General features: G+C 58.6%; 40 protein-coding genes. 21 read left to right on the top strand and 19 right to left on the bottom strand.

The features are described from left to right. Positions 1-62: 62 nt before the first annotated feature. From A7D21_RS27830 to rplM, 7 genes are all read right to left on the bottom strand, one after another. On the bottom strand, positions 63-482 hold the full coding sequence (locus A7D21_RS27830; protein WP_053254392.1) for a ClpXP protease specificity-enhancing factor: 420 nt from the start codon (positions 480-482) through the stop codon (positions 63-65). A gap of 17 nt (positions 483-499) precedes the next feature. Continuing rightward, positions 500-1,117 (bottom strand): glutathione S-transferase N-terminal domain-containing protein, encoded by a 618-nt coding sequence (locus A7D21_RS27825; protein ID WP_017138266.1) that lies wholly within the window; start codon positions 1,115-1,117, stop codon positions 500-502. A gap of 149 nt (positions 1,118-1,266) precedes the next feature. Next, a complete protein-coding gene (locus A7D21_RS27820) occupies positions 1,267-2,046 on the bottom strand; it encodes a cytochrome c1 (RefSeq protein ID WP_069553196.1) in 780 nt (259 codons plus the stop codon). Beyond that, on the bottom strand, positions 2,046-3,257 hold the full coding sequence (locus A7D21_RS27815) for a cytochrome bc complex cytochrome b subunit (protein ID WP_053254390.1): 1,212 nt from the start codon (positions 3,255-3,257) through the stop codon (positions 2,046-2,048). Before A7D21_RS27815 ends, A7D21_RS27820 begins: the two co-directional genes overlap by 1 nt. Then, positions 3,257-3,853 carry a ubiquinol-cytochrome c reductase iron-sulfur subunit gene (gene petA / locus A7D21_RS27810; protein WP_053254389.1) on the bottom strand — a complete coding sequence of 199 codons (597 nt, stop codon included), beginning with the start codon at positions 3,851-3,853 and terminating at the stop codon, positions 3,257-3,259. Before petA ends, A7D21_RS27815 begins: the two co-directional genes overlap by 1 nt. Before the next feature lie 265 nt (positions 3,854-4,118). Then, positions 4,119-4,511: a 30S ribosomal protein S9 gene (gene rpsI / locus A7D21_RS27805; RefSeq protein ID WP_003171743.1), complete on the bottom strand. Its 393-nt coding sequence runs from the start codon at positions 4,509-4,511 to the stop codon at positions 4,119-4,121. Between the two features lie 14 nt (positions 4,512-4,525). After that, the gene (gene rplM, locus A7D21_RS27800) at positions 4,526-4,954 is read right to left on the bottom strand and encodes a 50S ribosomal protein L13 (RefSeq protein WP_003171742.1); all 429 of its coding nucleotides are present in this window, start codon (positions 4,952-4,954) and stop codon (positions 4,526-4,528) included. Positions 4,955-5,202: 248 nt separating this feature from the next. Between rplM and A7D21_RS27795 the strand changes: the two genes are divergently transcribed. Beyond that, on the top strand, positions 5,203-6,243 hold the full coding sequence (locus A7D21_RS27795; protein ID WP_053254388.1) for an NADP(H)-dependent aldo-keto reductase: 1,041 nt from the start codon (positions 5,203-5,205) through the stop codon (positions 6,241-6,243). A 127-nt stretch (positions 6,244-6,370) separates the two neighbouring features. Here the strand turns inward: A7D21_RS27795 and A7D21_RS27790 are convergent, their stop codons facing one another. After that, positions 6,371-7,507, bottom strand: a complete 1,137-nt coding sequence (locus tag A7D21_RS27790) for an acyl-CoA dehydrogenase family protein (RefSeq protein WP_053254387.1) — start codon at positions 7,505-7,507, stop codon at positions 6,371-6,373. A 220-nt stretch (positions 7,508-7,727) separates the two neighbouring features. On the opposite strand from A7D21_RS27790, the gene A7D21_RS27785 reads away from it, so the two are divergent. Together A7D21_RS27785 and A7D21_RS27780 are read left to right on the top strand one after the other, a co-directional pair. After that, positions 7,728-8,648: a GlxA family transcriptional regulator gene (locus tag A7D21_RS27785; RefSeq protein WP_169875909.1), complete on the top strand. Its 921-nt coding sequence runs from the start codon at positions 7,728-7,730 to the stop codon at positions 8,646-8,648. A 272-nt stretch (positions 8,649-8,920) separates the two neighbouring features. Further along, the gene (locus A7D21_RS27780) at positions 8,921-9,178 is read left to right on the top strand and encodes a hypothetical protein (protein ID WP_069553195.1); all 258 of its coding nucleotides are present in this window, start codon (positions 8,921-8,923) and stop codon (positions 9,176-9,178) included. 61 nt (positions 9,179-9,239) lie between these two features. Here A7D21_RS27780 and zapE read toward each other — a convergent pair whose 3' ends face one another. From zapE to A7D21_RS27765, 3 genes are all read right to left on the bottom strand, one after another. Further along, positions 9,240-10,334 carry a cell division protein ZapE gene (zapE, locus tag A7D21_RS27775; protein WP_053254384.1) on the bottom strand — a complete coding sequence of 365 codons (1,095 nt, stop codon included), beginning with the start codon at positions 10,332-10,334 and terminating at the stop codon, positions 9,240-9,242. Positions 10,335-10,413: 79 nt separating this feature from the next. Then, the gene (locus A7D21_RS27770; RefSeq protein ID WP_069553194.1) at positions 10,414-11,769 is read right to left on the bottom strand and encodes a tryptophan--tRNA ligase; all 1,356 of its coding nucleotides are present in this window, start codon (positions 11,767-11,769) and stop codon (positions 10,414-10,416) included. A gap of 24 nt (positions 11,770-11,793) precedes the next feature. Continuing rightward, positions 11,794-12,423 (bottom strand): alpha/beta hydrolase, encoded by a 630-nt coding sequence (locus tag A7D21_RS27765; RefSeq protein ID WP_053254382.1) that lies wholly within the window; start codon positions 12,421-12,423, stop codon positions 11,794-11,796. 147 nt (positions 12,424-12,570) lie between these two features. Here A7D21_RS27765 and A7D21_RS27760 point away from each other — a divergent pair, with 147 nt between their 5' ends. After that, complete coding sequence (locus A7D21_RS27760) at positions 12,571-13,008, top strand: YhcB family protein (protein ID WP_003171734.1); 438 nt, start codon at positions 12,571-12,573, stop codon at positions 13,006-13,008. A 196-nt stretch (positions 13,009-13,204) separates the two neighbouring features. Here A7D21_RS27760 and A7D21_RS27755 read toward each other — a convergent pair whose 3' ends face one another. The 3 genes from A7D21_RS27755 to A7D21_RS27745 form a co-directional block, all read right to left on the bottom strand. Next, positions 13,205-14,929: an ABC transporter ATP-binding protein/permease gene (locus A7D21_RS27755; protein WP_069553193.1), complete on the bottom strand. Its 1,725-nt coding sequence runs from the start codon at positions 14,927-14,929 to the stop codon at positions 13,205-13,207. A gap of 99 nt (positions 14,930-15,028) precedes the next feature. Then, entirely contained in the window at positions 15,029-15,589 is a 561-nt protein-coding gene (locus A7D21_RS27750; RefSeq protein ID WP_004372278.1) for a response regulator transcription factor, read from the bottom strand. Further along, positions 15,582-16,844, bottom strand: coding sequence for an ATP-binding protein (locus tag A7D21_RS27745; protein ID WP_053254380.1), 1,263 nt, complete (start codon positions 16,842-16,844; stop codon positions 15,582-15,584). The genes A7D21_RS27750 and A7D21_RS27745 overlap by 8 nt, the downstream gene beginning before the upstream one ends. 204 nt (positions 16,845-17,048) lie before the next feature. Here A7D21_RS27745 and A7D21_RS27740 point away from each other — a divergent pair, with 204 nt between their 5' ends. From A7D21_RS27740 to A7D21_RS27690, 11 genes are all read left to right on the top strand, one after another. After that, the gene (locus A7D21_RS27740; protein ID WP_069553192.1) at positions 17,049-17,762 is read left to right on the top strand and encodes an SIMPL domain-containing protein; all 714 of its coding nucleotides are present in this window, start codon (positions 17,049-17,051) and stop codon (positions 17,760-17,762) included. 441 nt (positions 17,763-18,203) lie between these two features. After that, entirely contained in the window at positions 18,204-20,933 is a 2,730-nt protein-coding gene (locus A7D21_RS27735; RefSeq protein ID WP_069553191.1) for a hypothetical protein, read from the top strand. 101 nt (positions 20,934-21,034) lie between these two features. Further along, complete coding sequence (locus tag A7D21_RS27730) at positions 21,035-22,636, top strand: ABC transporter substrate-binding protein (RefSeq protein WP_069553190.1); 1,602 nt, start codon at positions 21,035-21,037, stop codon at positions 22,634-22,636. 258 nt (positions 22,637-22,894) lie between these two features. Next, the gene (locus A7D21_RS27725) at positions 22,895-24,523 is read left to right on the top strand and encodes an ABC transporter substrate-binding protein (RefSeq protein WP_053254376.1); all 1,629 of its coding nucleotides are present in this window, start codon (positions 22,895-22,897) and stop codon (positions 24,521-24,523) included. A gap of 364 nt (positions 24,524-24,887) precedes the next feature. Continuing rightward, a complete protein-coding gene (locus A7D21_RS27720) occupies positions 24,888-26,432 on the top strand; it encodes an ABC transporter substrate-binding protein (RefSeq protein WP_371859236.1) in 1,545 nt (514 codons plus the stop codon). A gap of 170 nt (positions 26,433-26,602) precedes the next feature. Beyond that, complete coding sequence (locus A7D21_RS27715; protein WP_053254374.1) at positions 26,603-27,997, top strand: OprD family porin; 1,395 nt, start codon at positions 26,603-26,605, stop codon at positions 27,995-27,997. Between the two features lie 80 nt (positions 27,998-28,077). Beyond that, positions 28,078-29,676 carry an ABC transporter substrate-binding protein gene (locus A7D21_RS27710; RefSeq protein ID WP_053254373.1) on the top strand — a complete coding sequence of 533 codons (1,599 nt, stop codon included), beginning with the start codon at positions 28,078-28,080 and terminating at the stop codon, positions 29,674-29,676. A 76-nt stretch (positions 29,677-29,752) separates the two neighbouring features. Beyond that, positions 29,753-30,763, top strand: coding sequence for an ABC transporter permease subunit (locus tag A7D21_RS27705; RefSeq protein WP_010565541.1), 1,011 nt, complete (start codon positions 29,753-29,755; stop codon positions 30,761-30,763). 10 nt (positions 30,764-30,773) lie between these two features. Beyond that, positions 30,774-31,685, top strand: coding sequence for an ABC transporter permease subunit (locus A7D21_RS27700; RefSeq protein WP_053254372.1), 912 nt, complete (start codon positions 30,774-30,776; stop codon positions 31,683-31,685). Between the two features lie 10 nt (positions 31,686-31,695). Further along, entirely contained in the window at positions 31,696-32,664 is a 969-nt protein-coding gene (locus A7D21_RS27695; protein WP_017138287.1) for an ABC transporter ATP-binding protein, read from the top strand. Further along, on the top strand, positions 32,664-33,635 hold the full coding sequence (locus A7D21_RS27690; protein ID WP_053254370.1) for a peptide ABC transporter ATP-binding protein: 972 nt from the start codon (positions 32,664-32,666) through the stop codon (positions 33,633-33,635). The genes A7D21_RS27695 and A7D21_RS27690 overlap by 1 nt, the downstream gene beginning before the upstream one ends. A 110-nt stretch (positions 33,636-33,745) precedes the next feature. On the opposite strand, the gene A7D21_RS27685 is transcribed toward A7D21_RS27690, so the two are convergent. From A7D21_RS27685 to A7D21_RS27675, 3 genes are all read right to left on the bottom strand, one after another. After that, entirely contained in the window at positions 33,746-34,003 is a 258-nt protein-coding gene (locus tag A7D21_RS27685) for a hypothetical protein (RefSeq protein ID WP_069553188.1), read from the bottom strand. A gap of 97 nt (positions 34,004-34,100) precedes the next feature. Further along, positions 34,101-34,346, bottom strand: a complete 246-nt coding sequence (locus A7D21_RS27680; RefSeq protein ID WP_053254368.1) for a hypothetical protein — start codon at positions 34,344-34,346, stop codon at positions 34,101-34,103. A gap of 171 nt (positions 34,347-34,517) precedes the next feature. Next, positions 34,518-36,101 carry a peptide chain release factor 3 gene (locus tag A7D21_RS27675; protein ID WP_017138290.1) on the bottom strand — a complete coding sequence of 528 codons (1,584 nt, stop codon included), beginning with the start codon at positions 36,099-36,101 and terminating at the stop codon, positions 34,518-34,520. 332 nt (positions 36,102-36,433) lie between these two features. Here A7D21_RS27675 and A7D21_RS27670 point away from each other — a divergent pair, with 332 nt between their 5' ends. From A7D21_RS27670 to A7D21_RS27650, 5 genes are all read left to right on the top strand, one after another. Further along, positions 36,434-37,150 carry an ABC transporter permease gene (locus A7D21_RS27670; protein ID WP_027604862.1) on the top strand — a complete coding sequence of 239 codons (717 nt, stop codon included), beginning with the start codon at positions 36,434-36,436 and terminating at the stop codon, positions 37,148-37,150. 20 nt (positions 37,151-37,170) lie between these two features. Then, positions 37,171-38,067, top strand: coding sequence for a glycine betaine ABC transporter substrate-binding protein (locus A7D21_RS27665; protein WP_069553187.1), 897 nt, complete (start codon positions 37,171-37,173; stop codon positions 38,065-38,067). 11 nt (positions 38,068-38,078) lie between these two features. Next, positions 38,079-38,732 carry an ABC transporter permease gene (locus A7D21_RS27660; RefSeq protein ID WP_027604864.1) on the top strand — a complete coding sequence of 218 codons (654 nt, stop codon included), beginning with the start codon at positions 38,079-38,081 and terminating at the stop codon, positions 38,730-38,732. Then, positions 38,729-39,886, top strand: coding sequence for a betaine/proline/choline family ABC transporter ATP-binding protein (locus A7D21_RS27655; protein ID WP_017138294.1), 1,158 nt, complete (start codon positions 38,729-38,731; stop codon positions 39,884-39,886). Before A7D21_RS27660 ends, A7D21_RS27655 begins: the two co-directional genes overlap by 4 nt. Positions 39,887-40,357: 471 nt before the next feature. Then, positions 40,358-41,521, top strand: coding sequence for a type III PLP-dependent enzyme (locus A7D21_RS27650; protein WP_053254366.1), 1,164 nt, complete (start codon positions 40,358-40,360; stop codon positions 41,519-41,521). 49 nt (positions 41,522-41,570) lie between these two features. On the opposite strand, the gene A7D21_RS27645 is transcribed toward A7D21_RS27650, so the two are convergent. Further along, positions 41,571-42,320: a tetratricopeptide repeat protein gene (locus A7D21_RS27645; protein ID WP_069553186.1), complete on the bottom strand. Its 750-nt coding sequence runs from the start codon at positions 42,318-42,320 to the stop codon at positions 41,571-41,573. A 1-nt stretch (position 42,321) separates the two neighbouring features. Continuing rightward, the gene (locus A7D21_RS27640) at positions 42,322-43,002 is read right to left on the bottom strand and encodes a Fe2+-dependent dioxygenase (RefSeq protein WP_053254364.1); all 681 of its coding nucleotides are present in this window, start codon (positions 43,000-43,002) and stop codon (positions 42,322-42,324) included. Between the two features lie 204 nt (positions 43,003-43,206). Here A7D21_RS27640 and A7D21_RS27635 point away from each other — a divergent pair. Beyond that, positions 43,207-43,808, top strand: a 602-nt coding sequence (locus A7D21_RS27635) for a TonB-dependent receptor plug domain-containing protein (protein WP_171902648.1), incomplete at its 3' end; no start/stop codon positions are given.

Raw genomic sequence — 43,808 nt, 5'->3', positions numbered from 1 at the left:
CCAAAAAAATGCCCCGGCACAGGCCGAGGCATTTTTAAGGCTCACCCGAAAGTGAACGCCGCTTACTTCACCACTTTCAAGCTCGGCCGGCCGCTTGGACGCGGAGGCTCGGAGTCCGGCGGTGGCAGATCGTCACCGTCGTCACCTTCGATCGCTTCATCGTCCTCGAAAGGCGACTCCAGATCGAACACCATGCCTTGGCCATTCTCACGGGCATAGATCCCGAGGATTGCGCCAATCGGCACGAACAGCGTATGCGGCACGCCGCCAAAACGCCCTTCGAAGCTTACCGCTTCGTTGTCCATGTGCAGGTGGCGCACAGCACTGGGTGATACGTTCAGCACGATCTGCCCATCACTGGCAAAACCCTGCGGCACGTCAACCTTGGGAAATTCAGAGTTGACCAGCATGTGCGGGGTGCAATCGTTGTCCACGATCCACTCATAGAGCGCGCGGACCAAATAGGGTCGACTGGAGTTCATCAGCGGCTCCTTAAGCCTTAGCGCATGTCGCGTTCGACACCAGACAGACTTGCCTGGAAAGCCTCACGCGCAAACTGGCGCTCCATGTAATCAAGCAACGGCTTGGCCGGCCGTGGCAGTTCAATGCCCAGGATCGGCAAGCGCCAGAGTATGGGTAATAGGCAGCAATCCACCAAGCTTTGTTCCTCGCTGAGGAAAAAAGGTTTGTCGGCGAACAGCGGCGAAACACCCGTCAGGCTCTCGCGCAATTCCTTACGCGCCTGCACCCGAACGGCTTCTTTACTGCGTGTATCCAGAATCACATCCACCAGCCCACACCAGTCACGCTGGATCCGATGGATCAGCAGGCGACTGTTGGCACGCGCCACCGGATACACCGGCAACAAAGGTGGATGCGGGTAACGCTCATCCAGGTATTCCATCACCACGGTTGACTCCCACAACGCCAGGTCACGATCGACCAGGGTGGGCAAGCTGCCGTAAGGGTTCACTTCGATCAGTTTCGGCGGATGACGTCCTGCCTCCACACTGATGATCTCGGCGCTGACACCCTTCTCTGCGAGCACGATGCGTACTCGGTGGGAATAGTGGTCGGCGGGGTCGGAGTAACAGGCCAACCGATTGGTCACGCCCATGGCGGTCCTCCTCGCTTGTTGAAATTATCGAAAGCTCAAAAACGAGCGCGCCCAGAGAGCATCTCTGCAGTGCCTGGTTGAACCAGAGCGCTACGTATTCAGAGATGCCGCTGGGCGCGCAAGATTAACAGCAATTGCTTACGGTTGGATCAATGCACATCCTTCCAGTATTCGCGTTTGAGCAGATAGGCGAATACGAAGAAGAAGGCCAGGTACAGCAACACATAAGTACCAATGCGCTGATGTTGCAGTTTGACCGGGTTGGCCGAGTAGGCCAGGAAGGTCACCAGATTCTTGACCTTCTCGTCGAACTGCTCTTCGTTCAGCGTACCGGTCTTGGGCACGATGGTCAGTTGGTCGCACGCTTCATGTGTCAGAGGCGTGCCAGTCAACGGATCATATTGCTTCTTGCCGTCTTCAACGACCTGAACCTGCTTGCATCCTACCACTTGGCGACCCTGCAGGCCGACCAGAACGTTGGGCATGCCGACGTTCGGGAAGACTTTGTTGTTCACGCCATAAGGACGCGCCGGGTCTTCGTAGAAGGATTTCAGGTAACCGTAGAGCCAATCGGTGCCGCGCACGCGCGCCACCAGGGTCAGGTCAGGCGGTGCTGCACCGAACCAGACCTTGGCGTCGGCTGGCTGCATACCGATGCTCATGTGGTCGCCGATTTTCGCGCCGGTGAACACCGAGTGGCTGAGCATCACGTCATGCGGGATCCCCAGGTCATCGGCGACACGCTCGTAACGCTGGAACTTGGCGCTGTGGCAGCCCATGCAGTAGTTGGTGAAGGTACGCAGCCCATCCTGCATGGCGGCCTTGTCGGACACGTCGATGTCGACTTTTTCCAGCTCCGGGCCGTGCTCGGCCGCGAAGGACAGTAGCGGCAGCGCCGCAAGCATCAAAGCAACAAATAACTTTTTCATCAGCCAGTCACCCTTTCCGGAACCGGTTTGGTCTTCTCGAGCCGGGTGTAGAACGGCATCAGAATGAAGTAGGCGAAGTACAGGAAGGTGCAAACCTGTGACAGCAACGTGCGCTCAGGCGTCGGCGCCAATACGCCCAATACACCCAGGATCACGAACGCAATGCAGAACACCCACAGCCAGATCTTGCTCAGCCAGCCCTTGTAGCGCATGGACTTGACCGGGCTTCGGTCGAGCCACGGCAAGACGAATAGCATGGCGATCGATGCCCCCATTGCCATCACGCCCATGAGCTTGTCGGGAATCGCACGCAAGATCGCGTAGAACGGCGTGAAGTACCAGACCGGCGCAATGTGCTCAGGTGTCTTGAAGGCGTTGGCTTGTTCAAAGTTCGGCTTCTCCAGGAAATAACCACCCATTTCCGGGAAAAAGAACACGATCGAGCAGAAGATGAACAGGAAGACGACGACGCCGACAATGTCTTTCACGGTGTAGTACGGGTGGAACGGAATGCCGTCCAACGGGATGCCGTTTTCGTCTTTATGCTTCTTGATGTCCACGCCGTCCGGGTTGTTCGAACCCACTTCGTGCAGCGCCAGGATGTGCAACACAACCAGGCCCAGAATCACAATCGGCAGGGCCACGACGTGCAAGGCAAAGAAGCGGTTCAGGGTGATGCCGGAGATCAGGTAGTCACCCCGGATCCACTGGGTCAGGTCATTGCCGATCACCGGAATCGCACCAAACAGCGAGATGATCACCTGGGCGCCCCAGTACGACATCTGCCCCCACGGCAGCAGGTAGCCCATGAAAGCCTCGGCCATCAGCGCCAGGTAGATCAACATGCCGAACACCCACACCAGCTCGCGAGGCTTCTGGTAAGAGCCGTACAGCAGGCCACGGAACATGTGCATGTAGACGACGATGAAGAACGCCGAAGCGCCGGTGGAGTGCAGCAGGCGCAGGATCGAGCCGTACTCGACATCACGCATGATGTACTCGACGGAGGCGAACGCCTCTTCCGCCGACGGGGTGTAGCTCATCGTCAGCCAGACGCCAGTGACGATCTGGTTAACCAGCACCAACAGCGCCAGCGAGCCGAAGAAGTAGAAGAAGTTGAAGTTTTTTGGTGCGTAATATTTGCTGAGATGGTCTTCCCACATTTTAGTCGCGGGGAAGCGCGCATCCACCCAATCCATGAACTTGCTCATCAGGCTTTCTCCCCCTCGTCGACGCCAATGACAATGACACTGTCAGTCTCGTAGTGATGTGGCGGAACTGGCAGGTTCAGTGGTGCGGGTTGTGACTTGTAGACGCGGCCGGCCAGGTCGTAGTGGGAACCGTGGCAAGGGCAGAAGTAGCCACCCACCCAGTCTTTGCCCAGGTCGGCAGGGGCAACTTCAGGGCGGAAGGTAGGCGAGCAACCCAGGTGGGTGCAGATACCGATCAGCAGCAGAATCTCTGGCTTGATCGAACGGATTTCCTTATCAACGTAGGCGGGTTGCTCGGAATTCTTGGAGTCGGGGTCAGACAGCTGACCTTCGATTTTCTTCAGATTCCCCAGGATTTCCTCAGTACGACGAACGATGAAGACCGGCTGACCGCGCCACTCAGCAATCATCTGCTGGCCTGGGTCGATCTTGCTGACATTCACCTTCACCGGTGCACCTGCGGCTTTCGCCTTGGCACTGGGAAACCATGACCCCACGAACGGGACCGCAGCCCCCACCGCTCCTGCAGCACCCACCACGGATGTGGCTGCTACCAAGAAGCGACGCCGGCCTGCATTCACGCCGTCATTGCTCATTCAGTCCTCTCCCATCAGCTTTTTGGCCTGTTAAATCAGGCGTCTACTAAGTGTTGAATCTTTACTTATAAAAATTTTGCCGAATGGTAATGAAAAGCCCCACGTATGACAAGGGAATTGCCCGAGGCTCCCTCTCCAGGCCTTGTAGTATAGGGGGTCTACGGATGTGGCAAGTTGTCACGGCGAAAAATGTGCATAAATCGCAGGCAATAAAAAACGCCCAGCTCCGTGAGGAGTTGGGCGTTCTTGTGGAACGTAAAGCGAATTAACGCTTCGAGTACTGCGGACGCTTACGCGCTTTACGCAGACCGACTTTCTTACGTTCAACTTCACGAGCATCGCGAGTTACGAAGCCAGCTTTGCGCAGAGCGCCACGCAGGGTTTCGTCGTACTGCATCAGAGCGCGAGTGATACCGTGGCGGATTGCGCCAGCTTGACCACTTACACCGCCACCGATAACTGTGACGTAGATGTCGAACTTTTCAACGGTCTCGGTCAATTCCAGCGGCTGACGAACTACCATGCGGGCAGTTTCGCGACCGAAGAAGTTGTCCAGAGTGCGGTTGTTGATCGAGATGTTACCAGTGCCCGGACGCAGGAAAACGCGTGCGGTTGCGGTTTTGCGACGGCCAGTGCCGTAATTTTGAGTCGCCGACATAATGAACTATTCCGTTAAAACTTCAGTTCTTGGGGCTGCTGAGCAGCATGAGGGTGTACAGCGCCCGCATAGACTTTCAGCTTGCGAAACATATCGCGACCCAGTGGGCCCTTCGGCAGCATGCCTTTGACCGCGATTTCGATCGGGGCTTCAGGCTTCTTGGAAATCAGGCCTTCAAAGTTGGAAGACTTGATACCGCCTGGGAAACCGGAGTGACGGTAGTACATTTTGTCTTGCGCTTTGTTGCCGGTAACACGTACCTGCTCAGCGTTGATGATTACGATGTAGTCACCGGTATCAACGTGAGGGGTGTATTCAGGCTTGTGCTTGCCACGCAGACGGCTGGCGACTTCAGTGGCCAGACGACCCAGGGTCTGACCAGCGGCGTCGACGACAAACCAGTCGCGCTGAACTGTTTCCGGTTTTGCAGTAAAAGTTGTCATTCTTTAATAGCCTCAGGGGCCGCCCTGTAAATTAGACGGCGGATCTTACTGAATAGTGCGTACTTTGACAAGTCAAAGGCAGCCGGATACAGACGCTATCGGGGGCTCGGGTCGGCGCGTCCGTTCAACGGCAAGATTCTTCGGCAGGCGGCGCATCACTTCCACTGCAGAAAGAGGTGGGCAATTATGCAGATTGCGAAAAAAAATTCAACCTGCTTTTATGATTGTTTTCCCCGAAGGAGTACCCGATGGATTATCGACAGCTGGGCCGCACCGATCTGAATGTAAGCGCGATAGCCTTGGGCACCATGACCTGGGGCGAGCAGAACAGCGAGGCAGAGGCCTTCGCGCAGATCGAACGGGCCAAGGCCGCAGGGATCAACTTCCTCGACACCGCAGAAATGTACCCGGTGCCGCCGAAGGCCGACACCTATGCCACCACCGAACGCTATATCGGTAATTACTTCAAAAGCCGTGGCGACCGGGCCGACTGGATCCTCGCCAGCAAGATCGCGGGCCCCGGCAATACCATCGACTACATCCGTGACGGCCACTTGCGCCACAACCGCAAGCACATCGTCGACGCCCTGGATGCCAGCCTCAAGCGCCTGCAAACCGACTGGATCGACCTCTACCAGTTGCACTGGCCGGAGCGCAGCACCAACTTCTTCGGCCAACTGAGCTACAAGCACAAGGACGAAGACGACCTGACGCCGCTGGAGGAAACCCTCGAAGCGCTCGACGCACAGGTCAAGGCCGGCAAGATCCGCCATATCGGCCTGTCCAACGAAACCCCGTGGGGCACCATGAAGTTCCTGGCCCTGGCCGAAGCCCGTGGCTGGACCCGCGCAGTGTCGATCCAGAACCCCTACAACCTGCTCAACCGCAGCTTTGAAGTGGGCCTGGCGGAAGTCGCCATTCGTGAGCAATGCGGCCTGCTGGCCTACTCGCCGCTGGCCTTCGGCATGCTCAGCGGCAAATACGAAGGCGGTGCCCGCCCGGCAAAAGCCCGCCTGACCGAATACAGCCGCTTCAGTCGCTACTTCAACCCGCAGTCAGAAGCAGCCTGCAGCCGCTATGTGGCACTGGCGCGCGCGCATGGCCTGGACCCGGCGCAGATGGCACTGGCGTTTGTGACGCAACAGCCGTTTGTGACCAGCAACATTATTGGCGCCACGAGCCTGGAGCAACTGGACAGCAACATTGCCAGTGCCGACCTGAGGCTATCCAAAGAAGTGCTGGAAGGGATTGAGGCGATTCAGAAGGACCATCCGAACCCAGCCCCTTGATTGATCCTTAAGCCGCTTTCGCGAGCACGCCCGCTGCCACATTTGACCGAGTCAATCCATTTGGAATGCGCTCAAGTGCAGGCGCCGGGCTTGCCCGCGAGGGGCCCTGAGCCGCACTGCAAAAGCATCAAAGCGCCCGCGCGATAATCTCCTTCATGATCTCGTTGGTCCCAGCATAAATCCGCTGCACCCGCGCATCAGCCCAGGCCCGGGCAATCGGGTATTCCCACATAAAGCCGTAACCACCGTGCAGTTGCACGCACTCGTCGAGCACCTTGCATTGCAGGTCCGTGGCCCAATACTTGGCCATCGCCGCCGTGGGCACATCGAGTTTGCCGTCCAGATGCAACGCCATGCATTTATCCACAAACACGCGGCCGATCTGAATCTCGGTGGCCATCTCCGCCAGTTTGAACCGGGTGTTCTGGAAGTCGGCAATAGCCTTGCCGAACGCCTTGCGCTCACGGGTGTATTCCAATGTCCATTGCAGCGCCGCCTCGGCTGACGACAGCGCGCCAATCGCCACGGTCAGGCGCTCCTGGGGCAACTCCTGCATCAAATAAGCGAAGCCCATGCCGGCCTGGCCCAACAGGTTTTCCTTGGGCACACGCACGTCCTGAAAAAACAGCTCCGAGGTGTCCTGGGCCTTCATGCCCACCTTCTCCAGGCGCTTGCCCTTGTCGAAGCCCGGCGTATCAGCCTCCACCAAAAACAGGCTGATGCCCTTGGCACCGGCCTTGGGGTCGGTCTTGGCCACGACGATCACCAGCTCAGCGAGAAAGCCGTTGGTGATAAAGGTCTTGGAACCGTTGATCACATACTCATCGCCGTCCAATACCGCCGTGGTCTTCACGCCTTGCAGATCGGAACCCGCCCCAGGCTCAGTCATGGCGATGGCCGTGACCCTCTCGCCGGAGATCAATTGTGGCAGGTACTTGTGCTTCAGCGCTTCACTGCCGTAATGCAGGATGTAGGGCGCCACGATGTCCGAATGCAGGGAAAAACCAATGCCGGTCAGCCCCAGTCGGCTGATTTCCTCAATCACCACGGCGCTGTAGAGAAAGTCCGCACCCAGGCCGCCATATGCCTCCGGCAGATGAGAACACAGCATCCCCGCCTCCCCCGCCTTGCTCCACAGGCTACGGTCGATGTAGCCCTGTTTCTCCCACTGCGCATGGAACGGCGCGGCGTGTTTTTCGAGGAAGGTGCGCACGCTCTCGCGGAAGAGTTCGTGCTCCGAGCTGAACAAGGTTCTGGGGATCATGGGTCACCTGCGTGGATTGTCGGACAAGGACGAGCCCACAGAGACTATGCCGCGAAGGCGTCACGGGACACTGGACACATGCGACAAAAAATAAGACGATCCAGCCGTCTGGTGACCACTTTCCCCTATAAGAATAAATGAAATTATGTCTAACCAAATCTCCACGCCCCTGCGGCGCGTCAGCATTTTGGCCATTGATCGGGTATTCGCTTCCACCCTCATGCAAGCCAAGGATTTCTTCCATCTCGCCAGCCTGCGGTATGGCAAACAACAAGGCCTGGGCCTGACCCCAGCGTTTGAAACGCGCCTGGTCAGCCCCGACGGGCAATCGGTACGCAGCTTCAGCGATGTGATCATGCCGGTGGACGGCGGCCTGGAAAACGCCGACATCATCGTGTTGCCGGCCTTCTGGGACGACTTCGACGCGCTGTGCAGCCGTTACCCCCAAGTGCTGCCCTGGCTGCGCGAGCAACACGCCCGCGGCGCGGTGCTGTGCGGCGAAGCCACCGGCGTGTTCTGGCTGGCCGAAGCCGGCCTGCTCGATGGCAAGGAAGCGACCACCTACTGGCGTTTCTTCAATGCCTTCAGCGAGCGCTTCCCCCAGGTGCAGCTCAACCAGGACAAGCACCTCACCGACGCCGACAACCTGTATTGCGCCGGCGGCACCACCTCAGCGTGCGACCTCTACATCTACCTGATCGAACGTTTCTGCGGCGCCAACATCGCCCAGGCCGTGGCCCGCGATATCCTCTACGAAGTGCAGCGCAGCTACGCACCTGGGCGTATCGGCTTTGGTGGGCAGAAGCTGCACCAGGACGTGATCATCCTGCAGATCCAGCACTGGCTCGAAGAGCATTTCGCCGACAAGTTCCGCTTCGAAGACGTCGCCCGGGAACACGGCATGAGCATCCGCAACTTCATGCGCCGTTTCCAGACCGCCACCGGCGACAAGCCGCTGCATTACCTGCAACGGCTGCGTATCGAGACGGCCAAAGGCCTGCTCTCGGCAAGCCGCAAGAGCATCAAGACCATCAGCTATGAGGTGGGTTACGACGATGCGAGCTTCTTTGCGCGGCTGTTCAGGCAGCACACCGAGTTGTCGCCAAACCAATACCGGCAGCAATTTCAGCAAGCCGCGTAGGTACGGCACCTGACGATGCAAGCGACCCTGTCATACCGCAATGGTGCAGGGTCGAACTGAAAGCCTTATGCAGCCTTACCAAGGCCTTAAGCAATATCTGCCCGCAAGACCTCCAATTCCTACAGCTAGACAGGACGAAGCCGACCCGCTGCGCCCTGGGTATCTGGCATTTTAAGCAAGGTAAAAATCGCTTATATCTGCCGGACCGCGTTCCGGATCACAGGGAGCGTTTTCAACATCCATGTCGTTCAAACCAGGACGGAGACTCAATCATGTCATCCATAGGAAGCAGCTCTTTCAGCCCGGCTATACAGCTGGACGTGACAGGCGCAAGTCCATCAAACGAAAATCAGATTAAATCGTTGACTGAAATTCTGGAGGAGAAAAAGAAGAAGAAGGATGATGATGAGGAAGAGGGGGGGAAGGGACCATTAATTAGGGGTTCGGACGGCGCGATCTACCAGATGGAGGGCAAATCCAAGTTCCTCGTGCTACCACCGCCGCCCGAAGCAGACCAGATCACTTTTTAACCCGCACCAACAATGTAAAAGGCCCGCAATCGCAGCGGGCCTTTTATCTGGATCACATCACTTACGGCTTATGCCCTCGCGACAGGAACTCGTGGGATTGCATTTCCAGCAAGCGGCTCAGCGTGCGCTGGAATTCGAAGTTCAAGCGACCGCCGGTGTAGAGGTCTTTGAGTTCGACTTCGGCCGAGATGATCAGCTTGACGTTACGGTCGTAGAATTCGTCGACCATGTTGATAAACCGGCGCGCGATGTCGTCAGTGGTGACACTCATCTGCTCCACGCCGCTGAGGATCACCGCGTGGAAGATCTTGCCCAGCTCGATGTAATCGTTCTGGCTGCGCGGGCCGTCGCACAGTTGGCGGAATTCGAACCAGGCCACGTCGTCGCAGGTGCGCAACGCAATGATTTCGCGGTTCTCGATCATCAGCTTGTCGTTTTCCACCGCCTGGGTGCATTCCGGCGTGAGCGCGCGGAAGCTTTTTTTCAGGCTGTCGTGCGCCGCTTCGTTCAGCGGGAAGTGGAACAGCTCCGCTTGCTCAAGGTGACGCAGGCGGTAGTCCACGCCGCTGTCGACGTTGACGATCTCGGTGTTCTGCTTGATCAGCGCGATGGCCGGCAGGAAGCGCGCACGTTGCAGGCCGTCCTTGTACAAGCCGTCAGGCACGATGTTCGAGGTGGCGACCAGGGTCACGCCGTTCTTGAACAATTCTTCCATCAGCGTGCCGAGGATCATGGCGTCGGTGATGTCGGAAACGAAGAATTCATCGAAGCAGATCACCCGCGCTTCGTCGGAGAAACGCTTGGCGATGATAGTCAGCGGGTTTTTCTCACCCGGCAGGGTCTTCATCTCCTCGTGCACACGCTTCATGAAGCGGTGAAAGTGCGTACGCACCTTTTCCTTGAACGGCAGCGCTTCGAAGAAGGTATCGACCAGGTACGTCTTGCCCCGGCCCACGCCACCCCAGAAATACAGGCCTTTGACCGGCGTGTGGTCTTTCTTGCCAAACAGCTTGCTGAACATCCCTGGCTTGCTTTGCGAGGCCGCGACCAGGTCGTCGTACAGGCGCTGCAAATGACGCACCGCCGTTTCCTGGGCCGCGTCATGGAAGAATTCAGGGCGTTTCAGATCAGCTTGATATCGTTCTAGGGGCGTCATAATTTCGTTAGCAAGGCAACAAAAACGGGCCGTCACTGTAACGACGGCCCTGGATAATGGCAATCAACCCTTGGTCGGGTTAATCCTCGATGGGGGTCAACGCAACGCGCAGAGCGGCGATGGCAGCATCGCGCGACGGTTCGTCGGCGAACTCGGCGCTGTCGGCCACCGCAGCGCCGTCCAGCCATACGCTGAAGCTCAGGGCTTCAGTACGCACGTCCACTGCGTCGCCGCTTTGCAATTGCTTGGTCACCGCGCCAGCCGCTTTGCCGTCGGCAAAATTGCGCGACAGCAGCAGTTGCTCGCCGTCGGCGGCCAACAGGCGGAAGCGGAAACTGCCGTCGTCTTCGCGAAAGCTTACGAAGCGTGCAGCTTTGGAGGCTTTCTTCTTGGCCGCAACCGGCGCGGCAACCTGATTGACGAATGAACGCAGGCCCACCGCCTCACGCAGCTCGGCCAGGAACGGCGCCGCCACGGCACGGGCCTTCTTGGCGCCGATCAGCAGCAGGTCTTCCATATCCGAAGGGCGCGACATCAACTGGTGATAACGCTCGCGCGCCTCGCCCAATTGATTGTCCAGCAGTTGGAACAGACGGTTCTTCGCCTCGCCCCAGCCCAGGCCTTCGAGCAACGCGTTGCGCAATTCCGCTTCCTCGGCCTTGGTGGCAAACGCCTGGAACAAGGTGAACAGGTGCGAATTGTCCGGGTCCTTGGCTTCGCCGGGCGCGCGGGAGTCGGTGACGATCCGCGAGATCGCGTCTTTCATGTCCTTGGCGCTGGTGAACAACGGGATGGTGTTGTCGTAGCTCTTGGACATCTTGCGGCCATCGAGGCCCGGCAAGGTGGCGACGCTTTCTTCGATCAGGGCCTCGGGCATGGTGAAGAATTCTTTACCGTTGCCGAACAGGTGGTTGAAACGCTGGCCGATGTCGCGGGCCATTTCCACGTGCTGGATCTGGTCACGGCCGACCGGCACCTTGTGCGCGTTGAACATCAGGATGTCCGCCGCCATCAGCACCGGGTAGCTGTACAAGCCCATGGTGATACCCGCATCCGGGTCTTCGCCGCTTTCGACGTTCTTGTCCACCGACGCCTTGTAGGCGTGGGCACGGTTGAGCAGGCCCTTGGCGGCAACACAGGTCAGCAGCCAGGTCAGTTCGGGGATTTCCGGGATGTCGGACTGGCGGTAAAAGGTCACCCGGTTCACATCCAGGCCACCGGCCAGCCAGGTCGCGGCAATTTCCATACGCGAGCGCTGGATGCGCTGCGGGTCATCGCATTTGATCAGGGCGTGGTAGTCGGCCAGGAAGTAGAAGGAATCGGCATTGGCGTCCTGGCTGGCGAGGATCGCAGGACGGATCGCACCGGCGTAGTTGCCCAGGTGCGGCGTGCCGGTGGTGGTGATGCCGGTGAGGATACGGGTACGAGTCGTCATGGGTAATCGCTTATCAGACTGCTATCAATTCGAGAGGCGCGGCAGCACCAGATCCTTGAGATCGGTGAGCTTGCCATGAAAAAAGTGCCCGCATTCTGCCACTTTCAGCAGCTCATGGGGGCGTTTCAAGGCAGCCGACCAGTCGTAGACCAGCTGCGGGTCGACCACTTCGTCGGTTTCCGGCTGGATCAGGGTCAATGGGCAGCCTTGGGGCAGCACGTCGGTATCGCGCAGGCGCATCACGGCAGCGGCGACCATGAACAGGTGCGCGAGCTTTTCGCCCCTGGCTTCCAGACGCCCGCCGAGGCTGGCCGCCACATAACCGCCGAACGAGAAGCCCAGCAGTGTCAGCGGCAGGTCGGGGTGTTTTTCACGCAGCCAGTTGGCGCAGGCTTCGGCATCGTCGACTTCACCGGTGGCCATATCGTGGGTCCCGGCGCTGGCACCGACACCCCGGTAATTAAAACGTAAAGTAATCAAACCGGCATCGCGCGCAGTGCGTTGCAGGGTCGATACGACTTTATTGAGCATGGTCCCACCCTGCACCGGGTTAGGGTGGCAGATCAGCGCCAGGCCACGTGGCTCGGGGTGATCAAGGTACAGGGCTTCCAATTGGCCAACCGGGCCATCGATCAAAACGGGGGTTTCACGCATGAGCAAGGAATGAACTCCGTGACCTCTCAAAGGGTCGACTCGTCTAGCTAAAAGTCTGTGCATGGCATGATTGCGAGCTTAATCGCGGTATACAGCGCAGGTCCGAGCCGTTAACGTAAAGCAAAGCCGTTTATAGAGGAAGGACTCGTGGAACACTCGCTCTTAGTTTGGTTGTTGCCGACTCTCGCCTTGGTCGCCGGTGTCGCCATTGGATTCCTGGTTGCCCGCCTGCTGCCGAATGCCGCGCCTAACCGCACGCAGCGTCAGTTGGATGACATTCAGGAACGTTTTGACAGTTATCAGAACGAGGTTGTTACCCACTTCAACAGCACCGCGACCCTGGTCAAGAAGCTCACCCAGAGCTACCAGGAAGTACAGGATCACCTCGCCGATGGCGCTAACCGCCTGGCCCTCGACGACATCACCCGCCAGCGTCTGCTGGCTGCGTTGCATTCCGATGCACCGCAAACCCCACGGGAACGCCTGACCCCTCCGCGGGAAAACCAGGAGCCACCACGGGACTACGCGCCAAAAACGCCAAACGCCCCAGGCATGCTGGATGAGCACTACGGCTTGAAGAAGTAAGTCATTTTCAAGCCTTAAAAAAGCCCGGCTGATCGATGATCAACCGGGCTTTTTTGTGGGCTTCACTCTCCAGCACAATGACGATCCAGTGTGGGAGCGGGCTTGCTCGCGAAAGCGGTGGATCAGTCAACACAACTGCAACTGACAGACCGCATTCGCGAGCAAGCCCGCTCCCACATTTTGATCGAGTGTGACCTCAGGACACGGGTTGCTCCTGCAACAGCCCAGCCTCGATCCGCACATGCCGCCCATGAAAACGCTTGAGGCTGCTGCGATGGCCGACGCTGACGATGCTCAGCCCCGGCAGTTCATCGATCAACGCCTGGTACAAGTTCGCCTCATCCTCTTCGTCCATGGCCGAGGTGGCTTCGTCCATGTACAGCCATTGCGGCGCGAACAACAAGGCGCGGGCAAAGGCCAGGCGCTGCTGCTCACCGGGTGAGAGCATACGTTGCCAGTGGTTAGCTTCATCCAGACGGCTGACAAGGTGCGGCAAGCGGCAGGTTTCCAGGACCTGTGCATAACGTTGCGCCGGGTACACGCCGTCGTCCTGTGGATAACTCAATGCAGCTTTCAAGGTCCCAATCGGCAGGTAGGGTTTCTGCGGCAGGAACAGGTAACGCGCCGCCGGCAAGCGAATACTGCCGTGCCCTGCAGGCCACAAGTCGCCCATTGCACGCAGCAGCGTACTTTTACCACTGCCGGAACGCCCACTGAGCATCACCCGCTGGCCCGGCTCTACGGTCATGTCGGCGTCGGTGAGCAAATGGCGACCGTCGGCCAGGTCCATGCCCAGCTCCTGCACGACCAGACTCTGCCCCTCGGAGCGCACCTCAATGGCCGGAGCACGTTGCTCGTTGTCGCTCATGGCCTGGCGGAAGCTGAGCAGACGATCACTGGTCGCGCGCCATGAAGCCAGCTCCGCATACGCGTTGATAAACCAGCTGAAGTTCTCTTGCACGTTGCCGAACGCCGAGTTGATCTGCATCAGCTCGCCCAGCTCGATCTTGCCGGTGAAGTAGCGTGGTGCGGCGACGATAAACGGAAAGATGATCGCAATCTGGCCGTAGCCGGCAGTAAAGAAGGTCAGGCGCTTGGACACTTTCATGATGTCCCAGAAGTTGTGCCAAACCTTGCCGAAGCGAGCACTCAAGCGCTGGTTTTCATTCGGCTCGCCGTTGTACAGGGCAATGCTCTCGGCATTCTCACGCACCCGCACCATGGAAAAACGCAGGTCCGCTTCGAAGCGTTGTTGTTGGTTGCTTAAGCCGATCAATCGACGGCCGATCAGGTGGGTCAACCAGCTACCGACACCCGCATAGACCAAGGCGCACCAGAACATGTAGCCGGGAATGGTGAAGCCAAACACCTCAATGCTGCCCGATACCCCCCACAGGATGATCGAAAACGACACCAGGCTCACCACGTTGCGCAGCAGGCCTAACCCCAGACTCAAGGTGCTGGAGGTGAAGTTGTTAAGGTCTTCGGAAATCCGCTGGTCCGGGTTATCGGTGTAACCGCCCTGCTCCAGCTGGTAGTAGTTCTTGTCGGCAAGCCAGCGCGCGAAATGCTTTTCGGTGAGCCAGGCACGCCAGCGAATCGTCAGCATTTGGGTCAGGTACAGACGATAAACCGCGCCGAGAATCGCGACGGCGGCGATCCCGCCGAAATAGCCGATCAACTGCCAGAAAGCGGCAGTGTCCTTCTTCTCCAGCGCGTTGTAGAAATCCTTGTACCAGTGGTTGATCCATACGGAGATCGCCACGCTGAACAGCGACAAGCCAATCACCGCACCCAGCAACAACCAGGCCTTGCCCTTCTCTTCACTGCGCCAATACGGCGTGATCATCGCCCAGGTTCGGCGGAAGAATTGCCCACGCACCGCGTCGTTGACCGCGGAATACTCAGCGTTCTGATTCATCGTTCAGGCTCTGTAAGAAAATGTGACAGGCGTTTGAACCGATCATAGACGATCGGTTCAGCGCGCCGTGCTGCCTGAAGCGGATTGTTCAGACTTTGTTCAGCGCCGTACCGGGCGTTTCTGCAGCTTGCGTTGCAGGGTGCGACGGTGCATGCCCAGGGCACGGGCAGTGGCGGAGATATTGCCTTCATGCTCGGTCAGCACGCGCTGGATGTGTTCCCACTGCAGACGGTCCACCGACATCGGGTTTTCCGGCACCAGGGTGTCGAGGTCGGCGTGTTCGGAGAGCAAGGCAGCCAGTACGTCGTCGGCGTCCGCCGGCTTGCACAGGTAGTTGCAGGCACCGCGTTTGATGGCCTCGACGGCGGTGGCGATGCTGGAATAACCGGTGAGGATCACCACGCGCATTTCCGGGTCGAGTTCCAGCAGCTTGGGCAGCAACACCAGGCCGGAGTCGCCGTCCATTTTCAGGTCGAGCGCGGCGTAGTCCGGCAAGTCAGCCTGGGCGATGCTCAGGCCTTCTTCGGCGGAACCGGCGGTGCTGACACGGAAACCACGACGGCTCATCGCGCGCGCCATGACACGGGTAAAGGTGGCGTCGTCATCTACCAGCAACAGGTGCGGCAGTTCTTCGCCTTCGACTTGGATCTCGTCACTCATCGATATCTCCTCGTGCGACACGGGGCAGGCGCAGCTCGGTGAGCGTGCCACCTTCCTCATGACTATAGAGCTTCACTGAGCCGCCCGCGCGGGTCACGCTGGCCTTGCTCAAAAACAGGCCGAGGCCGAAGCCTTTGCCCTTGGTGGTAAAGAACGGTTTGCCGATCTGCTCGGCAATGGCCAGCGGCACGCCCGCGCCGTGGTCACGAATGCTGATGGTCACGTGTTCCGCGTCCCAGTCCAGCTGCACGCCCAGGCCTTCGGGGCAGGCGTCAGCGGCATTGTTCAGCAGGTTGAGCAGCGCCTGGGTCAGGTCCGGGGGTGGCGCCATGCGTGGCACGCTGCCCTGGCCCAGCAGGTTAAAACGGTAACTGGCTTCGGGACGCATCAGGTGCCAGCGGTTCAGGGCTTCATCGAGCCACTGGGTCACGTCCTGCATCTCGACGGCCAGGCGCCGGTTGGCTTCGGCGGCACGCACCAGTTGCTGCAGCGTCTGCTTGCACTGTTTGACCTGTTCCTGCAGCACGCTCAGGTCATCCTGCAGGGCTGGGTCGTGATGGTCCTGGACCATCTCATTAAGCAGCACGCTCATGGTTGCCAGCGGCGTGCCCAATTCATGGGCGGCGCCAGCCGCCTGAGTGGCGACGGCCAGCAATTGCTGGTCGCGCAGGCCTTCTTCGCGACGAATCGCGCGCAATTCTTCCTGGCGGCGCAGTTCTTCGGCCATGCGCGCGGCGAAGAAGGTGATAACGGCGGCGGACAGCGCAAAACTCAACCACATCCCGTAGATCTGCAGGTTTTCCCGCGCAATGGGGAAGGTCTGCAATGGATAAAACTGAGCCAACAACAGGGTGTACAGGGTCAGGGCAATACCCGACAGCACCACTGAGTAGCGCCACGGCAAGGTCACGGCGGCGATGGTCAGTGGCACCAGGTAATAAGAAACAAACGGGTTGGTGGAACCACCGGAGAAATACAGCAACACACTGTGGATAAACAGGTCGCAGGCCAATTGCAGGGCGTATTCCAGCTCAGTCACCGGCCACGTGGTGCGCAGGCGGATAGCCGTAAACACACACAGCACGATGGAGAAGCCGAGGGTCACGGCCAGTTGCAGCCACGGCAACGGCAGCAGGTCGAACCAATACGCGAGCCCGACGGAGCCGGCCTGTGCGGCCAGTACCAGGGTGCGAATGAACGTCAGGCGCCAGAGGTTCTGGCGTGTGGCGGAAGTCAGTTTTACGGCGGCGAGCATGAGCTCTCCCGGTGAGCGCTGCAGGCGGATCGGCAGGAGTATAAACGAAGCAGGCCGCCTGGCATGGCGTGTGTGGCTCTTTGACGCAGGCCGAGCAAATGACCGTTCGTCGGCACCCGACAACTTGTAGCGAATGTGTAAACCCGAAGAACCCGACATCACCGTCTACAGTCATACCGAACACGACTATCTCAAGGAGCTTCCATGTCTCGTTTCACTCGCAGTGCAGCCGTTCTGACCCTCAGCGCCAGCGCCCTGGCCAGCCTTCCCGCCATGGCCGCCGATGCGCTGAATTACAACCAGATTTCCCTGCGCGCCGAGGTCAGCCAGGAAGTTGCCCGCGACAAGATGATCGTCACCCTCTACACCGAATCGCAAAACGCCGACCCGGCCAAGCTTGCCGCTGAAATCACCACAACGATGAACAAGGCGCTGGGCGAGGCTCGTGAAGTCAAAGGCGTGACCCTGCGTCAGGGCAGCCGCAACAGCTACCCGATCTACGACAACAAGAACCAGAAGATCACCGGCTGGCGTGAACGCGCTGAACTGCGCCTGGAAAGCGCTGACTTCCCGGCGCTGTCCAAGCTCACCGGCGAGCTGCTGAGCACGCTGAAAATGGAAAACATGGACTTCGCCATCGCCGACACCACGCGCAAGGCCAGCGAAGATGCGTTGCTCAAGGATGCGGTTGCCGCGTTCAAGGCCCGTGCCCAGCTCGCAACTGATGCGTTAGGTGGCAAGGGTTACAAGATCGTCAATCTGAACTTCAACACCAATGGCTACCCGATGCCTTACGCCCGAAACGGCGGGATGATGATGAAAGCGGCCATGGCGGATTCGGCGCCAACGCCGGAAGTTGAAGCCGGCACCAGCCAGGTGAACATGAGTGCTGATGGCGTGATTGAAGTCCTGCAGTAAGCTTATCGACTCCAAACAAACGGCGCAGCCCTGAGGGCTTGCGCCGTTTTTTTATACCTTGGTTTCCAATACCACGAGCGGTAAGTTTTTCCCCGTGGCTGTAGGCCGCTCCTTATGAGCGCTTTTTTCGTACAGAGCACACGCATAACGTGGAACCTTGCGCACGCTTTTAGCCACGCAGTGATAAGTAACGCCATGCGGACACTTCAAAAGTTTAGCAAGTAAGTTCTGTACAAAAGATAGACCAACAAAATTAATTTTATCCTTTGGCTTATGTAAATCACACACTCGCAAACGTGACTTAATCAGTGTCAAGAGAACACTGATCAGCCCCTCGTAAAAATCATGACATGGCGTACTGGCGCGGTGCACGCACTGCCAGCCGTACTGTTTCGCGCCCAGAAAACATCGTTAATTAATGATCAATAAAGCGACCCGATAATGAATACACTCTCGCCTCTGCTACCGCCGCCTATTACAACGCCCGCTCAACACAGCCGCCCGACTCGAGCCATTGACACTGCGCCGACAGTAGAAAATACACCGTCGGGCATGCCGCCCCTTTCAGAAGATAAAGCCTCAGGCCTGGGACAAAAACCGAGCTCGGCTCCAACCCCCAACCATGAACTGGATTTCGCCAAGGGCGTCATTTATGGGGCGGTCGGCGTTTCCCCGCCCACAGCAAGTTACACGCTACAGGAGCGCCTACAGCGGATCGACGCTTATGCCGGTCGGGTCGTAACGCAAATCAAGCACATAGAAAGCGGCGAGGAATGCGAAAGCAATATCAGGTTCCAGAAGACTCGCCAGTTTCTGGAGCCTGCCGGCTACTTCAGCGGTGGGTTATTGGCCGCTGGGTTAGACCCACATGAAAAAATCACCGTGACATTCAACGCTTACGTGGGGAAATGGAAACCGGAAGTCAAGACCAACACCGAGACACGCACCTATTTTGCCTGGGAAATTGCCGCGGGTGCCCTGAAGCACGATAGACCAGCGGAAGGCGGCCTGCTCAACTTCCAAACCATGGAAATCCAGCCCCAGGACCGCAGCAAGATCAACGATCTGGAAGCGCTGGGTGCGAAGCTTCAAGATCACTGGAAAGATGACATAGCCAAGCCCTTGCGCGACGAGTCAGGCGCATTGGCAAAGCGCTCGGGGAAAGCCGATGCCTATGTTGTGAAGGGCATCTTGCAAGGCCTGCGCAATGATAAAGATATCTATAAAACGCTAACGCCTGAAGGTCAAATAGCCGTTGACCGCACGCTGGACAAGAAAGGGAACGTGCTCATCCCAAACATATACGGCTATCCAATGGCCGGGTACGCGTTCATCCCTTACGTCAATTATCACGGCAACTATGACACCCGACCCAATCAAGGCCTGATGATTGACTTGAAGAACGGTACGGTCAATGAAATAGGCGGGGATGATGATTTTGCCCGCTGGGCCGGTAATAATCGTGAGGCATTGCGGGCCAGCTTTAACGCCCGGGACAAGCAAGGCGGAAAAGATGCTCATTGGCCAGCCGCAGGCGATGTACTCGAAAACATTATTGAGGGTAATCATGCTCATTACCCAGGACGTCATAACTTCCTCAGTGATAAACAGGTCCCCGTAAAGGAGACATTTAATTACACTCAATCCCGAACACAAAGTTACCATTTAAAGTTCGGAGATCTGAAATCCGGCATTGCTGCAGATTATCAAGAGCTCAACGCCAACAACGCAAAGTGGGCCGATCAAACCGAGGTATTTGGCGCCTCGCAGCAAACGTGGAAGGAAGCCAAAGAATTGTGGGGGCGCACGTTCGGCTACGTGCCCATCCTTGGCAACGCGGGCAATATTTACTTCGGTGTCCATGACTCCATTTATGGCATGACCGCCGACGATCGTGTGGGCGGCACGGCCGCTGCAGTCATATCGGGCCTGCAACTGGCGCACGAACTTGCACCCTCTGTGGCAGAGGCGGGGCTGGGTGAGCCTGCAATCGCTACCCGCGCCTCGACGCCGCGGCCGTACAGCTGGAAATACAATGAGCAGACGCGCGATTTTGAGTTCGTGCGAGCGCCAGAAACTTCGAACAAGGCTGACACAAACGCCACCAAACCTGCGAGCACAGTTGTAACCCCTCCGACGAAGACCGCCGCATCCTTCCCGGGGATGCAGGAAATAGAGTTCAGGGGCAAAACGTATTTCGTCGCGGATAAACCCGATGCCTGGAACGGCACGGCTTACTTGTTGCGAGTGAAAGATCCGAGCGACCCAACAAAATTGGTGAGCAGTGGCATTATTGCCAACCCTGATGAGGCAGGCGTGTGGAAGAAAGACGTGTTAACGGGTGGCGGAAGGTGGCCATGGCAACGCCCCGAATCACCCACCCCAAGTATCGAACCCAAGACCCCGTTGATGTCGGATCAGTTTCTGGAATTAGACGGGACAAAAATGCGAGGCTCTACGACGCTGGATCAATACCTCAATGGTGAGGAGCACGCCTATACCTATGGTGTTGCTATTAACGATAACGGTGAGACCGCACCGCAGGTTTCCTGGACAGCTGACGAGAACCCAGCCCACGCCACACCACACCCGACAGCTGGAAAATCAACGTTCGGGACGAGTGAATACAGTGAGCAATTTATTAGAGATATAAACCGCAGCCGGTTCACAGTGAACACGCCAGAGGGCATCACACTGGAAATCAACATCCCCGAACAGGTCCGGTTGCTTCAACAGCAAAAAGGCGCCACGTTGTCAACTGCCGAACTCAACAGCGTCATACAAGAAAACCTTGAAAAGTTTGAGATCGCTATACCAGATGCCGCGTTAAGAGCCCGAATTTCTGAAGTTGCCAATCAATGGTTGCTCGGTGCTGCCCCCGATGAGTTTCGAACATCTCGTTTCAACGGCACAGTATTTGGTAGCGGTCGAGACCCCCACTACATTATCGAGTATGCGGGAGAAGGAAAAACGGCCACCGTCACAGGGAAATCTGACTTTATACTTACCCGACTAGACGAAAGTAATGGGGAACTTGAAACACTGACTGATGTAAATGTAAAAGCGTCAAGAACAATCACTATAGACACCAGCAATGAAATTGACGGCGACGGTTATGTCATCAACCCCTCAGCGCCTACCCGTATAGAGATCACGGCTGTACTGGACTGATCAGTACTCCCCTCTATCTGCCCTTACTGAACGGCGGTAACCTCGGTGACCGCCGTTTTCGTTTGGGCAATTTTTGGCTGCCAGCCACTTCAGGGGACTCCATGGAAAGAATCGCGTTTAAACCACTGCTACTCGCCGCCAGCCTCCTGGCCTGTATGCCCATGGCTCACGCCGCCAGCACCCTGGTCTACTGCTCCGAAGCCAGCCCCGCCGGCTTCGACCCCAGCCAGTACACCAGCGGCACCGACTTTGATGCCTCCGCCGAAACCATGTTCAACCGCCTGACCCAGTTCAAGCGTGGCGGCACCGAAGTCGAACCTGGCCTGGCAACCAGTTGGGATGTCTCCAAAGACGGCCTGACCTACACCTTCCATCTGCGCGATGGCGTCAAGTTCCACACCACCGAGTACTTCACCCCTACCCGTGACTTCAACGCGGATGATGTGCTGTTCACCTTCAACCGGCTTTTGGACGCCGAGAGCCCATTCCGCAAAGCTTACCCGTCCGAGTCGCCGTACTTCACCGACATGGGTTTGAACACCACGATCAAAAGCGTCGACAAACTCGACGAGCACACCGTGCGTTTCAGCCTGAACAATGTCGATGCCGCGTTTGTGCAGAACCTGGCCATGAGCTTTGCCTCGGTGCAATCGGCCGAATATGCGGCTCAGTTGCTCAAAGAAGGCAAGGCGGAGGACATCAACCAAAAACCGGTGGGCACCGGGCCGTTTGTGTTCAAGCGCTACCAGAAGGACTCGCAGATTCGCTACGTCGCCAATAAACAGTATTGGAAGCCCGAGGATGTGAAGCTCGACAACCTGGTGTTCGCGATCACCCCGGACGCGGCCTCGCGTTTGCAAAAACTCAAGGCCGGCGAATGCCAGGTCAGCGGTTACCCACGGCCGGCCGACATTGACGTGATGAAGCAGGACCCGAACCTGCGGGTGCTGCAACAAGCCGGTTTCAACCTGGGCTTCCTGGCTTACAACGTGACCCACCCACCGCTGGACCAACTCAAGGTGCGCCAGGCCCTCGACATGGCCATCGACAAGCCCGCAATCATCAAGGCCGTTTACCAAAGCGCCGGTCAATTGGCGCAGAACGCGCTGCCTCCCGCGCAGTGGTCTTATGACCCGAATATCAAGGACGCGCCCTACGACCCGACCAAGGCTCGGGCGCTACTAAAAGAAGCAGGGGTTGCACCCGGTACCACCATCAACTTGTGGGCGATGACCGTGCAGCGCGCCTCCAACCCCAATGCGCGAATGTCGGCTCAGATGATCCAGCAGGATTGGGAGAAGGTGGGTATCAAGGCCAATATAGTCAGCTACGAATGGGGCGAATACATCAAACGCGCCAAAAATGGCGAGCACGACGCAATGATTTATGGCTGGACCGGCGACAACGGCGACCCGGATAACTGGCTCGGCGTGCTCTACAGTTGTGCTGCGGTCAAGGGCAGCAATTATGCAAAATGGTGTAACCCGGCCTACGACAAACTTGTGCAGCAGGCCAAGCTCAGCAGCGACCGCGAGCAGCGCATCAAGTGGTATCAACAGGCGCAGAAAATCCTTAAGGAACAAGTACCTATAACGCCTATTGCAAACTCGACGGTTTTCCAGCCGATTCGAAAAGAAGTGCAGGACTTCAAGATCAGTCCGTTTGGCTTAACGCCGTTCTACGGTGTCAGTCTAGATAAGTAACAGCAACGCCCCAACCGAGTGCGCCAGACGCCTCGATTGGGCTTTTTTGGTGCGCCGAATGCACCGAAAAAACCCTCTATATATATGCATTTATGTACAAACTTTCATAAATGCGACATTCCTGTACGTTCGTACCACACTTTGCTGCTTGCAACGGTTCAGCATCTTGCAATGGGTATGGCCCCTGCATAAGTATCCGCAGGCCGACTCACGAGGTCGCCCTCACCACCAAAAATGACAACAAATCATGAGGCCAACATGCTTAAACACGCAGTCCTTCCGCTTTTAGTGAGTGCTGGCCTTATGGCCGCAGCTCCGTTCGCCCATGCGGCGACTAACCTGGTGTTTTGCTCCGAAGGGAGCCCGGCCGGTTTCGACGCAGCCCAGTACACCACCGGAACAGACTTCGATGCCTCGGCCGAAACCATGTTCAACCGTCTGACCCAGTTTGAACGCGGCGGCACCGCTGTAGTTCCTGGGCTGGCCACTAGCTGGGACGTGTCCCCCGATGGCCTGACGTACACCTTCCATCTGCGCGACGGCGTGAAGTTCCACACCACTTCGTACTTCAAACCGACCCGTACCTTTAATGCTGATGACGTGCTGTTCACGTTCAACCGCATGATCAACAAGGACGATCCGTTCCGCAAAGCCGCCCCTACCGAGTTCCCGTACTTTACGGACATGGGGATGGACACCAACATCAAGAACATCGAGAAAGTCGATGACCACACCGTCAAGTTCACCCTTGGCACCGTGGACGCGGCGTTCATCCAGAACATGGCGATGAGCTTCGCTTCGATCCAGTCGGCCGAATACGCCGCCCAGCTGTTGAAAGAAGGCAAAGCGACCGACATCAACCAGAAGCCAATCGGCACTGGCCCGTTCGTGTTCAAGAGCTACCAGAAAGACTCGAACATCCGTTACACCGGCAACAAAGACTACTGGAAACCTGAAGACGTCAAGATCGACAACCTGATCTTCGCGATCACGACTGACCCATCGGTACGTATCCAGAAACTCAAGAAAAACGAATGCCAAATCACCTTGTTCCCACGCCCGGCCGACCTGAAGGCGCTGAGCGAAGACAAGGACCTGAAAATGCCGCACCAGGCCGGTTTCAACCTGGGCTATATCGCTTACAACGTCATGCCAGTTATCAAAGGCCAGACCGCGCCTAACCCGCTGTCCGACCTGCGCGTACGTGAAGCCTTGGACATTTCGGTGAACAAGCAGCAGATCATCGACTCCGTCTACCAGGGCGCGGGCCAACTGGCCGTCAACGCCATGCCGCCAACCCAGTGGTCCTACGACACCACCATCAAAGATGCACCGCACGACGTGGCCAAGGCCAAGGAGTTGCTCAAGGAAGCTGGCGTTAAAGAAGGCACCGAGATCACCCTGTGGGCCATGCCGGTTCAACGTCCATACAACCCGAACGCCAAGCTGATGGCCGAGATGCTGCAGAACGACTGGAAACAGATCGGCCTGAAGGTCAACATCGTCAGCTACGAGTGGGGCGAGTACATCAAGCGTTCCAAAGGCGGCGAAAACCAGGCCATGATCATTGGCTGGAGCGGCGACAATGGTGACCCGGACAACTGGCTGAACGTGCTGTTCGGCTGCGACTCGCTGGGCGGTAACAACTTCTCCAAATGGTGTGACAAGAAATTCGACGGCATCGTGAAAGAAGCCAAGGCTACATCGGATGTCGCCAAACGCACCGAGCTGTACAAGCAGGCGCAACATATCCTCAAAGATGCAGTCCCGATGACACCTATCGCGCACTCGACGGTGTATCAACCCATGCGCAACACCGTGCAGGACTTCAAGATCAGCCCGTTTGGCTTGAACTCCTTCTACGGCGTGGGCGTAAGCGGCAAGTAAGGATTAGTAACGGCGACGTTTCATAACGTCGCCGTTATTGCATCCGCCTAGACAGTAGGAAACGGACCACGACAGAACTCGTTGCGTCTTACAGCAATGAGCCGCGACGTAGAACCCCGTTACCTACAAGGTCAATCCATTTTGGCGCATTTACTGCGAAGTCCGCGGCCCATACCGTCGTAGGACAGCAGAAGCACCAATAACGGAAAGGCACTTGCTGTGTGTGGGATCAGTGATGTCTCCCTGGCTGAACGCCAGGGTGATTGCTCGCTGATGACAACAACAAACAAGGATCGGGATCGTCATGCGCCATACCACTGTTCTATCCGCAATTTTTGGCACCAGCCTGCTGGCTGTGGCCACGATGGGCCAAGCCGCCGACAAGAAGAGCCTGGTGTTCTGCTCAGAAGGCAGCCCGGCCGGGTTTGACACCGCGCAGTACACCACCGCCACGGACAACGATGCGGCCGAGCCGCTGTACAACCGCCTGGTTGAGTTCGAAAAAGGCGCGACCAATGTGGTGCCTGGGCTGGCAACCAAGTGGGATATTTCCGAAGACGGCCTGACCTATACCTTTCACCTGCGTGAAGGGGTGAAATTCCACAGCAACAAGGAATTCAAGCCGACGCGGGACTTCAATGCCGACGACGTGCTGTTCACCTTCAACCGCATGCTTGACCCCGACCACCCGTTTCGCAAGGCCTACCCTACCGAGTTTCCGTACTTCAACGGGATGAGCCTGAACAAGAACATTGCCAAGGTCGAGAAAACCGACCCGCACACCGTGGTGATGACGTTGAACACGGTCGACGCCGCGTTCGTACAAAACATCGCCATGAGCTTTGCCTCGATTCTGTCGGCCGAGTACGCCGAACAGTTACTGAAAGACGGCAAACCCAGCGATATCAACCAGAAGCCCATCGGCACGGGCCCGTATGTGTTCCAGCGCTATCAAAAAGACTCGCAGATCCGTTATGTGGGTAACAAACATTACTGGGACCCGAGCCGGGTCAAACTGGATCAACTGATCTTCGCCATCAACACCGACGCGTCGGTGCGGGTGCAGAAGCTCAAGGCCGGCGAGTGCCAGGTGACCCTGCATCCGCGCCCGGCCGACGTCGACGCCCTCAAGGCTGACCCGAACCTGCAACTGCTGACCAAGCCGGGTTTCAACCTTGGCTATATCGCCTACAACGTGCGCCACAAACCCTTCGACCAGCTCGAAGTGCGTCAAGCGCTGGACATGGCGGTGAACAAGCAAAGCATCCTCAATGCGGTGTACCAGGGCGCCGGGCAACTGGCCGTCAACGCCATGCCACCGACGCAGTGGTCCTACGACGAGACCATCAAGGACGCCGCCTACAACCCGGAAAAAGCCAAAGCGCTGCTCAAGGCTGCCGGCGTCAAGGAAGGGACCGAGATCACCCTGTGGGCGATGCCGGTGCAACGGCCGTACAACCCCAACGCCAAGCTGATGGCCGAGATGCTGCAAAGCGACTGGGCCAAGATCGGCCTCAAGGTCAAGATCGTCAGCTACGAGTGGGGCGAGTACATCAAGCGCACCAAGAACGGTGAGCACGATATCAGCCTGATCGGCTGGACCGGTGACAACGGTGACCCGGACAACTGGCTGGGCACTCTGTATAGCTGCGACGCCATCGGCGGGAACAACTACTCCATGTGGTGTGACCCGGCGTACGACAAGCTGATCAAGCAAGCCAAGGTCGTGACCGACCGCGAACAAAGGACTGTTCTGTACAAACAGGCGCAGCAACTGCTCAAGCAGCAGGTGCCGATCACGCCAGTCGCCCACTCGACGGTCAACCAGCCGTTAAGCGCCAAAGTCGAAGGGTTCAAAGTCAGCCCCTTCGGCCGCAACGTGTTCTCGGGCGTCAGCATTAACCCATAAGAAAATAGCCGGATGGCGGGGGGCCAAATTGGCTCTCCGGCAAACGTGCAGCCTTTTGTTGGGAATTTTCCTACGGCAAACGTTTGCAATAGCTTGAACGAGTTACACACCCAATAGCCGGTTCACCTAAAAAGACCGGCATTAAAAAGAGAACCAAAGGAGCTTCACCCATGAAACTGAGCAGCAAAGCGCTTCTGGCCCTGGCCATCAGCAGCATCACGGCAACCGCCTTCGCTGAAACCCAGAGCCAGGACTTCGTTCCAACCACATTGGCCGGCACCAGTGCCCAAAGCGAGGCCAAAGGCTTTGTCGATGGATTCAGCCTGGGCGGTACCACCCGTAACTGGTTCGCCAACGAACAACGCTTCCGCGGCAGCAAATTCAGCTACCAGAAGCACGGCGAAACCCGCACTGACGCGTACCGTACCAACTGGGTACAAGGCACCATCCTCAACGCCACCTCGGGCTTCACCCAAGGCACCGTTGGCGTGAGCACCGAAGTGGCGGTCTACAACGCTCTGGTTCTGGACCGTAGCAAGCGCGACATCAAGGGTGGTTCCAACCGTACCCTGGCCGACTCCAACGGTGACGCCGTCGACCAATGGAGCAAACTGGGCCTGGCCAACGTCAAGTTCCGTGTCTCGAACACCACCTTGACCGCCGGTCGCCAGAACTTCAGCAGCGGTATCGTCGACACCATCGGCAACCGTGCCCTGCCTTCGAGCTTTGAAGGTGTGAGCTTCAACAGCGAAGAATTCAGCAACCTGTCGTTCCAGGGCGGCGTGTTTGACCGCGTTTCGCCACGTACCGAACAGAGCCTGTCGAAATTCCGCACCGAATACGGCAATGGCCAGGAAACCGACAAGGTCAACACCTTGGGCGTTAACTACCAGCCATTCAAAAGCCTGAAAACCAGCCTGTTCGCCGCCAACGTCGAAGACTTCTGGAACCAGTACTACTTCGGCGCCACCCACGAACTGGGTGATGCACAGACCCTGGCTCTGACCACCGGCCTGAACTACTACAAAACCGTCGATACCGGCAAAAAGCTGATGGGCAAGATCGACAACGATACCTACTCGCTGTCGCTGGGCCTGACTCACCAAGCCCACAGCCTGACCTTCTCGTACCAGGAAGTGAACGGTAACGAGTACTTCGACTACCTGCACGAAACCAACGGCATCTACCTGGCCAACTCCCTGACGTCCGACTTTAACGGCCCGAACGAGAAATCCTTCCAGGTTGCCTACGGTCTGAACATGGCCGAATACGGCGTGCCAGGCCTGAAGTTCAATATCTACTCGGCTCGCGGCTGGGGCATCGACGGCACTCACTACACCGGCAACGGTGGCATCGCCGGCCGTGGTTACGACGGCATCCAGTCCCAGGACGGCGAGAAACACCAGGAATACGGCATCGGTACTTCCTACGCCCTGCAGAGCGGCCCACTCAAGGCCACCACCATTCGTGGTACCTACGTGACTCACCGCGCCAGCGCCAACCAGGCTGACGGCAACCTCCGTGAGTTCCGCCTGGTCACCACCATCCCGTTCAACATTCTTTAATTAGCGCCAGGTAGACGGCGGGCTCATGACGAGCCCGCCGTCTACGCTTGTCTGGTTTAATCGATTGCAGAGGGCTCTGAATGAAAATGCTCCCGCTACAAGCTGCCATTGCCGCTGCGCTGTTGAGCGTTGCGATCGGCGTATCAGCCAAACCGCTGGTGGTCTGCACCGAAGCCAGCCCGGAAGGTTTTGACCCGGTCCTGTACACCACCGCCGTGACGGCTGACGCCGCTGCCGAAACCATGTTCAACCGCCTGGTGGACTTCAAGCCCGGCACCACCGAAGTAGTCCCCGCGCTGGCCAAGGCCTTGCCGGAAATCAGCGCCGATGGCCTGACCTACACGTTCCACCTGCGTGACGACATCAAGTTCCACACCACCGACTACTTCAAACCCACGCGCAACATGAATGCCGACGACGTGCTTTGGAGCTTCCAGCGCCAGCTGGACCCGAACCACCCTTGGCACAACAAGTCCAACGTGGGCTACCCGTACTTTGAAAGCATGGGCTTCAAGGAACTGCTCAAGAGCGTAACGAAGACCGACGACCACACCGTCGTATTTACCCTGACCCGCCCTGAAGCCCCATTCCTGGCCGACCTGGCCATGGCGTTTTCCTCGATTCACTCCGCCGAATACGCCGACCAGTTGCTCAAGTCCGGCAAGACCGATGACCTGAACGCCAAGCCGATCGGCACCGGGCCGTTCATCTTTACCCGCTACGCCAAAGACGCCCAAGTGCGCTTCAAGGCCAACCCGGACTACTTCCGTGGCAAGCCGCCGGCTGACCCGCTGATCCTGGCGATCACCACCGACAACAATGTGCGCCTGCAGAAACTCAAGGCCAACGAATGCCAGATCGCGCTGTATCCGAAACCGGATGACGTGCCGAGCATGAAAGCCGACCCGAACCTGAAAGTGGCAGAGCTGGCGGCGATGACCACCAGCTACACCGCGTTGAACACCACGCACAAGTACATGAGCGACGCACGGGTGCGTCACGCGATCAACATCGCCTTCGACAAAAAAGGCTATAACGAATCCCTGTACGGCAAAGGCAACGCTGTGGATGCCACCGGCCCGTACCCGCCCACCCTGCTGGGTTTCAACGACAAACTGAAAAACCCGCCACGGGACCTGGATAAAGCCCGCGCCTTGCTCAAGGAAGCCGGCGTACCGGAAGGCACCGAGATCACCCTGTTCACCCGTAACGGTGGCGGCCCGACCAACCCTAACCCGATGCTCGGCGCCCAGCGCATGCAGGCGGACTTGGCGCAAATCGGTCTGAAAGTGAACATCAAGGTGATGGAATGGGGCGAAATGCTCAAACGCGCCAAAGCGGGCGAGCACGATATGGTTTCGGCTGGCTGGGCAGGGGATAACGGCGATCCGGATAACTTCCTCACGCCTAACCTGAGTTGCGATGCAGCCAAAAACGGCGAAAACTACGCCCGCTGGTGTAACAAAGAGTTTCAAGACTTGATCGACAAGGCCCGCGCTGACGCTGAACCCACACAGCGCGCTGCACTCTATGAACAAGCCCTGGACGTTTTCGCCAAGGACCAACCGTGGATTCCCATGGCTTACCCGAAAATGTTCACCGCCATGCGTAAAAACGTCGAAGGTTTTACCCAAAGCCCTCTGACGACAAATAACTTCGCCACCACCCAGGTGAAGTAATAAGAGAAGACGCTCGGCACCGTCGCCATTGACGGTGCCGAACCTGCCTAACCGGCTGATTGAGGTACACAACAAGATGTTTAGTTTTATTGCCCGCCGATTGGGGTTATTGATCCCCACGTTTTTCGGCATCACGTTGCTGACGTTTGCGTTGATTCGCATGATCCCCGGCGACCCCGTCGAAGTCATGATGGGCGAACGACGAGTCGACCCCGAGATGCACGCACAGGCAATGGAACGCCTTGGCCTTAACAAGCCTTTGTACGCGCAATACCTGGATTATGTTGGCAAGCTCGCCCACGGCGACCTTGGCGAATCGCTGCGCACGCGCACCAGCGTGTGGACCGAATTCACCGCCCTCTTCCCGGCGACCCTGGAACTGTCCATGGCCGCCCTGTTGTTCGCCGGTATCCTGGGCCTGTTGGCCGGGGTAATCGCGGCCTTGAAACGAGGATCCCTGTTCGACCATGGGGTGATGGGCATCTCCCTTGCGGGATATTCGATGCCGATCTTCTGGTGGGGCCTGATCCTGATCATGTTCTTCTCGGTAAGCCTGGGCTGGACCCCGGTTTCCGGACGTATCGACCTGCTTTACGACATCGAGCCGCGCACCGGCTTCATGCTGATCGACACCCTGCTGGCTGACGAGCCGGACGCATTCTTTGACGCCCTGCACCACCTGATCCTGCCGGCCATCGTGCTCGGTACCATCCCGCTGGCGGTGATTGCGCGGATGACCCGTTCGTCGATGCTCGAAGTCTTGCGTGAAGACTACATCCGTACCGCCAAGGCCAAAGGCCTGTCGCCGGCGCGCGTGGTATTCGTACACGGCCTGCGTAACGCGCTGATCCCGGTCCTCACCGTGGTCGGCCTGCAAGTCGGCACGCTGCTGGCCGGTGCGGTCCTGACCGAAACCATCTTCTCGTGGCCTGGCATCGGTAAATGGCTGATCGAAGCCATTGGCGCGCGGGACTACCCGGTGGTGCAAAACGGCATCCTGCTGATCGCCTGCCTGGTGATCCTGGTGAACTTCGTGGTGGATATCCTCTACGGCTTCGCCAACCCACGCATCCGTCACCAGCGCTGAGATCATGACCATGACCACACCTACTCAAGTGTCAGCAGTCGATCAAAGCCTGCTGTATCCGTCCCCGTACAAAGAATTCTGGCAAGCCTTCTCCAAAAACAAAGGCGCGGTTGCCGGCCTGCTGTTCATGTTGCTGATCGTGTTCTGCGCGCTCTTCGCCCCTTGGGTTGCGCCGCATAACCCGAGCGAGCAATACCGCGACTTCCTGCTCACCCCACCGGCGTGGCTGGAAGGCGGGCAGATGCAATTCCTGCTGGGTACCGACGAACTGGGCCGTGACCTGCTCTCGCGTCTGATTCAGGGCTCACGCCTGTCCTTGCTGATCGGCTTGTCGTCGGTGGTGATGTCGCTGATCCCGGGCATCCTGCTGGGTCTGTTCGCCGGGTTCTTCCCGCGCCTGCTTGGCCCAACCATCATGCGTTTGATGGACATCATGCTGGCCCTGCCATCGCTGCTGCTGGCCGTTGCCATTGTCGCGATCCTCGGCCCTGGCCTGATCAACACCGTGATTGCGATTGCCATCGTGTCCTTGCCGTCCTATGTCCGTCTGACCCGCGCTGCGGTGATGGGCGAACTGAACCGCGACTACGTGACGGCCGCCCGCCTCGCCGGCGCCGGCCTGCCACGCCTGATGTTCATCACCGTGCTGCCTAACTGCATGGCGCCGCTGATCGTTCAGGCGACCTTGAGCTTCTCTTCGGCGATTCTCGATGCCGCGGCCCTGGGCTTCCTCGGCCTTGGCGTACAACCGCCAACCCCTGAGTGGGGCACCATGCTGGCTTCGGCCCGTGACTACATCGAACGCGCCTGGTGGGTGGTGAGCCTGCCGGGTCTGACCATTTTGCTCAGCGTGCTGGCAATCAACTTGATGGGTGACGGCCTGCGCGATGCGCTGGACCCGAAACTCAAGAACGCCGCCTGAGGAGATTCCCATGTCACTGTTAGAAATCAAGAATCTCAACGTCCGCTTCGGCGACAAGACCGCCGTGCCGGTGGTCGATGGCCTCGACATTTCCGTCGACAAAGGCGAAGTGCTGGCAATCGTTGGCGAGTCGGGTTCGGGTAAATCCGTGACCATGATGGCGCTGATGGGCCTGATCGAGCACCCCGGTATCGTCACTGCTGACGCGCTGAACTTCGACGGCAAGGACATGCTCAAGCTGAGCAACCGCCAGCGTCGGCAGATCGTCGGCAAAGACCTCGCGATGGTATTCCAGGACCCGATGACCGCGCTGAACCCCAGCTACACCGTGGGTTTCCAGATTGAAGAAGTGCTGCGCCTGCACCTGAAAATGTCCGGCAAGCAAGCGCGCAAGCGTGCCATCGAACTGTTGGAAAAGGTCGAGATCCCCGGCGCTGCCAGCCGTATGGACGCCTACCCGCACCAACTGTCCGGCGGTATGAGCCAGCGTGTCGCAATCGCCATGGCAATTGCCGGCGAGCCGAAACTGCTGATTGCTGACGAACCGACCACCGCGTTGGACGTGACCATCCAGGCGCAGATCATGGAGTTGCTGCTGGCCCTGCAGAAAGAGCAGAACATGGGCCTGGTGCTGATCACTCACGACCTTGCGGTCGTGGCTGAAACCGCCCAGCGCGTGTGCGTGATGTACGCCGGCCAGGCCGTGGAAGTCGGCCAAGTACCGCAACTGTTCGACATTCCGGCGCATCCGTACAGCGAAGCGCTGCTCAAGGCGATCCCCGAGCACAGCCTTGGCGCCACGCGCCTGGCCACGTTGCCGGGTATCGTGCCCGGCCGCTATGACCGCCCGCAGGGTTGCCTGCTGTCGCCGCGCTGCCCGTATGTGCAGGAATCCTGCCGTGCCCAGCGGCCCGGCCTTGATCCGAAAAGCAACAGCCTTGCGCGCTGCTTCTACCCCTTGAACCAGGAGGTGGCGTAATGGCCGTCGTTCTTACCGCCCGCGACCTCACCCGCCACTACGAAGTGTCCCGTGGCCTGTTCAAGGGCCATGCCCTGGTGCGTGCGCTTAATGGTGTGTCGTTCGAGCTGGAAGCTGGCAAGACCCTCGCCGTAGTAGGCGAGTCGGGTTGCGGCAAATCCACCCTGGCCCGTGCGCTGACACTGATTGAAGAGCCGTCATCGGGCTCCTTGAAGATCGCCGGCCAGGAAGTGGCCGGCGCCGACAAGGCCCAGCGCAAGCAATTGCGCAAAGACGTGCAGATGGTGTTCCAGAGCCCGTATGCGTCGCTGAACCCGCGTCAGAAAGTGGGTGATCAACTCGGCGAGCCGCTGTTGATCAACACCCACCTGTCGGCCGCCGAGCGCCGCGAGAAAGTGCAGGCGATGATGAAGCAAGTGGGCCTTCGCCCTGAGCATTATCAACGCTACCCGCACATGTTCTCCGGTGGCCAGCGCCAGCGGATCGCATTGGCCCGCGCCATGATGCTGCAACCTAAAGTGCTGGTGGCGGATGAGCCGACGTCGGCACTCGACGTGTCGATCCAGGCCCAGGTACTCAACCTGTTCATGGACTTGCAGCAGGAATTCAACACCGCCTACGTGTTCATCTCCCACAACCTGGCGGTGGTGCAACACGTCGCCGACGACGTGATGGTGATGTACCTCGGCCGCCCGGTAGAAGTCGGCCCCAAGGAAGACATCTACGCCCGCCCGCTGCACCCGTACACCCAGGCGCTGCTGTCAGCCACCCCGACCATCCACCCGGACCCGAGCAAGCCGAAGATCAAGATCGTCGGCGAACTGCCCAACCCGCTGAACCCGCCGCCAGGTTGCGCTTTCCATAAGCGCTGCCCGTATGCGACCGCGCGGTGCAGCAGCGAGGAACCGCAGCTGCGCGCCCTGGATAACCGCCAGGTGGCATGCCACTACGCGGAGCAGTTTGTGGCCTGAGCGCAACAAAAATGCCCTGGGTGATTAAGCCCAGGGCATTACAGGAGTTCTACCGCCCCACCCGTCGGATTGCGCATCAGTCCGGCAGGTGGGGCTTTTTTTTGTTCGACTCAGGTATCGCTATCGCCTTCGGTGTCATCGTCATCTGGCGCTTGCTGATCATCATCATCCTTGGAGCCGCCTTGGTCCTCATCACCAGGCTCGGCCTCGCTCTTGGCCAACTGCAAACCACCCACCTGCGGCATCTTTGCCGCCACATAGCCCGGCGCCTGGCTGTGCACGGCCGTACTGGCCCATGCAGAGGAAGCACCCAGCGATAGCATCACCAGTACTTTTAGCAACAACACCAAACGTTGAAAGATAGTCATGGTCGATTTCCGTCCAGTCAGTGAATCACGTGCACCAGCATGCGGCCGGCACTGGGATTTAAGCTAGTTTCGTTCTCGGTTTTACGCCAATCAGGCTTCAGGTATCGCCGTCATCGTAGGTTTCGCTGTCCTCGCCTTCGTTGTAGGGGTTCTCTTGGTCTTCCTTGGGCGCGGGTTGAGCCCGGGGCTGCCAACTGCCGGAATTGACCTCCTTCTGCTTTTTCTTGGTAACCGGGCCGGTGTCTTTCCACTGTGGCGTGCCGGTCTCCGCCAGCGCCGAGGTGCCTGCCAGCCCCAAAGCCGCCAGCAACATCAGCTGGACGGCACATTGAGTTATACGCAAGGTCGTCTCCTGATCCGTCGGTGAGTGCGTGAAGTATTTGAATACGCTAGACCGGATGCGGGCTTCTCGCCAATGCCACAGACAGATGAAGACCAACTGTGGGAGCAGCGTCGCGCCCACAAAAAAGGGCGAAGCCATGACAGCTTCGCCCTTTGGTGTACCGCGCAGACCTTAGTGGTGCTCGCGGGTCGCCCGGAATTTCACATCCGGCCAGCGCTCTTCCATCAGCGCCAGGTTGACCCGCGTCGGTGCCAGGTAGGTCAGGTGACCACCGCCGTCGATCGCCAGGTTTTCTACGGCCTTGTTGGAGAACTCTTCCAGCTTCTTCTTATCGCTGCAATCGATCCAGCGCGCGGAGTACACGGTGATTGGCTCGTAGGAGCATTCAACCTTGTATTCCTCTTTCAAACGGCTGGCGACCACATCGAACTGCAGCACACCGACGGCGCCGAGGATGATGTCGTTGCTGCGCTCGGGGAAGAACACCTGGGTGGCGCCCTCTTCGGCCAATTGCTGCAAGCCTTGGCGCAGTTGCTTGGACTTGAGCGGGTCACGCAGGCGTACGCGGCGGAACAGTTCCGGGGCGAAGTGCGGGATGCCGGTGAAGCCCAGGGCTTCGCCTTCGGTGAAGGTGTCGCCGATCTGGATGGTGCCGTGGTTGTGCAAACCGATGATGTCGCCGGCAAACGCCTCTTCCAGCTGCTCACGCTCGGAGGAGAAGAACGTCAGGGCGTCGCCGATGCGCACGTCCTTGCCGGTGCGCACGTGGCGCATCTTCATGCCTTTTTCGTATTTGCCGGAGCAGATGCGCATGAAGGCGATACGGTCGCGGTGTTTGGGGTCCATGTTCGCCTGGATCTTGAACACGAAGCCGGTGAATTTCTCTTCGACCGGTTCCACGGTGCGCTCGTTGGCAACGCGGGCCAGGGGTTTCGGTGCCCAGTCCACCACGGCATCAAGCACGTGATCGACACCGAAGTTGCCCAGAGCCGTACCGAAGAACACCGGCGTCAGCTGGCCGTCGAGGAATTCCTGCTGATTGAACTCGTGGCAGGCGCCCTGTACCAGTTCCAGCTGGTCGACAAAACGATCGTACTCGTCACCCAGGTGGGCGCGGGCTTCGTCCGAGTCGAGTTTCTCGATGATCTTGGTTTCGGTGCGTTCGTGACCGTGGCCGGCGGTGTAGACAATGATGTAATCGTCGGCCAGGTGATAAACGCCCTTGAAGTCGCGGTAGCAACCAATCGGCCAGGTGATCGGCGCGGCCTTGATTTTCAGGACGGCTTCGATTTCATCCAGCAACTCGATCGGGTCGCGGATATCGCGGTCGAGTTTGTTGATGAAGCTGACAATTGGCGTGTCACGCAGACGGCAGACGTCCATCAGCGCGATGGTCCGTGGCTCAACGCCCTTACCGCCATCGAGGACCATCAAGGCCGAGTCCACCGCGGTCAGGGTGCGGTAGGTGTCTTCGGAGAAGTCTTCGTGGCCCGGGGTGTCGAGCAGGTTGACCATGTGGTCGCGATACGGGAACTGCATGACCGACGTGGTAATGGAAATACCCCGTTGCTTTTCCATCTCCATCCAGTCGGATGTCGCATGGCGGTCGGATTTGCGGGATTTCACCGTGCCGGCCACAGCGATTGCCTTGCCCATCAGCAACAGCTTCTCGGTGATGGTGGTTTTACCGGCATCGGGGTGGGAAATAATGGCGAAAGTGCGGCGTTTCGCGACTTCGGCGGCCTGGTGGGTCATGGGAAATCGCCTGGCAGGTGAGTCAAAAAAGGGCGGCGAGTATAGCGCAAACCCCAGGCGCCGGACCACCGTTCAGCCCATTGGGGGTGGCTAAATGCTGCCAAGTGTGGAACCTTTTAAAAGGTAGAGACGTCCACTCCCCTGCTACCGCACTCGTAACAGGGGCTGAAAAATCAGCAAGTTAGCCTGACGAGGCTGCGCTCATGGCTCGATCGCATACCGCGTTGCCGGTATCGGCGAGCTGCTTTTCGCGAACACATTCGAAGGCAGCCAGGAATGGCATTGCCGCCGGAGAATGTGTTCGCCGACAAAAGAAAAAAAGGAGTCCGCCTGTGGCTATTCGCTATGGCAAAGGGCTGATAGGAGGTGTGGTTGTCGTCGCACTCCTGGCCCTGCTGGTCCACTGGATCGGCATCAACACGATCGAACTGTACCGCGACGATTTGTTGTTTTACCTGCAAGCACACCTGATCCTCGTTCTAGTCTCCATGCTGGCCGCCCTCGTTGTGGGCATCCCCGCCGGCATCCTGCTCAGCCGACCGAACATGGTCGGGCGCGCAGAACGCTTCATGCAGATCTTCAACATCGGCAACACCGTCCCTCCCCTGGCCGTACTGGCCATCGCCCTCGGCGTCCTTGGCATCGGCAGTGGCCCGGCCATCTTCGCGCTGTTCCTCGCCTCTCTGTTGCCCATCGTGCGCAACACCTACGAAGGCCTTAAAAACGTTCAAGGCTCACTCAAAGAAGCCGCCACCGGCATCGGCATGACGCCGCGCCAGGTGCTGTTTCGCGTGGAACTGCCTAACGCCGTGCCGATCATCATCGGCGGCGTGCGTGTGGCCCTGGCGATCAACGTCGGTACCGCACCGCTGGCCTTCCTGATTGGCGCCAACAGCCTGGGCAGCCTGATTTTCCCCGGCATCGCCCTGAACAATCAGCCGCAATTGCTGCTCGGCGCCGCGTGCACCGCGCTGCTGGCATTGCTGCTCGACGGTCTGGTGACCATGGCCAGCCGCCTCTGGCTGGAACGCGGGTTGCGTCCGTCTTAAGGCTTGGCAAAGGAATTCACATGAAAAAACTGACATTGATACTGAGCTGCGTCCTGCTGCTGGCAGGTTTTGCGCAAGCCGCCGAAAAACCAGTGATCCGTATCGGCGCCCGGGTGTTCACCGAACAGACCCTGCTCGCCGAGATCACCTCCCAATACCTGCGCACCAAGGGCTACGACACCCGCGTGACCGGCGGCCTGGGCAGTAACCTGGCACGCAGTGCCCAGGAAAGCGGGCAACTGGACCTGATCTGGGAATACACCGGCGTGTCGCTGGTGGCCTACAACCACGTGGACGAAAAGCTCGACAGCGAACAGTCCTACGCCCGAGTGAAAGAACTCGATGCGAAAAAAGGCCTGGTCTGGCTCTCGCCGTCGAAATTCAGCAACACCTACGCGCTGGCACTGCCGGAAAACGTCGCCCAGGAATTCCCGCAGATCAACACCATCAGCGACCTGACCCAAGCACTCGCAGAGAAAACCAAAGGCACGCGCCTGGTGGCCCTGGATACCGAGTTCGCCAACCGTTCCGACGGCATGGCCGGCATGGTCAAGCTGTATGACATGAACCTGACCCGCAAAAACACCCGGCAGATGGACGCTGGCCTGGTCTACACCGCGCTGCGTAATGGCCAGGTGTTTGCCGGGTTGGTCTACACCACCGACGGTCGCCTGAACGCCTTCAAATTGAAGCTGCTGGAAGACGACAAGCATTACTTCCCGGACTACACCGCAGCGCCTGTGGTGCGTCAGGTTTATCTGGACGCCCACCCTGAATTGGCCGCAGACCTCAAGCCGCTGGCCGCGCTGTTCGACGATGCAACCATGCGCCAACTGAATGCGCGGGTCGACGTCGACCATGAAAGCCCGTCCGCCGTGGCTGCAGATTTCCTGCGCCAACATCCGATCAACCCATAAGAGGAGAAGACATGGAATTCCTGAACGCCTTTTCCCATCTTGATTGGGCCCAAGTCCTGCACCTGACCTGGCAGCACATCACCCTGGTCGGCATTGCGGTAATCCTGGCGATTGTCGTCGGCGTGCCCCTCGGCGTGCTGATGACCCGCTTCCCGACCCTGGCCGGTCCGCTGCAAGCCAGCGCCACGGTGCTGTTGACCGTGCCGTCCATCGCCTTGTTTGGCCTGCTGTTGCCGTTCTACTCCAAGTTCGGCCAGGGCCTGGGGCCGATGCCGGCGATTACCGCCGTGTTCCTCTACTCCCTGCTGCCAATCATGCGTAACACCTACCTCGCCCTCACGGGCGTGGAGCCTGGCATTCGCGAAGCCGCCAAAGGCATCGGCATGACCTTCGGCCAGCGCCTGCGCATGGTCGAGCTGCCCATCGCCGTGCCGGTGATCCTCGCCGGTGTGCGCACCGCCGTGGTGATGAACATCGGTGTGATGACCATTGCCGCCACCATCGGCGCCGGTGGCCTGGGTGTACTTATTCTGGCTTCCATCAGCCGCAGCGACATGTCGATGCTGATCGTTGGCGCCGTGCTGGTCAGTCTCCTGGCCATCTTCGCCGACCTGCTTCTGCAATGGCTGCAACGCTCGCTGACTCCAAAAGGACTGCTCAAATGATCGAACTTCAAAACCTGACCAAGACTTTTCAAAGCAACGGCAAAACCGTGTCCGCCGTGAACGACGTTAGCCTGACCGTCAACGAAGGCGAGATTTGCGTATTCCTCGGCCCGTCGGGCTGCGGCAAGAGCACCACGCTGAAAATGATCAACCGCCTGATCAAGCCCACCTCGGGCAAGATCCTGATCAATGGCGAAGACACCACCGACCTCGACGAAGTGACCCTGCGTCGTAACATCGGCTATGTGATCCAGCAGATCGGCCTGTTCCCGAACATGACCATCGAGGAAAACATCGTGGTGGTGCCCAAGCTGCTCGGCTGGGACAAGCAGAAATGCCACGACCGCGCCCGCGAATTGATGAGCATGATCAAGCTGGAACCCAAGCAGTACCTGCACCGTTACCCGCGTGAACTGTCGGGTGGCCAGCAACAGCGGATCGGTGTGATCCGCGCGTTGGCGGCCGATGCACCGTTGCTGCTGATGGACGAACCGTTCGGTGCGGTCGACCCGATCAACCGCGAGATGATCCAGAACGAATTCTTCGAGATGCAACGCGCGCTGAACAAGACCGTGATCATGGTCAGCCACGACATCGACGAGGCCATCAAACTGGGCGACAAGATTGCGATCTTCCGCGCCGGCAAGCTGCTGCAGATCGACCATCCGGACACCTTGCTGGCGCATCCGGCTGACGAGTTCGTCAGCAACTTCGTCGGCCAGGACAGCACCCTCAAGCGCCTGCTGCTGGTCAAAGCCGAAGATGCAGCCGACAACGCCCCGTCGGTGAGCCCGGAAACTCCGGTGGCGGATGCGCTGGAGCTGATGGATGAAACTGACCGCCGTTATGTGGTGGTCACCTGCGCCGAGAACAAAGCGCTGGGTTATGTACGACGTCGCGACCTGCACCGTCAGACCGGTACCTGCGGGCAGTACCTGCGCGAGTTCAACGCCACGGCGGCGTACGACGAGCATTTGCGCATCCTGTTGTCGCGTATGTATGAGTTCAACCGTTCGTGGTTGCCGGTGATGGATGCCGAGCGGGTGTTCCTCGGTGAGGTGACTCAGGAGTCGATTGCCGAGTACCTGAGTTCCGGTAAGTCGCGTGGCGGCAAGACCAGTATTGTGTCGCCTGCCGAGACCGCCCTGGCCTGACACAACGTGGTAAAAAATGTGCGAGGGGGCTTGCTCCCGATGGCGGTGTGTCAGTTACTTCATCTGTCACTGATCCACCGCCATCGGGAGCAAGCCCCCTCCCGCATTTCCCCTTCGGTGAGTCAGGGAAATCGCCTCGATTACCACTCGACGGGGAACATCAATCCGTCACACCTGTCGGTTACATAAGTAGCTGCACCGGGTCCCGCGACGAACGCGTGCAAAAACGCGACATTTTTAGTTGATCTATGGCCCCTCACGTCCTAAAGTTCGCGCCGAACGTCCATGCTGGAAACGATCCATCCGGCTCAAGTACTGACGACGAGACAGCAAGGCCAAGGGACGCGGTTATCCCATGGCCTTTTTGCTTTCGGCGACATGCCTTGGGAAGTAGGCGAACCAAAGTGGGGATACGGAGGACGTTCAGTTGCACCCATTGATCAAAACAGTTTGCCCTTAGGAGTTCCCAGCATGTCGATCAACGTCGAAGATTATTTCGCGCGCGCCACTTTTGACAAAATGAAGGCGTTCGCGGACAAGCAAGAAACCCCGTTCGTGGTGATCGACACCGCGATGATCAGCCAGGCCTACGATGACCTGCGCGCCGGTTTCGAATTCGCCAAAGTCTATTACGCGGTCAAGGCCAACCCGGCTGTCGAGATCATCGACCTGTTGAAAGACAAAGGCTCGAGCTTCGACATCGCGTCGATCTACGAACTGGATAAAGTGATGGACCGTGGCGTCAGCCCCGACCGTATCAGCTACGGCAACACCATCAAGAAATCCAAGGACATCCGCTACTTCTACGAGAAAGGCGTGCGCCTGTTCTCCACCGACTCCGAAGCCGACCTGCGCAATATCGCCAAGGCCGCGCCGGGCTCGAAAGTGTATGTGCGTATCCTCACCGAAGGCTCGACCACGGCTGACTGGCCTCTGTCGCGCAAATTCGGCTGCCAGACCGACATGGCCATGGACCTGCTGATCCTCGCCCGCGACCTGGGCCTGGTGCCTTACGGCATCTCCTTCCACGTCGGCTCGCAACAGCGCGACATCAGCGTGTGGGACGCAGCGATCGCCAAGGTCAAAGTGATCTTCGAGCGCCTGAAGGAAGAGGACGGTATCCACCTCAAACTGATCAACATGGGCGGCGGCTTCCCGGCCAACTACATCACCCGCACCAACAGCCTGGAAACCTACGCTGAAGAAATCATCCGCTTCCTCAAGGAAGATTTCGGCGACGACCTGCCGGAAATCATCCTCGAACCCGGCCGTTCGTTGATCGCCAACGCCGGTATCCTGGTCAGCGAAGTGGTGCTGGTGGCGCGTAAATCGCGTACCGCCGTCGAGCGCTGGGTGTACACGGATGTGGGCAAGTTCTCCGGCCTGATCGAAACCATGGACGAAGCCATCAAGTTCCCGATCTGGACCGAGAAGAAAGGCGAGATGGAAGAAGTGGTCATCGCCGGTCCTACCTGCGACAGCGCCGACATCATGTACGAAAACTACAAGTACGGCCTGCCACTGAACCTGGCGATTGGTGATCGTTTGTACTGGTTGTCGACCGGTGCCTACACCACCAGCTACAGCGCGGTTGAATTCAATGGCTTCCCGCCGCTGAAGTCGTACTACGTGTAAGCACGCCGCACACAAAAAACCCATGACATGTCATGGGTTTTTTTATGGGTCAGGACAGGGTCGTTGCGCGCTGTTCGTAGGCCTCGGCCATTGCCCGAACCTGCGGATTGGCGGCCGCCGCCAACGCCTTGCTGGCTGTGCGCAGGAATTTGAGATTTCCGCCGGCCAGTGCCTGGCGTAACCACGCCAACGCAGTGTCGACCTGACCGCTGTCGGCCAACACCGCCGCATAACTGAACTGCCCGCGAAAATCCCCGCCTTCGGCTGAGCGTCGATACCAGGCCACGGCCGACTCCAGGTCCTGTGGGCAACACCGGCCCTCTTCCAGATAACGCCCCAAAAGGTTCATCGACTTGGCATGGCCCTGCTCGGCCGCCTGGCGATAGAACCCCAGCGCTTGCGCTTGATCTACAGCCACGCCGCGACCGGTGGCCAGCAGGTTGCCGTAGTTGTACTGGCCCCAATCCAGCCCGGCCGTTGCCGCCAGGCGATATTCGCTGGCGGCCGCGACTTCGTCGACGGCGCAACCCCAGCCATGTTCCCGGCAACGCCCGACCATATTGCGGGCCATCAAATGCCCGCCCTGCGCCGCAATCTGGAACCAGCGCAACGCCAGCGCTTGATCACGTGCAATGCCGCGCCCTTCCAGCAGGATTTGCCCAAGCAGGGCCTGGGCGTCGACCACGCCCTCCTTCGCCGCCATCAAGATGGCCTGGGCGGCACGCACCGGAGAGTCATCGAGCATGCGTTGCAATTGCTCGACGGTGAGGACTTCTTCACGGCGCAATAAAAACCCCATGTCAGACCTCAACCCAGCGGCGCAACAGGTTGTGGTAAGTGCCGGTCAGCTGGATCAGCGCCGGGTGGTCGGGAACATCGCGGGTCAGTTGCTGGATCGCGCCGTCCATCTCGAACAGCAAGGTGCGCTGGCTGTCTTCGCGCACCAGGCTTTGGGTCCAGAAAAACGCGGCATACCGCGTGCCGCGCGTCACCGCGTTGACTTTGTGCAGACTCGAGCCTGGGTAAAGCACCATATCGCCGGCCGGCAGTTTTACCCGCTGCAGGCCGAAGGTGTCCTGGATCTCCAACTCACCGCCGTCGTATTCATCCGGGTCGCTGAAAAACAGCGTGGACGACAGGTCGGTACGTACCCGCTCATGGCTGCCCCTGGGCTGACGCACGGCGTTGTCGATATGAAAGTCGAAACTGCCACCCGCCGTGTAGCAATTGAGCAGCGGCGGGAAGACTTTGTGCGGTAACGCCGCCGACATAAACAGCGGGTTTTTCCATAGGCGCTCAAGCATTGCCGCGCCGATTTCCTTGGCCAACGGGTGGCCTTCGGGCAATTGCAGGTTGTGTTTGGCTTTGGCGGATTGGTGCCCGGCGGTGATTTTACCGTCGGCCCACTCGGTGTTTTCCAGGGCTTGGCGAATGCGCAGCACCTCCTCGCGAGAGAACAGGCCGGGAATGTGCAGCAGCATGGGGCGATACCTGAAATCAGAGAGGCGCCAATGGTATTGATTCTTATCCTCCCTGTAAAACCCAGGGACGAACGAGCGGGTAAAAACCGTAAGCGGAAAGTGTAAAGAATGTAAATTCAGTGCGAATAGCAATGTATCGCAATTGATATCAAGTCTTGTTGACCCTATATTCCGCGGCCTCAACTCCTTGGGGAAGGACAACTCATGTCGCGCACTACGCTAAAAATATCTGCCGGTTCACCACGCGTACTGGCTTCGGCCATCGGCGTTGCACTCAGCGCCAGCTCTGCTGCCCACATGGCGCAAGCGGCCGAAAGCACTGAACAAAAAGGCCAGCGCAACAGCATCTCCCTGGGTGCCACCAGCATTACCGGCCAGGAACAGGACAACACGTCCTACCAGGTAGAAAAAGCGTCTTCGCAGAAGTACACCGCACCACTGGTCGACACACCGCGCTCGGTCACCGTCGTGCCGCAACAAGTCCTCAAGGACACCGCCGCGACCTCGTTGCAGGATGCCTTGCGCACCGTACCGGGAATTACCTTCGGCGCCGGTGAAGGCGGCAACCCTCAGGGCGATCGCCCGTTCATTCGGGGGTTTGACGCCCAGGGCGACACCTACCTTGATGGCGTGCGCGACACCGGCGGCCAGAGCCGCGAGATCTTCGACATCGAGTCGATCGAAGTCAGCAAGGGCCCGAACTCCTCGTTCGGCGGGCGCGGCTCGGCCGGCGGCAGCATCAACCTGGTCAGCAAAACACCACAAGCCCGCGACTTTACCAACGGCGGTTTCACCTACGGCTCCGA

Origin of the sequence: Pseudomonas sp. AP19, assembly GCF_001728855.1 — a bacterium.
GTDB lineage: Bacteria > Pseudomonadota > Gammaproteobacteria > Pseudomonadales > Pseudomonadaceae > Aquipseudomonas > Aquipseudomonas fluorescens.
This window is presented reverse-complemented; position numbering and strand designations above follow the sequence as displayed.

Coding starts and splice junctions, on each gene's coding strand:
- A7D21_RS27830 (WP_053254392.1), bottom strand. CDS start 482: ATGAACTCCAGTCGACCCTATTTGGTCCGCGCGCTCTATGAGTGGATC.
- A7D21_RS27825 (WP_017138266.1), bottom strand. CDS start 1,117: ATGGGCGTGACCAATCGGTTGGCCTGTTACTCCGACCCCGCCGACCAC.
- A7D21_RS27820 (WP_069553196.1), bottom strand. CDS start 2,046: ATGAAAAAGTTATTTGTTGCTTTGATGCTTGCGGCGCTGCCGCTACTG.
- A7D21_RS27815 (WP_053254390.1), bottom strand. CDS start 3,257: ATGAGCAAGTTCATGGATTGGGTGGATGCGCGCTTCCCCGCGACTAAA.
- petA (WP_053254389.1), bottom strand. CDS start 3,853: ATGAGCAATGACGGCGTGAATGCAGGCCGGCGTCGCTTCTTGGTAGCA.
- rpsI (WP_003171743.1), bottom strand. CDS start 4,511: ATGTCGGCGACTCAAAATTACGGCACTGGCCGTCGCAAAACCGCAACC.
- rplM (WP_003171742.1), bottom strand. CDS start 4,954: ATGACAACTTTTACTGCAAAACCGGAAACAGTTCAGCGCGACTGGTTT.
- A7D21_RS27795 (WP_053254388.1), top strand. CDS start 5,203: ATGGATTATCGACAGCTGGGCCGCACCGATCTGAATGTAAGCGCGATA.
- A7D21_RS27790 (WP_053254387.1), bottom strand. CDS start 7,507: ATGATCCCCAGAACCTTGTTCAGCTCGGAGCACGAACTCTTCCGCGAG.
- A7D21_RS27785 (WP_169875909.1), top strand. CDS start 7,728: ATGCAAGCCAAGGATTTCTTCCATCTCGCCAGCCTGCGGTATGGCAAA.
- A7D21_RS27780 (WP_069553195.1), top strand. CDS start 8,921: ATGTCATCCATAGGAAGCAGCTCTTTCAGCCCGGCTATACAGCTGGAC.
- zapE (WP_053254384.1), bottom strand. CDS start 10,334: ATGACGCCCCTAGAACGATATCAAGCTGATCTGAAACGCCCTGAATTC.
- A7D21_RS27770 (WP_069553194.1), bottom strand. CDS start 11,769: ATGACGACTCGTACCCGTATCCTCACCGGCATCACCACCACCGGCACG.
- A7D21_RS27765 (WP_053254382.1), bottom strand. CDS start 12,423: ATGCGTGAAACCCCCGTTTTGATCGATGGCCCGGTTGGCCAATTGGAA.
- A7D21_RS27755 (WP_069553193.1), bottom strand. CDS start 14,929: ATGAATCAGAACGCTGAGTATTCCGCGGTCAACGACGCGGTGCGTGGG.
- A7D21_RS27750 (WP_004372278.1), bottom strand. CDS start 15,589: ATGAGTGACGAGATCCAAGTCGAAGGCGAAGAACTGCCGCACCTGTTG.
- A7D21_RS27745 (WP_053254380.1), bottom strand. CDS start 16,844: ATGCTCGCCGCCGTAAAACTGACTTCCGCCACACGCCAGAACCTCTGG.
- A7D21_RS27740 (WP_069553192.1), top strand. CDS start 17,049: ATGTCTCGTTTCACTCGCAGTGCAGCCGTTCTGACCCTCAGCGCCAGC.
- A7D21_RS27735 (WP_069553191.1), top strand. CDS start 18,204: ATGAATACACTCTCGCCTCTGCTACCGCCGCCTATTACAACGCCCGCT.
- A7D21_RS27730 (WP_069553190.1), top strand. CDS start 21,035: ATGGAAAGAATCGCGTTTAAACCACTGCTACTCGCCGCCAGCCTCCTG.
- A7D21_RS27725 (WP_053254376.1), top strand. CDS start 22,895: ATGCTTAAACACGCAGTCCTTCCGCTTTTAGTGAGTGCTGGCCTTATG.
- A7D21_RS27720 (WP_371859236.1), top strand. CDS start 24,888: ATGGGCCAAGCCGCCGACAAGAAGAGCCTGGTGTTCTGCTCAGAAGGC.
- A7D21_RS27715 (WP_053254374.1), top strand. CDS start 26,603: ATGAAACTGAGCAGCAAAGCGCTTCTGGCCCTGGCCATCAGCAGCATC.
- A7D21_RS27710 (WP_053254373.1), top strand. CDS start 28,078: ATGAAAATGCTCCCGCTACAAGCTGCCATTGCCGCTGCGCTGTTGAGC.
- A7D21_RS27705 (WP_010565541.1), top strand. CDS start 29,753: ATGTTTAGTTTTATTGCCCGCCGATTGGGGTTATTGATCCCCACGTTT.
- A7D21_RS27700 (WP_053254372.1), top strand. CDS start 30,774: ATGACCACACCTACTCAAGTGTCAGCAGTCGATCAAAGCCTGCTGTAT.
- A7D21_RS27695 (WP_017138287.1), top strand. CDS start 31,696: ATGTCACTGTTAGAAATCAAGAATCTCAACGTCCGCTTCGGCGACAAG.
- A7D21_RS27690 (WP_053254370.1), top strand. CDS start 32,664: ATGGCCGTCGTTCTTACCGCCCGCGACCTCACCCGCCACTACGAAGTG.
- A7D21_RS27685 (WP_069553188.1), bottom strand. CDS start 34,003: ATGACTATCTTTCAACGTTTGGTGTTGTTGCTAAAAGTACTGGTGATG.
- A7D21_RS27675 (WP_017138290.1), bottom strand. CDS start 36,101: ATGACCCACCAGGCCGCCGAAGTCGCGAAACGCCGCACTTTCGCCATT.
- A7D21_RS27665 (WP_069553187.1), top strand. CDS start 37,171: ATGAAAAAACTGACATTGATACTGAGCTGCGTCCTGCTGCTGGCAGGT.
- A7D21_RS27660 (WP_027604864.1), top strand. CDS start 38,079: ATGGAATTCCTGAACGCCTTTTCCCATCTTGATTGGGCCCAAGTCCTG.
- A7D21_RS27655 (WP_017138294.1), top strand. CDS start 38,729: ATGATCGAACTTCAAAACCTGACCAAGACTTTTCAAAGCAACGGCAAA.
- A7D21_RS27650 (WP_053254366.1), top strand. CDS start 40,358: ATGTCGATCAACGTCGAAGATTATTTCGCGCGCGCCACTTTTGACAAA.
- A7D21_RS27645 (WP_069553186.1), bottom strand. CDS start 42,320: ATGGGGTTTTTATTGCGCCGTGAAGAAGTCCTCACCGTCGAGCAATTG.
- A7D21_RS27640 (WP_053254364.1), bottom strand. CDS start 43,002: ATGCTGCTGCACATTCCCGGCCTGTTCTCTCGCGAGGAGGTGCTGCGC.